This window comes from Oribacterium sp. NK2B42, from assembly GCF_000424445.1.
GTDB lineage: Bacteria > Bacillota > Clostridia > Lachnospirales > Lachnospiraceae > Oribacterium.
Map to the genome: position 1 here is coordinate 147,698 of NZ_KE384187.1, position 57,671 is coordinate 205,368.

Genomic DNA, 57,671 nt, shown 5'->3' on the forward strand with positions numbered 1-57,671 from the left:
GGCCGATGTCATGGCGAAAGAACAAGAGACAAAACGTGAGAGGTTCGTAAGATTGGCAGAAGCCAGGACGAACAAGATTATCGATATGCTTCAATTATTGGGCAATTGCTCTAATTCGAGTGCGTATGATTACACACAACAGGATGTTGATAAGATTTTTTCTGCGATTGAGGCAGAGGTCAGGGAGGCAAAAAAGAAATTCAGTAAATCGGAGACAAGAAAAAGTACTCGGTTTACTCTTGAATAAAGGAGGCAGAGCAATATGAATATGATGCCGATACCGCAGAATTATAAGAATAGTGTTGACTGGATTCTCGGGGCTTATACGGATGCTGGTGTAACCTTTACGAACGGCTTCCAAAAGGATGCTATACAGAATGCTGTTGGTGCAAGAAAGACCAACAAGTGGAAGAATTGGCGGTGTGACATTTCTTACAAGCAGAATGCTTGTGGCAATTTTGTAGTAGTCGAAGATTCTGGAACTGTTGGTCTGACAGGAAATAATATCCCAGGTACAGTGGTTAATCAGATGATGGCTGATGGCAAAGTGCTTCCGCCAGAGGAACGCCTTGCACGTTTTACATCGCTTTTCAATTCAGGTGGAAACACAACTGGTGGTGGTCTGTATGGTGCAGGAAAAAGCGTTTATTCTGTTGCATCAGAAGATTACACTTATTATTTTGATTCTTTGCGTGAAGACGGAAAATATGTCGCTAATGTGAATAATAAGGGCCAGGTCATGGAGATAGCGTTGGAGGGCGATGAAGCCCGACAGTTTATCTTCGAAAAGACTGGAATGCCTGCAAAGAATACCGTAGGTACGAGGGTGATTATAATATCACCGAAAGCAGAATTGTCAGATTCTATTCAGGATGGAAGCATCATTCCGTTCATTCAAGAGTCATGGTGGCTTATTATTCAGCGGTTAACAGATGATTCTGCAATTACTGTGAACGGTGTTTCCGTTACAATACCAACTGATATCAAAACTACGCCAAGAGCATTTGAATTACAGAATCCAGAAGTCTATTCAGCAGGGCATAAAGTGAAGCATTTTGGCCTGTATGTCTTTGAAGATGGTTCCAATAGGTGGTCAGGGATTTCGTACTATCGTAAGGGAATGAAGATTGGTGAGATTGACATCAAAGACGTTCCCAAGAAGGTTGAAGGAAAGTATTGGGGCTATATCGAAGTAGACGAACTCTGGGAAGATGAACTTTCTGATATTGAGGATAAGGTTCACTTTGGTGTAAGCAAAGGAAAGAAGAAGACTATCACTTATCAGAACATGAAGAATTACTGTAATAGTAAATTCCATGCGAATATGGTCGAATGGGACTTCATAAAAGATAAGGAAAGCGAAGACAAAAAACTGAAAGATGAACTGAAGTCTATTGCTGAGGAACTTCAGGATTTGTTTGATAAACTGCATTTTGAAGACCTTGGTAAAGGTCCCCAAAAGGCTGATTTCGATATTCGATGGCAGGATATTCGCTATCCTGAACAGGATACAGAGAGAGTAACTGCAGGTGATGAGATTTCGTTTTCTGTTCGAATTAAGAGTTCATATGCAGCAGATAAGAGATTCGATTACAAACTTTCTGTAGTAGATCCGGAGAATGGTTCAGTTCTTTCTCAGATTGATGCTGGCAAAGTGACGGTTCATTCTAATACTGTACACCGCATGGATTTTGTCCATAAGGTGACGAAGGACAATTCACGACAGTTTGCAGAGAACCGGATTGTGCTTTCTGTAAAGGTTGTCGGCAGTGGGAAAGAAAAGACAAAGATACTGCCGTATTTCTTTGATATTGATAAACCTGATAATACACGTGAAACGGTTGGACTGACGTTGCATGAGTGCCTCTTCCCTGTTCAGGGAAGTCGCCGTGTAAACTTTGGTGAAGCAGTTCGAAAGGTTTGCTGGAAGATTGAGAACAAACGGAATCACACGTTGAATTATCGGCTGAATGTGAGTGTTCATAACGCAAGTGATAAGACCTGTCCTAAGATTGTAGATGTAGTTTCGCTTACGGGAGAGATTCCTCCGTTTGAAGACGTGATAACGCCGTATGTTGAAGAGATTGTTTTTGACCAGGCAACATATGAACCATATCTTTCTGAAGGTACAGTAGAACTGAGAGCAAGACTAATTGCAAACGAAGATGATCCGATTTATGAAAAGGGTGATAAGATTACTTTTTATTACTTTAAGATTTTCCTGAATACGGATGAGAAAAACGGCAAGAGTGATTCGTTTGATATTGAACTTGCTAATGCTGCCGATAGATATGAGCGTGCATGGCGGACGCCAGGAAACGGTAGGACAATTACGCTTAACATAGGACATGCGGCGTATTTGAATCTGTCTGACTATCCAGACGTTCAGCATGATTATCTACGTGAACAGATGATGAAGCAGTATGTTCTGCTTTATCTTGACGAAGGCAAGTATGATGTGTTCGGAGACGGGTTTGCAGACCTTGAGCCACAGGAAGCAACTGATAAGGTATTGCAAAAGATCGAGAGTGTCTACTACGAGAGCCTGAAGTAAGGGAGGGCTGGATATGAATCATGTGGTATCACTGGATAAGGATGGTCATCTTATATATAAGGGTCTTCTTACTGCAAAAGAAATTGCTACGATTGATGAAATCCTAAATGCTCTGAAAGAAGAGATTCCTCAGATAGAGTCTGACCTTGAAGAAACCTATGGGAAGACTGTGTTGTATAGGTATTATCTTGGGAAGTTCCTTGGTGAACTTCTGATGAAATATAATATTTCCGTCGCAGAGCGTAGACGTTTTTGGGATGAAATCAAAACGTTTGCAACACAGGAAACACGAATTCGTGATGAAGGTGCAAATTCTGTTACACGTAGTTTTTATGAACAATGTTATGTGTTGTCACAACAGGACTTAAACGTTGTACAGAAATTGTCAGCAAGACAATGGCAGGACTTGCTCGATAGAGTTGGAAATCGAGAGGATGAGCGTATCTTCCAATGGATAAAAAACAAGAGTGAAAAAATCCGTGAGGATGACTGGCGTGAGTTTGAAAAAGGTTTACATCTTTATTTAAAGAACAAAGATACGTCTGTTTTTACAGATGAAGAGTTGTTTGAGGTGTATGATTCCATCTTTGAAATGAGCAAATATTGGAGGATTGCGTTTAAACAGTTTTCAAAGGATTTTCCAAAGAGCGATAAGATAAAAAGTAAAGCACGTCGGTCAAAGAAATACCAGGAAACATGTTTTAAGTTGAAGAAAGAAAGGCGTGTGCCGCTTGATGATGATGTTTTCTCTGAGGCATTTGAAATGGCAATGAAATAGTTTGTAGTTAGGTGTAGAGAAAAAGGCAAAAGACGTCAGTGAAGAGAGATGCGCTGCTCTTGCAGCTGCATCTCAATCGGAACGGAGACGGGTTTTGCCAAATAATAAAAAAAGATACCCCGATACAGAATTTATTTCTGTACCGAGGCATAATCATGGATGTTGAAGCCAGTAGGTTCAATCATATAGTCTTCGACAACGGAAGTGGGCTGAAATGTCATATTTTCCATGTTAATGGTTTGAATGAGCCATCTGGTCATTTGATTGGTTACGGGATTAAGGCGGTTTTCTTTAACCACATGCAAATACTTGCGTTCACCAGGGGAACACCATTCAGATGAGTATCTAACAATCATACCTTCTGTTATCATGATGGATTTCCTTTCCGTTGTGTTCGTCAAGATTTTTAATGGTGGCATAGATGTTGCCCCAGCGTTTGTTTTGAAGAATTGCTTTGCAATCGGCAGTCCATCCGATAAGGACGCCACAACTCTGTTTGTTGTGTCCTGCTCTGGGATTAGATGCCCAATAGGTTTCTCCGATTCTGTATCTGCACTGCATGATGGAATGCCTCCTTTATGATTTTGTTGTTACACCCGTACGTTTCGAAGAAACGATTATCATATGGTTGAGGAAGAGATGTAGATGAGGGAGTAGCACGTGTGTTCCTTCCCTGTATATTCCCCGCTTTGTATCATACAAACCCGAACGGAACAACAGATGAAATATACCCATAATCTTTATCCAGAAAAGGAAACGCTTATAAATATCCTGAAGAAATTTGGCCATATATCTTCTAATGGACTGATTAGCATACCGAAGTTCGGTGCTGACGCACAGGCTATAGATAATAAGAAGAAAGGACTGCTTGGAACACTTTTTTCGGCTTCTTGGTATACAAAGCATTATGAAAAATCCTTAGTGGCATCTTTGGATGATGACAAGGCACGGCTATGGCTTCATGATAGCCGCTTTGGAAACGAAAGAGCTGATCTTATTGGATTAAGGTATGATCTTCTTCTATATGATTCCGCTGTAAGAGTAAGTGAACTCACCGGATTGCGGATCAATGACGTGGATTTAAAAACGCTATCGATCCACATCCATGGGAAAGGGAACAAAGAACGTTCCGTTGCAATCAGCGAAAAAACCGCAGCGCATTTGAAACGGTATATGTCCATTTATCATGCTGACGGATGCCGCCCCGAAGATTACCTGTTCTATACTGTGATCAAAGGCAAAGTTGGTTCCGTTTCTATGAGCACAGTAGAAAGGATTCTCCAGAAATATGCCGATGAAGCCAGAAAAGAATGCCCTGACATTCCTAAACATGTATAACCGCACCTGTTTCGCGCCGAGAGAGCCACACATTTATACAGAGATGGTGTAGATTCCATCATGATTTCCAAGATACTCGGTCACTCCAGTATTGAAACCACCAAAATCTACGCACTCCCGTCTATGGATCAGATGCGCGAGGCAATGAATAAGGTTGATATGCCGACCGATGCAGCTGAAAAACCCTTATGGGAAGGCGATGAAGATGAAATGGCGCGGCTCTGTGGTCTGAAGTAGCATTAAGATTACCCCCAACTTTTGCATGGTAGTTCTTTGTATTCAACGGTTACCGTAGAGGTTGGGGATAATATTTTCTTTCGGAACTGATCGTATTCCCGACGATAATCTCATTTGTTTTGCTTTGTGCCTTAAGATACTCTTTCAATATAGGAATTCTCCTTAGTGTTATAGGAAAAAAATAAGGGTACGGCGCTAACCATACCCTACTCTGGCTAACCAGAGTGACCTCGTCGGTCAAATTATCCTTTCTTATATGGCCTCGTCGACCAAAAAACACTTTTGCAAGTGCGAAAGAACATTTCAGTTGAGAGACCTCATGTTCCTCTATCTATATTATACACAATTCTGCTGAAAAACCCAGCATTTTTTCATCCTTTTCGGCGCTTCTGTAAAGACGTATTATAGTGCCGCTATAGTTTAAAGTCAAGGGAAAAATAGAAATTAAAAAAAGAAATCCGGGGGGAAAAACAACGAGATATCCTGGGAGGATTTCTGCAAGAGGGTAAGCACCACGCAGTACACCACGGAGACCGTGGAAGAGTACAGGAAGATGACGAAGGCAAGGCGTGATGCCATTAAGGACGTGGGCGGTTATGTCGCAGGCCATCTGAAAGATGGGAGGCGGAAGGTCGGCCATGTTATTTGTCGTTCCATGCTGACGCTGGATATGGACAACGGTATGCCGATGATGCTCAGCTGATCTGTTATGTGGATGAGAAGTACGGAACATTTTCACAGAGGAATTACAGTATCGCCGTTGCGAAGGTCGTGGATGACCGTTCATACCATACGATCAGGGATTTCTTTAAGAACCTGCCGGAATGGGACGGGGCAAATACAAGGCGTGGGAGCTGGATGATGATATCGTGGCTCAGATATGGGCGGAGGCCAAGGTTATTGCCAGAGCCGGGGAAAAGCTTTATCTTCCGCCGGAGCTTGAGGAATTTGCCAAGGATGAGCAGCGGGCGGCGATGGATTGAGATTGCTACAAACGGTATTTTTGAGAATAACCGAAAGGCTATGCACGGCAGAGATGCAAAGAATGGTTGGTACCGATATGAGACTAGATTTGCTGTTCCGATATTTAATGAGGATGGGGAAGTGGTTCGATACAATATATTTAAAGGTCGTTTGCTTATAAGACATGCTTCAAGTGGGAAGAAATACCTATATGGTGTTTTAGAAATAAAAAAAGAAACGAGCAAGTCCTGTCAGGCATAAGCCCTACCCGGTGAAAACCCATTTCCTTATTAAGGATAATAAAGGGATTTTTCTGATCAGTCAAGAAAAATTGAAAGGAATATTATGAAGAAGACTAAATGCTATATTTATACTCGCGTATCTACGGCCATGCAGGTAGATGGATACAGCCTGGATGCTCAAAAGGATAAACTGAAGCGTTATGCAGCCTATGAGGAAATGCAGATTGTAGGAGAGTATTCTGATGAGGGACACTCCGGTAAGAATATTGCCGGCCGACCTGACTTCCTAAGGATGCTTGAGGATATTGAAGATGGCAAGGACGAGGTTAAGGTCGTCACCAGAACATTCGCTTCTATAGAATAAAGTATGATTCTTTTAACCATTGTTATTTTTACCGTTGTGCAAGATCCGGAAGTTTTGCCTTCCTACTCTTCTAATCAGAGGAATGAGGTGTTTTGCGATGGGAGGCCATTTTTTATTCAGTAGAATGTATGTTTGTTCTTGGGCTAATAGCAAAAAATGAGAATATTAGTTGAAAGGAAGTGTGGTAATAGTGGGTGATTTAAAATCATTCTTTAAAAATCTCAAAATATGAGATATAATACTTGCGCTATTTTTGCGGAGGAGTATAATTTTAATTGAGGACAGTACGATTCATGATTTGATACAGACCGAAAGGAGCGAGTGTCATGACTAAGTTTATCAATAATGTAAATAAATATTTGTCAGAGATGAAGATTAAGCAGACATACCTTAGCATGATTACAGGGATTGATAAGAATAAAATATCACGCATATTAACCGGTGCTCAGGAGGAAAGCGGCACAGATATGGAAAAAATTGCTCGTGGTTTAGGAAAAACCGTTGAGTTCTTTTTGGTAGACACAATCTATATCCCGCAAATAGGAACTGTATCAGCGAATAAAATTGCGTTCTATGCCGGAGAACCATCTGAAAAGCAGGAACAAATTGCTAATCAGCTAATGGAACTGATGGAGAATATTGATGAAGTGTTGAGCGCCAAAAGCCGGTTTGAGCACATAGCAAGAGGATAAGGTATGAATGTTGAACGTTTGCGAAAGATAATTTCATACAGTGAATCGGATCGTGAAGAAATTGATTCTAAGGTGAAGCGGTTCTGCTCTTTTGCCGGGATCGAATATGATAGTGACCTGCTTAATATCTTGCAGATTGTCAGATCTTCATTTCAGAAAAAAGGATACCTTGTTTTTGAAATACCTTTTGCTGATGATGAAATAGGGGCTTTGTGTTATAGAGGAGATGGGCTGGGGTATGTTGTACTTAATACATCATTGCCAAAAGTGAACGTTAACTTCGCTATAGCACATGAGATTTATCATGTCTTTTTTGGATCTGAGGAGTTTGTCTCAAAAGTCGAATTTGTTGATGACCATTACTACGAGCATGAGGGAGAATATGCTGCAAATCTCTTTGCCGGAATGCTCCTGATGCCTGAAGTTAGTTTCAGAAGAATGTATTCTAAATTCAAAGACGAATCAGGGGGAGATGAAATCGGTACAATCGTTAGATTAATGTCTTACTATCAGGTACCGTATATGGCGGTATTGATAAGATGCCTGGAATTGGGCCTGATTAAGGGAAATGCAGAACTGGATGTATTGTTTAGCATTGATAGAGCAGGGGTAAAGCAGCAATTAACAGAATTGTGGTTGGATGAAAGTATTATGGAGCCCTCTTTGCGTGATGATTATATTCATATTGAAGCTCTTGTTGGCAGGTTTGGAAGGGAATTCATTGAAGATAAATATATTAATGAGAGAACAGTCTGTAAAGCGCTTAAAAACATGCGAGAACTATATGCAAAGATTAAGGGGGAGTAGAATATGGCATCAACATATGCGGAAACCCCTGACAACTATAGTGAAATAAAAGAATCTGTTGTTGCAGATATAGATGAGATTAAAAGTGTATTCTTCAAAGCTGAAAAGGTGCTTTTTTATGATGCATGTTCGTTTCAAAGGCATTCGAACTTGAGGGAAAATGAAAAGAGTATATTGATCCGGTATTTTGAGAACCGGGGAATAGCAATCTTTTTGACAAGATGTATACTGATGGAACTATCCGGAGACAACAACGTCTTGAATCGGCAGTTTATTGAATATATAAACAAACTGAAAAACTCCGGAGTGAGTGTAGTTATCTTCGACGAGGAATATTCATACAGCATCCTTTCGGATTGTTTTTCTACGATTGAAAGAGTAAATGAGTATCTAATGTGGGCAGTACGTATGGCGAAAAGCCCTACAAGCACTATTACGGAAACTCTTAAAATGAATGATAAACTCAATTCCGAGGTAGTCGAGGGGAAAAATCTCAAAGCTTCTGATTTATATCAAAGATTCTTTTCTGCGGTGAGAAGCAATAAAGAGCATGAAGATAATCTCGGAGAGGAACTAATTTCAATATGTGCGCACATTTTATCCTATTTGCCGGGAGTACCGGACGGAAAGCTGTGTGTGCTTACTGATGATAAGGGTGCAGCCAGTAAAATAGATTCTGTAATGAGAAGAACTAATCAAGAATATCGAGGCTCAAGAATTATCCTATTCAGCACTCCAAAGCTCATACAACATATGTTCCAAGAAGGTGTAGGGTTATCAGAAGATGAAATTGTAAATCTTCTTTCCCAAGGTATATCTGAAAATATCGTGATAATGGGGATTACAGATTATGATTTTAGAGTAAATGATAAAATTCCGATTTTATGTAGAGAACTCGCTCAAAAAATCATTGAGCCGAATGGAATCAAGATTGTTTTTTAAAATATCAGATAGGTATATGAATTCTGGTATGCAAGAGAGTTGATGGAACTGCTTGAATATGCTCAATGGAGAAATTTTGAGAAGACCATAGAAAAGGCAAAGACTTCTTGTGAAAACAATGGGATAACTGTAATGGATCATTTTGCTGATGTCAGCAAAATGATAAAAATCGGTAAAGGCGGTAATCGAGAAGTTGATGATTATATGCTCACTCGGTATGCCTGCTATCTCATTGCTGAGAATGGAGATCTCCGTACAGGAACAGAATTCCAAAAGTAAGGAACGCTTAAGATTCGAAGAGCAGAGAGCCAAATATGAGCAGAAACTCCGGGAGCAGATCAAGAAAGATGAAAGGCAGCAGCGTGAAAGGGAGAAGTCATTAAAACTGCTGATAGGTGAGCTTTTTACGAAGAACCTTCCCGATTATATGCTTTATGAGGAAGCCGAGATGGAGAGAATCATTGCTGCGGCGATGGGATCCGATGCTTGCAGGGATGCTATAGAGAGCATCAAGGCAGAAGCCGGAAACGCTACAGGAACATCATCGGATGGAACACAGAAGCCGAGAAGGTCAGGTACTTCCAAATCGGATGACGAAGTAAAGAGGCGAATGATACGACGGTTTCATGAAAAATATGCAGATTTTTATCTTCCACGCATTGCCGAGAGAGGAAATGTGATATATTAGCACTATGGCAGTGCGTGGAGGTGAAATCATGGATATAGCAAAAAGAATAAGGGAATTTCGTGAGAGTGTCGGTGAGAATAGAACAGAGTTTTCAAAGCATACCGGTATCCCGGTTCGTACAATAGAGGACTGGGAATCGGGACGGCGTACTCCACCGGAATACATCCCCCGGTTGATTGCATATCAGATGGAGTATGAAAAACTGGTAAAGAAAAGTAAGAAGGGTTAAACCCCTCGAATTCGATGGGTTTAACTGAAGATCATTTGAGACGGATTAGGATGTAAAAACTTGAGGTCAAAAACTTTGACATCAAGTTTTGCGGACGAAATTTTCGACCGCAAATATAAGTTCAAAGAGCAGGTACAACCCACATGTATTCACCGAACAGGGTTTATATATGCTTATGACCGTTCTAAAAGGTGAGTTGGCTACAAAACAAAGTAAGGCGCTTATACGCACTTTTAAGAAGATGAAGGACTATATCATTGGCAACCAAGGTCTTATTGGGCAAGGCTTGTATCCGAGCTGGGATGCCCAGAATATGATCTCGGTTCATCTGGCGGAAAAGCTGAAGTTACCGGAACAGATACCGGGATAGGAGAACTGCAATGGAATACATCAGAGTAACAAAGGATAATCTGGAAAAGGAACACATTTGCTGTGCGATTTCCAACAATAAGGATGTGCAGGTATCTTCAAAGAAGGCATGGCTGGCTGACCGGTTTGATGAAGGACTTGTTTTCCTGAAGAGCGTGGAGCGCGGCAAGTGCTTTATTGAATATATCCCTGCGGAAAACGCATGGGTTCCGATTGAAGCGGATGGATATATGTACATTGACTGTCTGTGGGTGTCCGGGTCTTTCAAAGGACATGGATATTCTTCAGATTTGTTAAATGCTTGCATAGAGGATAGCAAAGAAAAGGGGAGAAATGGGCTGTGCATATTGTGTGCTGCAAAGAAAAAGCCGTTCCTGGCTGATCCGAAGTTTCTGAAATATAAGGGCTTTTCCGTTGCGGATGAAGCTGATAATGGTATCCAGCTTTGGTATTTGCCGTTTGAAGAGAAGGCAGATACACCACGGTTCAGAGATTGCGCTAAGCATCCGCATATTGAAGAGAAGGGCTATGTTTTGTATTACACGAGCCAATGTCCTTTCAATGCAAAGTATGTTCCGGTATTGGAACAGACGGCAAAAGAGAATGGTATCTCATTCCGGGCGATCCATATAGAGAGCAGGTATGAAGCTCAGAATGCCCCGACACCGATCACGAATTATGCTCTGTTCCATGATGGTGAGTATGTCACGAATGAACAGATGAACGATAAGAAGTTCTTGAAACTTGTTAACGGATAAAAGGAAATCGGAGAGTATAAGGAGGACTGACGATATAATGGAATATAATGGATACCATGCAGATATAAAATATTCTGATGAAGATAAATTGTTTATCGGTGAAGTCATCAGACTTAATGATACACTGGCATTTCACGGGTCATCCGTAGAAGAACTTACAGTTCCCGATAGTATTTCCGCGCGTGCGTTTGAAGATATGGATAAAGCGATCAGCAATTTTTCTGTAGCATGCCAGCTCGATAGTGCGAAGGAAAGGGTAAGAAAATCAGCTCTTATATACTTTGTGGGTGATGTGATTCTTCGACTCAAGCGGTGATGATTAAAGAGAAGACGCCGTTGAATCAAAACCCGCTTGCACGATGGTCTGTTAATGCTATCGTGCAAGCGGGTTGGTTCTATTACTCACATTCCTTAAGATACTTCTTATTTTCGTACATGCAATCATCTGCTTTTTTAAATACTTCCGACACTTTGCTTTCGCCATGAAACCTTGCAACTCCCATAGCGATCACAACACCTCCGTATTCCATATTCTTTTCATTCAATGCAGAAAACTTTGCACTAAGTGCATCCAGATTGCGATAATCATGATTCATGGCAATCACGACAAATTCATCGCCACCTATCCTGAACACCGGGCTGTGCTGGAAAACCTTACATATCTGACTGCACCCTTCCCGTATATATCTGTCTCCGGCCTGATGTCCGAATGTATCATTGATCTTCTTAAGTCCATTGAGGTCAAATACGGCCAAAGCAAACTCCAGATCCTTATTATTTCTTAATCGTTCATCCAGCTGCTCTTCAGCTTCGATATATGCATGCTTGTTTTTAACCCCGGTAAGAGCATCAATATTTGCAATATTCTTTGCGGCAGTCAGCTTTCGGGCATATTCCATTTCTTTTTTTACCTGCTCATGCTCGTCTATTATTCCCACAATTATATGCGGACCATCATCTTCCTCAATCTTTGCGGCTCTTATACATATGAACCTGGACTCTCCATTAAACATCATGCGGATTCTCAGAGAAAAGACACCCTTGCTTTCAATTTCATACAGTATGTTTTCTTTGGTAAAACTCGAAATGAATACGCCCTTATCTTCGACATGAACAATTTTTTTCCCTTTTTCTCTTACCTGGTTGTAGAAATCATCACCTTCTTCTGAAAGTCCCACATCATTGAATCTTTTGTCCAATACGACCTGGACAAAGTGATCGGTTTCCGGATCCGCAGAATAAATACATATATAGTTTCCTGAAAGTGCAGTTATCCTGCTGTAGGTCTTTCTCTCCTGCTCTATACGTTCAAGAGCTTCCTTGTGCTTTAGCTCTAAGTCATTATCAATATAACTGAGGATCACTATAGCCAGAGCAACCACACCGGTTTCAGGATTTATGGCTATCCTTCTTATGAAGAGGTGTGCTACGCCTTTATCACTTTCTCTTACGTCTACTATGGTCGGCTTTCCATCTCTGATGCACTGCTCCATAGCATTTAGAAAATCAGATCCGATATTATCTTTGATCTCTGCCTTCGTTATAAGCCTTTTACTTAGCATTTCCGGGTGATGGATATTTGTAAAATCCCTGAAGGATTTATTGCCTCTGGCAAGCTTAGTTCCATCATCAGAAACCTCAATTATAAACATTGGCATGGTATTAAAGTAACTGCCAAGCTTTTCATGCTCTCCGTATGAGGAAAAAGACATGTCGTAAAGATTGACCTTGCCCAGTGCGGAATAGTACTCCGACTCCTTTGGGTTTTCAAAACCAATCTGTTTTCCTTCTTTATATCTTTTAAAAATCTGCTCAATAGTCAATACATCGCAGAAATAATACCCCTGCAGTCTTGTACATCCGATTTCGTCAAGAAATTCAGCCTGTTCCGATGTCTCAACACCTTCGGCAACAGTCTCACTGCCAAGTCCGCTTGCAAGTCTTACAAGTTCGGTGATGATTATCTTACTTCGCTCATTCTCTTCAATCTTACTGATAAAGCTCTCGTCAAGCTTGATAACGTCAAAATGAATTTGCTGTAATATATTTGTTGAAGAATTCGATTTGCCGAAATCATCCAGCCATACCGAGAATCCATGCTTTCTGAATCGCTCTATCTGTGCCATCATATAATCCTTATCATCAAGGATGACACGCTCTGTTATTTCGATTATTATGTTGCCATGGTCAACTCCCGAGTTATCAACCCTTTTCCTTATTTCCTCAACGATATCGCAGGAATAAAAGTCGGTTCCCGAGAGATTTATGGAGTTCGGAACAACATATAAGCCTTCCTCAGACTGTCTCTTTAATTTCTTCAGTACCTGCTCCAGAACAAACAGGTCAAGTTTATACGCAATTTTAGCTTCATCCAATATGGAAATGATCTTCCTGGGCGCAAAATGACCTTTTTCAGGATCTATCCACCTTACCAGTGCCTCTTCGTTGCATACCCTGCCGTTGGAGGTTCTGATAATAGGCTGATAATACACCTTTATCCATCCATCCGTCATAGCTGTTTCCAGGTTCTGAAAGACATAGCTTCTATCCTCAAACTTGTTCAGCATTTTTGCGTCAAAAAAGCGCACGGTAGATTCAAATATGTTTCCGCAGCTATCACTCGCTATTTTTGATCTGTCTGTAGCTGTGGACGCTTTAACCCGCCCCAGTTTGAAATCATATACACCTATTCTGACTGGTAATGTCCTGCCACTGTTTATATTCCTGAATTCCTTAACAAGCTCCCAGAGCCTGTTCCCCAGCTCTTTTGAATAAGTATAGACAGTAAAGTGATCGGCAGTAGTACGGCAACAGCTTTCTTTACCAAAGTGTTTCACAAGAAGATTTGCAACTTCTCTGATGAGCTTGTCACCTTCTGTGTAACCATATCTCTGGTTAAATGCCTTCATTCCGCAGAGATCCATGAAGAGCATGGCAGAGCCTATATCGCAGCCTGCATTATCCTCAAAGAAATCCTCTGCAAGCTCAAAGAACCGTTTCATATCAGGAAAACCTGTGAGATGATCGTAGCCTATTTTATTGTTATATTGTTCCATGCTCATAGTATGTCTCAAACCTGAAAAACGTATTTTTGCTTCAACTGTATCTGATTATATCTCAAATTTTTATAATTTAAAAATCTGTTTGCCCCTAAAGTCGGCATAAAACCCGTTGAATATTATATAGTGCTGAAAAGATAAGGTTTTTTTTGAAAATCAGATGCGACAAGTGTATAATCATACTGCTAGTGGGGGGAAGATATGAGTTATTCAACGATAGGGATGCTTGCTATTTTTGTGCATCTCATAATAAATTTTGATTATATGAAACAGCATGCCAGAGGAACTCTTACCGAGGCAGAGTGCCGCTATCGGCAGTTTTTGTTTGCTGTAATGTACTTTTATTTTTCCGATATTTTCAGGGGAGTACTATATGAGGCAGGGCTCTCAAAGCTTGCATTTATCGACACCACCTTGTATTTTCTGACTATGGCGGCATCTGTATTCTATTGGACCCATTTTGTTGTGACTTATCTGAACAGGGAGAATCTGTTTAAACGGTTTCTGCTTTACGGTGGCTGGCTCATCATGCTTACGCAGGTGCTGACTCTCGTGATCAACTTTTTCAAACCAATCTCATTTTATTTTGACGATAACAACATTTATCATCCATTGATCTGCAGGCATCTTGCATTGGTGGCACAGATCATGCTTTTTGTGCTTTCCTCGGTGTATGCCCTGTATGTAGCCCTACATTCAGACGGATTTGAAAGAAAACGACATCGCACCGTTGCTTTTTCGGGATTCATAATGACATTTTTTGTTCTGCTGGAGATCTTTTATCCATTAACGCCCTTTTATGCTGTGGGATGCCTGCTGGCGACCTGCACTATCCATACCTTTATCTATCGGGATAAGATAGAGGAGCGTTCCAGGGAAATAGGAACTATGAGAAGGATCGCCTATAAGGATGCGCTGACAGGTGTAAAGAATAAAACGGCATACACGGAGGCGGTGGCCGAATTGGAGCACGGTGTCCGTGATGGAAAGCTGACTCAGTACGGGGTTGCGATATTTGACCTGAATTATCTTAAGTATGTAAATGATACCATGGGTCATGAAATGGGTGATAAGTATATCAGGGAGGCCTGTTCACAGATCTGCAGATGTTTTCAGCATAGTCCGGTATATCGTATCGGCGGAGATGAGTTTGTTGTTATTTTAAAGGGCGATGATTATGACAATCGTGAAATGATATTGAAGGACTTTAATGATGAGGTACACCGCAATAAGCTGGAAGGAAAAGCGGTGATAGCCGTTGGCTGTGCTTTATATCGGCCGAGGGTGGACGGGACATATGATGATGTTTTCCGCCGTGCCGACAAGCTGATGTACCAAAGAAAACAGGAACTTAAGTGGAATTAGAAAAGAATATGAAGAAGATACTATATTGCACTGCATTGCTGGTGATCGGAGCATTGCTTTCAGGAGGGTGCGGTCGTGGGGGTCTTAATAATGAAGACAGTACCGGGGCTGCATTGACAGAGTCATCGGATAAGAAATCAGAGGATGAAGCAAAACCTATGTCAGAAGAAGTCAGGAAGAATGAGAATGATCCTGAAATCAAACAGGAGGATTTTAAATGGTGGCAGAAGACAATCGCATATGAAATCTATGTAAAGAGCTTTAAGGATTCTGACGGTGACGGGATCGGTGATCTGAATGGGATCACTTCCGAGCTTGACCACCTTAAAAAGCTTGGTGTCGGGGCAATATGGCTTACGCCCTGTTATGTGTCACCTCAGGCAGACAATGGCTATGATATAGCAGACTACTATGCTATCGATCCGGCCTACGGTACCATGGAGGATATGGACAGACTGATCGAAGAAGCGGGAAAACGCGATATCCGTATCGTGATGGATCTGGTGTTTAATCATACCTCCAACGAGAATGCCTGGTTTACCGAGTCCCGTTCGGGAAAGGACAGCGATAAGAGCGACTGGTACATATGGGCGGATCCCAAAGAGGATGGAAGTGCACCTACCAACTGGCGAAGCATCTTTGGAGGATCGGCCTGGACCTATGATGAGAACAGAGGACAGTACTACCTTCACACATTCCTGCCCGAACAGCCGGATCTTAACTGGGCCAATCCGGAGGTTCGTAAGGCACTGATAGATGTCGCTGACTTTTGGGTAAAAAAGGGAGTCGGAGGCTTCAGATTGGACGCCATAACCTACATCAAGAAACCTGAAAAATTTTTGGATGGTACTCCGGATGCCAATGATGGTACAGTGGGCATTCATGCCATGACAGCAAATACAAATGGCATACTGGACTATCTCCATGAATTTAAAGACGCGGTTCAGAACGGTACTGATATTTTTACGGTTGGAGAAGCCAATGGTGTTTCTGCCCGTGATCTCCCTGACTGGGTTGGACCTGCCGGGGTCTTTGATATGGTATTTGAGTTCGGTCTTATGAATATCAGTCTGAAGGATGAAATGAACTGGTGCGTTACTCGGGAATGGACGCTTCCGGAATTCAAGGCTCTGATCACTTCCAGTCAGGAAAATACTTTGAAAACCGGGGGATGGTATCCCATGTTTCTGGAAAATCATGATCAGCCCCGTTCCATAAATCATTTCCTGCCGAAGGGTGCCGACAGGATTTCCGGAGCCAAAGCTCTCGCCACTCTTGTTCTCACCATGAGAGGTACTCCTTTTATCATGGAGGGAGAGGAGCTTGGATTTGTTAATGTAGCATGGCCTTCTATAGATGATTATAACGATATTTCGACCAGAAACCATTATAAGTTTGCAATCGATGAGGGATATTCCGAGGCTGAAGCCCTGGAAGGTGTCCACAACCTTGCAAGAGACAGTTCCCGTACTCCCATGCAGTGGGACAGCTCATCAAATGCCGGTTTCACCACGGGTACACCCTGGCTTCCTGTATATGATGATTACGAAAAATTTAATGTAGCCTCTGAGATGGAGGATAAGGATTCGGTTCTTAACTGGTACATTGCTCTTTCAGAGCTTCGAAAGGAACATCCGGAGCTGGAGACGGGAGACTACACAGAGTTATTTCGTGAGCATGAGCAGATTTTTGCCTATACCAGGGAAAGCGAAGCCGGAAAGGCAACCATTCTCATAAATCTTTCTCTCGAGGAAGCTTCCTATGATCCTTCATGTGTGGAAGGTGCAAAACAGCTTATCGGAACAAATGGTGAAAGTACTAAGGGAATCCTTGCTCCGCTGGAAGCAGTGGTTTACGAAAAGTAACTGTGAGATAAAAAAGAGCGTCAGTCTGTGATCATCAAAGGATCACAGAGCTGACGCTCTTTTTTCTTATAGCTGTATGATAACATAAGAACACAGCCATTACAAATGAGGCTATTTCGTGACCTAAGCTTGATTGAAATATCATTTTATCAAATTCAGGGAAAATCAAAGCGCCGCTTCCTTACTGCAAGACGGGGAGCGGCGCTTTAGTCTGTGTTAGGTTTTAGTTCAGTTTTTTCTGTACCTTATCCAGTTCCTTCTTCACATCGTTTCCGTTCAGGGCATTCTGTTCGGCAGCGATGATGTCCTTCTTGGCCTGTGCCCACTCAGCTTTTTCAGTGGGATAGAACTTGCAGTTATTAAGGATATCGAGCCATGCCCCGAAGTTGGTATCATACTTTGCCATATATTTCACACCGGATTTCACTACCGGAAGGAATCCCTCCATTTCAACCCAGGCTGTATAGTTCTCGGGTGCAAAGAAGAATGTCATGAATTCGCCGATAGCTTCATTTCTTGCGTCCTGATCGGAAGCATCATCATCCCTAAATGCCATAATCCTGTCCATAACACCGATGGAGGATGAGGTTTTTCCCTTTGCGGCCGGAATGGGAACAGGAACCATCTTAATGTTTCCGCCCTTTTTCTCTACGTAAGCCGGAAGCTGATTGGGTCCGATCAACATTGCAAGCTTTCCTTCTGCAAACATATCCTGAAGGTCGTAACGGGTCTCTGTGGCAGGCTTAGGATTGGTGTAACCCTTATCCACCAGTCCGATGGCGAACTCCAGGGCCTCAACATTTTCAGAAGAGTTAACCGCCCACTTTCCCTTATCATCCACAAAACCACCGCCATTTCCCCAAGTATAGTAGGAGAATGCAGCCTGACCTTCGTCGGTTGTCATATCGATGCCCCAGGGATAAACTTTTCCTTTGTAGTATTTCTTTATTTCTTCACAGGCATCTTCAAGTTCATCCCAGGTGGTCGGGTAGTCTATACCCACTTCCTTAAAGATGTCAGCATTACAGTATAGCGCACGGGAAGAAGCCAGATCCGGAAGCGCCCAAACCTTACCGTCGATTTCAGACTGATCAAGGAATGGACTGAAGAAATCACTATAGAGTTTCGTCGGGCAATAATCCTTAACCGGAAGGAGCAGTCCATCCTCAGCGTAATCACTATAGACGTCAAGGTTCAGGATATCCGGAGCATTACCGTTTTTAATGCGTTTGTCCACCTCGTCATAGACATCACTCCAGGAAACTACCTCCAGGTTCAGTTTGATATTCGGATTTTCCTCTTCGAATTTCTTCACAAAGTTTGACCCCTTCATACCGGAGCCCAGGAACCAGTTCTTCGTATCCTGCCCGTATTCGCATATGATCACATCAAGTTCCGTAACAGTATCACTATTCTTTTTTGCATCCTTTGGGAGCAGATTGTCCCATGCAGTTGAACCTTCCTTTGATTTGGAAGTCATTTTTGATGCCAGAACTGTATTCTTTGATTCTGCAGGAGTAAAAGCTGTAAGAGAGAGGCATATAGATGCCAACAGAGCTGCACTGACTATATTCTTTATCCTCTTTGAACTTGACTTATTTTGTTTCTTTTTCACGATATATCCCTCCGCACCTGATTAATCGGGAATCCTTTCCCAAGACCACTATATTTTATATATCGACAGAAAATCCGTTTATAAAACCGGCTGCTGTTGATTTAAGGAATTTTTGTCATAAAAAAACGTGTAAATCATTAATGTCTTATACAGAATTATCTCCGTGTCGAAATAAGATACAAGGTATGTTGTCGTTCAGGTCAAATGTTTTCATGTTGGATGTTATATAGGTTGAACTTAAGTCTTATAACAAAATGGTCTGGAACGAATAATTATTTAAAGAATTAATGGAGGGTTGCATTGATGCTTTTATGTATATAAGTTATCATTGAATCGAGATTACCTGTTGGAACGATTTGGGTGATAGATATGCTGAGAGAGATAAATACATTATTAAATCAATATGTTTTAAATTTGAAGGATATATATGGTGATTCTTTGCGTTCTGTTATTCTCTTTGGGTCTTATGCCAGAGGCGATTACAATGGAGATTCTGATATTGACATTATGATACTTTTGGATATTTCCGAGACGGAAGTCAAAAGATATGGCGATAGTCTATCTGATATGACATATGATTTTAATATGGAACATGATTTGGATATAGAACCCTTGGTACATACAGTTGCACTATTTCAAAAGTGGGAAAAGAATTATCCTTTCTTTTCCAACATTAAAAAAGAGGGAGTGACACTATATGCAGCATGAAGAGATTGGAACCAAAGAAGATCTTGCCAAATATAGACTGGATACCGCAAAGACAGATTTAAAGTCGGCCAAATTGCTTTTGGAAAATGAAGATTATAAAGGTGCGAATAATAGAGCGTACTATGCAATATACCATGCTGTTTCTGCGGTCCATGCTTTGGATGGAAAATCATATAAACGTCATAAGGATGCCTTGGGCAATTTTAATAAAGACTATGTTAGAACTGAGGTTTTCCCGAAGGATATGGGACGAAAAATAGCAAAAGCCGAAGAGATACGACATGCGAGTGATTATGATGATTTTTATATTGCCTCCAAAGAAGAAACAGTACGTCAGATAGAAACTGCGGAGGATGTGGTCGACCAAATTGCTAAGTATATATCATCCATTTAATAGACATAACTAATTATAGAAGAGCAGAGAAAAAAGCACGATTCCCCAATTTGGAGAATCGTGCTTTTTATTGCTTATTTATGTTTATACAATTTTCATAAAAAAATATTCGGTAAATGCTATAATTATAAAAAATATTTCCATGTATATGATCACATCAAGTTCCGTAACAGTATCACTATTCTTTTTTGCATCCTTTGGGAGCAGATTGTTCAATGCTGATTTTTTCAAAACAACCGGCTCGACAACCACGGCGCCTTTATCTGAACTATAGCCCAAGCCTGCATACATCGTGACGATCATAGATGCAGCAGCAAAGCCTGCAACAAGTTTTCTCATCATATCGTTATCCTCTTTTCTAAAACAATCGGGGAATCGTGCTTCGACTTTTTATTTCTTTATGTAGTCACATATCTTTATGAAATAGAAGTCATCAGCATTCACTTCCGTACCATAGTAAAGATCCTTATCAAAGACATCATAACCTGCTCTGTCATATATGTACTCGGCAGTACTGTCATGTTCGGCCTTGGCAAGCTCTTCGGGATTTTCCTTCATGAATACCATGGTGAGTCCGTCATAGTCCTTGGGGATTCGGAAAATGTGCTTATAATATTCGGTGCATTCCCATGTATAATGCATTCCATCAGATTTCTGACCGGCCTCTTTATATTCATCGTCATATACGGGATCTTTGGTTTCGCCTTTTATTGACTTAAAGAAAAAAATACTATACTATGTAACTGAAATTTAGTACCAAAGGAGTGGCGCGTTATGCCATCAAAAGACAAGCTTTTAAAGAAACTGTTCCAGAAGAAGTTGCCAAGAAATTTCACAAAGCAGGAATTGAATTCGCTGATGTCTCAGTGCGGCTGTTTAAAAGGACAAGGCGGGAGAGGTTCTGGAATTAGGTTCTATCATGAAGCAACGGGGCGAATTTTGGCCTTTGATGAACCGCATCCTGAAAATGAGCTTTATCCATACCAGGTAAAGATGACCCGACAGTTTTTAAAGGAAATCGGAGAGTATAAGGAGGACTGATGAAATGATGGAATATAATGGATACCATGCAGACATAAAATATTCTGATGAAGATAAACTATTTATCGGTGAAGTCATCGGACTTAATGATACACTGGCATTTCACGGATCATCCGTAGAAGAACTTGAGAAAATGTTTCATCAGTCTGTAGACAATTATCTGGAGATGTGCAGGGAGTTTGGAAAAGAGCCTGAAAAAGAATATAAAGGGCAGTTTAATGTGAGAATACCCTCAAAGCTCCATAAAATGGCAGTAATATATGCAAGAAAGAGGAATATATCACTGAACGATTTTGTAAGAACCGCAATTGAGGATGAATGTTCGAAATCTGTATTGGAAGCATAAGTAGTGGTATCTAAGAAGAATAGCCTCATAAAAATAACGGAGACAAAGGGTAGAATTTATTACTCCTCTTTTGTTTCCGTTTCTTTTTTTCCCAATTTCGACTTTAATTTAAAACTGTTATATCATTTAGATTCCGGTTATTGGTACAACGATACGGAGAATCGTGCTTTTTATCGCTTATTTATGTTTATACAATTTTCATAAAAAAATTATTCGGCAAATGCTATAATAATAAAAATTATTTCTATATTTTTGACAACATAAAGATAAATTTTCATTATTTGTGCAATGGATATAGTGGCAGGAGTCATAAAAACAAATAGTTACGGAGGTAACATTACTCGGACTCTCTAGACGAGATTATTGACAAGCTGTTTTCAAATCCAAAAATAGTTGCCCCGACCCCATAGGTGCCTGTCACTGTGAACAAAAGTTCACAGTGACAGGCACCTATTTGCGATAGTCTATCTGAAGTTCACAGTGACAGGCACCTATTTGCGGCGCTCATTGAGAGAAATCATCTTCCACTCAGGTGTCGCAGCTTGTCCAATGCCTCCAATGTCGAGTGTCTGTCAGCGGCATAGTTCCCGATCAACTCGGAAAGGTAATCGGAAACCAATTTAGTCAGCGTTGAATTTAAGAACACAAATGCGGTATATGGTTCTTTACAGCGAAGCACGGATACCGCGTCCCCAGGCATGGCAATCTGGATTTCCTGGAACGGCGATTCGGGCAGCAGCGTCAGATGAAAGTTCTTTTCGCTCTTTACAAGATCCATGACAGCAGAAATATGCTGAGCGTATTCGTCATTCGTATAGTCAATCGAAAGATTCACCAAGTCCAACGCGAAATTGAGTCGCCTGCTCTTCTCGATACCAGCTCCTGCAGGACAGAGTATCAGGTTGACTGCACCCTGCCGCAGCAAGTCCCGGAACCGGCTGTGCATCCCCTTATACAGGTCAAGCACAGTGCCTCTGAGGGGTTCTGCCATTTGAACACGGTCGAGAATCCGCGTGAGCAGTTCCTCCGGCATGGTGAACACGGGAAACTCGGAAAGCAGGAATGTCCTCGTCCCCTGTTGTTCTATGCAGTAAGAACGATACCCCTCACCGTCCGCGCCGCTAAACACCTTTAAAAACGGCGAGGCGTCGGAGAGCATGGAGTTATACTCCCGCTCCAACAAGTCCAAGCGTTTTTTATCCGTAATATACTCATACCAGCGGCTGTCACCCCCTTGCGCAGGGAAAAAGCCGTGAATGCACGCGCCGCCGGAGCGCAGAAAAACTGTATGGTAAAACCGATTGTTTCTGACGCTTCGAAACACGAAAGGCTCGATCCTGCCGGAAATATAGAGCGGTAGCCATCCTCGAATGGCATTGATCATCTCTATGCCCACACGCTCTACGTTGTGAATAATCTTGATCCGCACGCCGCTGCTGACGCACTTTGCCATCAGAGATGCCCACAGCGCAAAATAAGCTCGATCACCGGTCATCCAATCCATGGGCTCGTCGGAGTATAATAGCAGTTCCTCGTTCTCTTGGGCGGCATCGGTCAGAAAGCGTATCACGGCGCTGCGAAGCCCCTCCATCCCGTAATAGAGGGTCACGTCCGTCGTCTCGGGCACCTTCGGGACAGTTCCTGGCAGACTCTTGTGAGGGGTAAACTCGTCAAGCGAACGCAGGAGCACCTGCGCGATCGCTGCGTTGTCCTCCTCTGGAGTGAAATCATAGAGCCATGAAGATACCGTATCTGCACTAAGTTGTTCTGCTTCCGACCCGCAAAGGGCGGCAAGATCCGTCGTTTTGCCGATCCTTTCCGCACGGGATACCAGAGCGTCGGACAGCTTTTCAGCAAGTCTGTTGTTTCCGTGGGGGGAATATATGCCGCTGCGGTACCGACTGATCAGGGAGACGTCGATATTCAGAATCCCGGAGAGCTGTCTGTTGGAAAGGCCAAGCAGGATTACGGCGCGGTCCAGACGCTCTCCGAAGGTCTGCCGCCGCAGGGTCAGCAGCCTCTTGCTCTTTGGCGTGGATGCATGCGCAGGCAACACGATTTCATCTATTTCGTAGAGCCATGAAATCAGCGCGGGAAGCAGCGCATCCCGGGTGGTATCCGGACTTCGGCAAAGCTCCTGCAGCGTAGGCAGCATGTTTTCGTAGTCCGCGTATTCGTAAACGCCGTTCACAAAAGACGCAATCGAGCGGCTTGTGGGTTTCGGCTCCCGATCTCCGGTCTTTAGCTTGGAGATGTTGCCGGATGAGCAGCCGGCGTAACGGGCAATGTCGGTATTATTACATCCAAGCAGTGTGAATAATGCGTTAATTCTTTCTGAAAGCATGATGTGGTAATCTTCCCCTGTATCATGAGATGAGTACAGCATAGCATATGGACAACAAAAATTCAATGAAAGAAAGTTGTCCACTATTGTTCCTTGATTGGTCCTGGCATATTATATTTATACAGCTTTTTAAAACTGAAAGTTGCTGTTGATGAAACTTGCCAGGAGATCCGTTTTGAAAAAACATCGACTGTATCAGGGGGAAAAGCTATGAAAAAGAAACAATCGAAAGCTATATTGCTTCTGTTGGTGCTCTCTATGCTGCTTTCAGCTTGCAGCGGTGCAGTAGGAGGCAGTGACACAGGAAATAGTTCAATTCCGTCACAGGAAAGCGGCGGTGGTGACAATAACGTTTGTTTTGCGAGAAGTGCGGTGCTGCTATGACTAATCACCCAAATCAACCAAATCAGACAATGAACAACGGCGGAAGCACGAGACCTGATGCACCGAATAAGGTTTCACCAATTGCAGAGACTTTACCTCTCATTGCAACAATAATATTTGTTTCAGTTTTCATCATAGGCTTTTTATCCTTTTTGGGACTCATACGTTTCAGTGTTTTAGGCATTATTCTTGTAATAGTCGCCATAAGCATCGTAGTTGTCATTCTAAAAAAGATCACTGAGTTTCATAGGGCATGATATATAGGTTGAACTTAAGTCTTACAGCATCTTAGGATGAATGTTTCAAAAGCAAGGAGAGAACTGATGGCAGGATTTTGCAGAAAATGTGGTAGTCCTTTGGGAAAAGATGCAATGTTTTGTAAGAAGTGCGGAACCAAGGTTGTGTCTATCCAAAGCAGTCAACCTGTTCAGAAGCAGGTGCAGCCGCCAAAAATACAATGCAGAAATTGTGGGTATTCTTTAAAAGTGGGCGCAGTGTTCTGTAAGAAGTGCGGTACAAAGGTGACGGAACAGAACTATGGGCAAACTGCTGCAGTTAACTATTCCCAGCCTCAACAGAGCAACATTCAGAATGAAGCGGCTCACTATGCCCAGCCTAAACAAAATACAATTCAAAATGAAGCGGCCCGGTATGTACAGCAGGCACAGCAGCAGTTCACCCAGAACGTCCAGGGAATGATTCAGCCTATGTTCGCGGATGCTGCAGACAGAGCAGGAGAGACAGCTATGCAGCTGCCTCAGCTTCAGAGTGCCCTCGGCTTTGCGGATGAAGCAAAAGCTGTGCTTGATCCCTTCACTCAGTTTTTCACAGGTGTTTCCGGCTTTTTCAAGGGAATCATCAACGTATTCAAAGATCCAAAAGCTCTCACTTTTTCGGCAGTCCTTTCATTTGTCTGGATGATCCTTATAGTTATGAAGCAGCTGGGTATAGGCGGAGTTTTTACTAATGCACTGTCCTGGATCATTTTTGCGCAGGGAGGCTTGGGAGATGGTGCCCTTGGCATCCTGGGCGGTTTCTTTGGAAAAGTGGTCGTAGCTTCAGGTCTCTTTGCTCTTATAGACGGAGGTAAAGATATAGGCGAAGGCATGAAGAAGTGGTTTAACTGCTTCAATGAAACCCCGAACATCGGCGCAATCCTTACCGGAGCAGGCCTGAGTCTCATTCTCTACAATTTCTTTGTTGCCAATGCCGGCTTCGGAGACACTATGGTCGCAATAACCGGGGCAATCCTGGCACTTCAGGCTCTCGGATCACAAAACGGCTTTATCTTTGGAATGGCACGGTCAATTATGTCAAGAAAGCTCGGTAATAATCGAATCACCAACGTATCAAAGGCTAATGCCTTTATTTCAGGTATAGGCCTGGGATCAGCGCTTGCCATACCGCTTTCTTTACTGCCTTTCGGATTCATTTCATGCATGATCGGAATTCCCATTTTCATAGTTGGTATCGTCCTTAATTTTACAATTCGCGGGAAGGAGGCTCGGACTATATGAGATCGAAATCATTCTCTATCGTGCTCCTCATCCTTTGCTGCCTGTTTGTTATCTTTCCTTCAGGACAGGCTCATGCAGAAGAGAAGACCGGCTACTGGCTTTTCACGGGAGCAGAAAAGGAAGATACTTCGGGAAACATCGATGTTTACGAAGAAGTAAATGTAGACAGCGAAGTGGAATATGGCGGTGTTAAAGTCACCATGGTCTACGACGAAGAAATATATGGAATCAAAAAAGGTACAAAGCGCACGATTGTTTCCTCCTGGACAACTCCTGAATCCAAATACGGAGGCGAGGATACAGTTAGTTTGGATGTTACCCTTTCATGTAAAGACAACACTGAAGGAGCTACGTACTTTTCACCGGGCAACTTTAATGCCAAGATTATTTTCGATAACCGATCCAGTGATTATTTTCGCGATTCGGAGGGATCTTCCTATTACAATGTTGGTGAAGAAGGTTCCGAAACTTATTCAGAAAAGTTTTCCTGTAATTTAAGAGCCGGCAAAGAAGAAGGGGATAAGATGGAGATTGAAATCTCCTGCACCGGCGGAAAGGTGACCTATACCTATAAATGGATTGACACCACTCCGCAGGTAAAGTGTCGCTGGAATCTGAAGGATACACAAACAGAAGGCGCAAGGATTGTCCTGTCCACCTGGAATAACTACGGCAGTAAGGACTGGGAAGTTAAGGATCCCAATGATGTAGGAAGTGCCATGACCAGATATATCCATAAGGTATCTCCCGGAAGCTTCTCAACGAATTATACAGCCATTCAGTCGCTTTACTCTGCGACATTTGGACAGCTTATGGTTCCCGCAGGATTTTCCGCTACTTCGACCTGCACCTATACAGAACCCAGGGATACTTACTACGCCGGAGATCTGATGGAGCTGACTCTGACAGCAAACGGTGTATATACTACGGTAGAATGTGATTTTGATGATAAATCCTGGACCATGGACACATCTATAGGTGCGTACGTATCCTATACGTCCGCCAAGTCTTTGGATGAAGCCAAGAGCCATTCTTCAAGTAATCATACATGGCTTGAATATGAGAAAGGGGAAGATACAGTTCGCTCCAGCAAAGAAGCTCATTCCAACACCAAAAAGGTTTCCGTTGAAGTTGAGGACGCTTCCTATTACGGTCCGGATTCTGAAAATCAGAGTTATATGGTTCTCAAAGTAAATAGTAACTCCGGATCCATGACGATAAGCTATATCTACCAGTGGGAAGCTTATGAAAACGTGAATCCTGACAGCGGTGCGGGACAGGAAATCCCTGTTCCCGGCGGCTCCGATCTTACGGTAGGAGATGATGACAGTTTAATTGACAAAATTCATGATGAAGTATTTAAAGATGCCAAGAATACTCCCGGAGAAGATGAGGGAACCAATATCCCTGCAGCCATATTTGTGACTGCAGCCGGAGGTGTCGCCGCAGCCGGGGCTGCTGGTGCTGCATCAGGCAAAAAGAAAAAGAAGGATAAGAAGAAGTCTACATTTAAACTGGCTGTAAATAAGAACTTTGGCAACACCATACGAAAGCAGGGAGCGCCGGTTTATGTTTATGCCCGCATCATTGAAGTAACACCTGAGGGACATGAGAAAACCAGAGAAGACCTTTCTGCAAACATTCAGATATATGCAGGAAGTGCAGGTATAGAGATTGAGGACGCCGGTATGACCGAGGGTTATCGTGCGGCAAGAGCATTTGCACCTAAATCTCAGGAGACAGAATGCATAATCGCTTTCAGGTTCAACTATGAAGGAAACAGCTTTACCGAAAATGTTCGTTTCTTCTTGGAAGAGCCTGCCATACATTTCTATCAGGAAAATCTGGCATGGCCGGCTAAGTGTAAAGATCCTGCAGAACTTCCGTTTACCCTGGTGGGATTCAATCCGGAAAACTGTAATATAGAAATCCGTATGTCGGAAGGCTCGCCCTACGATGCACAGCTGGTTCCCAGTGAAAATGATCCGGAAACCTTCTGGGCAGTCCTTTCAGATATCTGTACCAAGGACCAGGAAGCAGGTACTGTTGCCGAATCCTTCCTGATAGTCACTGTTTCTGACAATGAACTTTCCGTGGAAGAGAGATTCCCGGTAAGCCGTGTTGGTCTGGGACTTACATTTGCCATGCCCGCACTTAACTGCTATCGTGTGCCGAAGAAGTCGGCAGAAGGAAAGAAGATAGCAGATCTCAGTATGAATGACTTTGAGGCAGCTACCACTGTGGCAAGGACCATGCTTATACTCTTCGATGATAAGCAGAAACGTATAGTGCAGCTTCCGGCAAATCCGAAATTCGAACTTACACCTATACTGAATGATGATATTTCCAAGGAACGTATAGATGCACTGGGAATGAAAACAAGACTTATGAAAGTCGAAGAGGGTTATTCCGAAGTTATATTCTATTGCGAAAAGGGCTGGCTTGAACCGCCTGTCCGTCTCAGGATGAATATTAAAGCTACCTGGGATTACGGTGAAGGGGAAGAAAAGAAGACCTACATCTGCGAGAAACCTGTTCTCATGCGTTCCCAGCCTCTTCGTAAGTACCAGAATGAGGATATGCGCACCAAGGAGTATCAGAACGATCGCGAAATCTCAGAAAAGCTGGACAGAATGACGGATATGATAATCCATAATAACTGGTTCGAGGAACTGGCTGAACTATATGCCGAAGCCTATCTCATGAGGAAATACTACAGTGATTTATATGGATATGATGCCATAAAGGTGGCACAGGTACTTGGTGCCTTCAATGAGGCCCTTGGTTTTCGTCAGCAGAGGCTTGAAGCAATTGCCGAAAGGGATAATTACAGGGCGGATAAGAAGAGAGATGGTCTTATCCATGAAATTGCGTTCCGGGCAAAGGCACTGGACAGTTTCCCTATAATATGTGCGCGCATTGCACTGGCTGTAGGAACAGCAGGTGCTTCTGAAATAATACTGACTCCTCTTGATATAATAAAGTCCGGTGTTGAATATACGGATGAGAACCTGCCAAGAGAACAGACTACCTGGGGAAAGCTCTGGGCAGGGGTTAAACCACTGGTGTTAAATGCAGTAATAGGAGCCGGATTAAAATATGGCACAGCAGGTGCTGTATGGTTAGGTAATAAAACCGGAGTCACCCAGGCAGCTAAAAAAGTTGTACCTGTAATAGCAAGATATACGTTAAAACCACTTTCAAAGATTTCTATACTTCCGAAATCCTTGAAGAACGAAATAAAAGAGGTCGGTAAATATTTTGATGAAATGGCCGAAAGAGTTGATGACTGCGATCCAAGAAGTCTGAAGGGTAATGCTGCCGCAGCTGAAGAAGCAATGGAGAAGGCTATATTACAGGGTAAGAACGCTGCAGACGATATCCTGAAGAATATTTCCGGTGACCTTACACAGCTTGAAAAACTTGAAGAGCTTGCACTAAAGGCCGGCAACAAAGAAGGCTCGGATCTTCTTAAGGGTCTCAAGGCTGCCATTGATAACTACAGGCTTTCAGGAAATTCATCACTTGCCGAGGGAGCTCTGCGTGAAAACATCGTAAAGATGTGCAGAAATAAGTACGCAATCGAGCAGTTTATACGTGAGAACCCGGGCCAGGCGGATATTTATAGGAAGCTGTTCACAAAATACAGGGATAAGTTCTTCTATGAGCCACTTAAGAAGGAATCAAGACAGTACATTGCGGATATGCTGGGCTGCAGCCTGGATGATATCCAGATAAAGAGTGTTTCTGGAAATACCAGCAAGGCACTTGAGGAAGGATTCACCATCGGTCATGACCTGGATGTGACATTTATATACAGGAGTAAGGATGGAAAGAAACTTATAGAGCTTCCACAGTCTATCGCTGAGGATGCACTGTATAAAACCGGCTGTAAAAAAGCAGGGTTTAACTTTAAGAGCCTTGGCGAAGCAAAGGAATACGCAGAATCCCTGCAGCTTCACGCCTGTCAGCCATCGGATGCCGAAAGACTGCCTGAAGTTGAAAAGATACTGGATAGATATTACAGAAATGCACAGCTTAAACCGGAATCTATTCAGAAATTCAAAAATGCAGAGATGTATAAGACCTATTCCATGTATGAAAAGAGTGCAGAAACAATCAAACAACTCGTTCCAACAAAAGAGGAAGCAGCAAAGCTTGCTACAAAACTTGATGATATCTTAAAAGGTAAGGCGGCCGCAGGAGATGCAGAACGAGTTCTCATCGATAGTGTCGCCAATATGAATGATGCCTACCGCGCAGCATCCAAGGCCGGTGGACTTGTGACCAACAAGGGTATCGGAGCTATAACGGTAAGCGGTAGTTCCGGGCTTAATTCAGAATTCCACACTATAATGGGAGTCTGCAATAGAGTAAAGACAGGAGATGCCAGCTTCGTCAGGGCAAACAGGGCATTTGCCCAAATGGGACATAACACTGAATCTGCTTTTCATAATGCTTTTTCACAGATGGAAGGTGTTAATAAACACCTTGGTGTATCAAATTTAATGGAAAATGTAAGTATCGGAGCCTCAGCTGCAGGTTCAGCCATGGCTGGAAGAAGTGATTCGAAGTGATGATCAATTAGCTTAATAGAAACAGAGAGGTTGTTGAATGATACCTGATCCACGAGTTATTACGAGAGCTATTAATAAAAGAAAAGCTACAACGGTAATGTTAATTACTGCATTATCCATAGCGCCGGTATTTTCTTCATATGCAGATACGCAGGGGATTTTTGAATTGAACCTGGAAACATATCCTACAGTTCCGGCTGCTAACGATATTTTGCAAAAAGCATTTTCCGATAACTCCGATTCGGAATCGGAAACAATCGGAATCCTTGCGGAAGCCAATGTCTCTGATTTGGGTACAACTGGAATCCTTACTGATACTAATTCTTCTGTTGCAGAAACAACGGGAGTACTTGCTGAAACCACTGTCTCCTTCGCAGAAACAACGGAGACATCTAAGGAAACAGCAGATACAGTTGTGGAAACGACGGAGGTAGCTAAGGGAATAACCGAGACCGTAGAGGAGACGGAAACCTCCGCTATAGATTCGGCTGATATGTCGCAAACCAATATTGGTTCGACAGTACCGGCAGACTATTTTAAAACAGAAGAGGAACTTCTTTGGGAACTTGAGAACAAAGCGTGGATTGAAGAACAGTTAAGGCTTCAGAATGAAGCTCTTCACGCCCTTCAGATAGGAGAATTTTTTAAGGATTCTGTTCTTGTGGGAGATTCGGTGGCAGAGGGCTTTAACTTATATGCCATGAGAAATCCTGCATTTCCGATATTCCAAAATCTTAAGTTCCTTACGAAGGTAAGTTATTCGGTTCACAATGCCTTTATGTCGAGTTCCTATAATCCCAGATTCCAGGGAGCGCAGATGTATGCCTGGGATTCCATGAGGCTTATGGGGATAAAACATGCTTATACCTTTTTTGGCCTTAATGATCTGGGTTCAGGCGTCGACAACACAGTGGCACAGTATCTTAAGTATATCGCAAGGGTACAGCAGGAGATTCCCGATATAAAGATCACTATAGTGAGTACAACACCTATGTATAAGGGATCCGAAAAAAAGGTCCTCAACAATGCCAACATCCGGGCGCTGAACGCAGAGATGGCAGAACTGGCAGCCCAAAACGGTTGGGGATATATAGATGTAGCCTCAAGGCTCTGCGACAGTGACGGATGTCTGGCAAAGCAGTATTGCAGCGACAAGTATGTTCATCAGAATAATTCCGCATACCAAATTTGGCAGGCGGCCTTTGAGGAGTATGCGGAGGCGCATCTTGAGGATTCTTATAACAACGCTTAAAAATGTTGATGAAAATGTTAGATAAGTGTTTTTGTGATTATCTTTCAATGAGTATCTTTGGTATCCATGGATGCCGGTTTTAGCAGGAAAGGGGTAACGATGAAAATATTTAATTTATACGGAAAGAGCATGGATTCTACCACCAATAAAACCCGTTGTGCTGTGGCAGGAAAGACTAAAATACCTGCTCTGTTAAGCTTATCGTTAATGTTTATGGTTTTCACGGCATTCTCTGCATTTGCCTTCAAAGACGGCGATTCAAGGGAATATATTGAAAACTATATGAAGGAACAGTGCTACCATGCCGGCAAAGACGGTACCTGGGAAGAGTATACTGACGGCTCCTGGGTATTCCATAAAAATAGTGGCTATGATGCCGTACTTGAATGGGTGGAAGACGGCGGAAAATATTATTTCTGTGGAGCACAGCATCGCCTGGAAAGCAATATGTACACAAGCTGGGGACTGTATGTGGGAGAAGATGGTGCATATGATCCGGAAAAAGAGGTTTGGCTGAAGGAGGCAAGACCCGGACAGGGTGTAACTTATTCCAACGGCGATGTAAGCTATACCTTCGACTACCACGATGATCAGGATAAGTACTCTTTCTGTACGGTAAAGGTAAAGACCAAAACCTCCGAGGGAACAGAAACAGAATCCTACAAAATGGATTTAAGTGGTAATAATACCTTTATGATCTATGAAAACAGATACTGGCTGCCTGAATCAACATTGTCTGTTATGCCATCCGGCGATGAAATAAATGTATGTGTAAATGGTGTGACAACAACCTATAAGGCTGACAGTAAAGATGCCATTGATCTTTCATTTGTATACAAGGAAACAGCCTATGCCAAAAACTGGGAGGAGCGTATGTTGCTGGGCGCCGGTGCTCAGGGTGGCAAGGCTGAAGGAACAGGAACAGGCAATACAGCCGGACCAAACAAAACCGGCGTAGCAAATACAAAGGCTCAAAAGAAAAGTGACTCAGAGAATAAGACTGTATCCGAAAAAAAGAGTGACTCCAAAAAAAAGAGTGTTTCCGAAAAAATGAGTGGTTTTGATGACGATGAAGACGCGATAAGCAAGTGACGAAATATATATGCTGATTAGATACACACCTGTGTTGGATATTCAGAATCAATAATAGCGTTAATAGAAGATGAGGTAACGATATGTTCTGTACAAATTGCGGTAACAATATACCTGATGATTCAAGCTTCTGTCCTAACTGCGGTACTCCTGTAAAGATGAGACCGGACACATCCGGAGTCCAGCCAAATCCAAACCTTCAAAACACCGGCACAACCTTTGGGGCAGCTCAGGGGCAGTACAATGCAAATCAGCAGCCAATGGGAAATACCGGCACAAATGGTGTGTCATTTGGAGGCTCCCAGGGGCAGTATACCGGAATGCCTTCCGGAAATCCTTCCATGGAGAACCAGTACATGGGAGGTTCCCAGGGACAGTATACAAATATGCCTTCCGGCAATTCCTCGATGGGAAACCAATACACAGAAAATTCCACCGCATCAAACGGTGAGCCTGTGCTGATTCAGGATCCTTCACTTCCTGAAGGTATCTTCCGCGACAGTAACGGTGCCTTCCACTGGCAGTACGAGCTTAACATGATCACCAATCCCGTAATTCTTTTTTTGATCATCAAACTCTTCTTCGGAATTTGTTTCGGAGTAGGACTAATGATGGCACTTATGATGATCATAGTGGATGGTGATTTTGAAGAAGCAATTAAGACCCTTCTGATAGTAACCTTCGGAATAGGCGGATTGATGGTGGTACTTGGCATCATCGCCTACTTCATAATCGTTGCCATAAAGGGCGGAAAATATACTGTTGTACATACAATGGATGAAACCTCCGTACAGCACCTTCAGACTCCTGCCGAAAAGGATCAGAGTAAGAAAATGAGAACCCTCCTTTTCGTTATGGGAATGCTGAGTGATAGTCCCTCAGCCGTAGGTCTTTCCATGGGTGCGAGAGATGAGATGGAATCCGAGTACAAAGATGTGAAAAAGGTCATTGCCTCAAGAAGGCAGGATCTCATAAAGGTAAACAATGTGCTTCAGCATAACCACATTTATGCTTACCCTCATCAGTACGAATTTGTTTTTAACTTTATAGCCTCCCATTGTCCCAATGCAAAAATAAAAAGGTAACTTTTCCCGTCCCGTATTGATATGATCCCCTTCGAGAGGTAATACTATGGACCGATTTTGCCGATTTTGTGGAAACAAACTTAAAGAAACCTCTGTATTCTGCAGAAAATGTGGAAAACAAGTTACTGAAGGTGCAGATACCGTCAAGAGCCCTGATACTGCGAAAGCGGAGACCGGCGAAAACATTAGCACTGCGAATGCAACGGCCGATGGAAACATTAACTCTGTAAATCCGGTGAAGATCCAGCCTTCTTCGCAGGAAGACACAAAATTCTGCAAAAGCTGCGGCAAAAAGATCCGTGCCGGTGCAGAATTCTGTAATTACTGTGGCTTCAAAACAAAAAAGAAAAAGGTTCAGACTCCCGACCCGGCTAATGTCAACAGTCCCGTCAATAGCCGGGGAAACTATGCCCCTGGAGGAAATTCCGGCGTCAGTCATTCCGGTGATAATAATGTCTACAGGCATATGCCGCAAAGGAAGTCCATTAAACCTGTAATAGCCTTTGTTCTTGTTGCGGCCATACTTTGTGTGACTCTTGTAAAACCCGGGTTCGTAAGGACGTATCTTCAATACAGACTTTTTTCCGGCAATCCTGAGGGAAACTCCACAACTTCCAACGATACAGGCAAAACCGGAACAGTTAAAAAATCCTCAGGAAAAGGATCAAAAACCGGAACCGAAAATAATAACAACAACGGAACCCCCCAAAGCGTCCTGTTAACTGCATCAGAAGATGACTGGATAGAGGATAGGGGTGATATCCTGCTTACCCAGGAAAACTCTCCAGGAGCTGTAGCCCTTATTCCTATACGTTACAGCGAATCTGAAATAGAAGCAGTGACTCCTCTTACAGCAACCGTTAATCAGGATTCAACCCATGCTGAAGTATCAACCTCCAGAGGTCAGGTAACTGTGGATTTCTGGGACTGGAATCTGACAGAAACAGATGACACTCTGATGGTCAGAGAACTACCGGTTCGTACGGACAGTGAAACAGGCACAGAAATAGTTGCCTATGATTTCTCCATGTCTTCCGGAATCCATGAGTTCATGACATCAAATCATATACGCATTCCAAGAACCGCATCTGAAAACCAGGAATGCGATGTAGTGTGGTTCGATCCGGAATTAGGTCGTTGGGAGTCGGCTCCCTTTGAGTATAGTGAAGACGGGACCTGCTATGATGTTTATCTTGATCATTTTACTAATGTAGCCGAAAGAAAGGAAAACGAGGACAATTATTACACAAAAGGCAAAAACGGTAATACGCCTTTTATTGAGATAAGAGCAACGCAAATAGGTAATCAGTATTCCGATAAATCTGATAACGCAATTAATCCTGTAAAAGTTACGGCGTCCAGTGTCAAGGGATATTTCAGTGCCAATCAGGATTTAAGTCACTTTTTATATGATCCGCCAGGGGAATCCGGAAATGTAGGATATGTTTCGGATCTTTACGGAGTTGATTCTGCAATCAGTGGCATGTCTAAAGTGCTAAATGTTGATACTTGGACACCTGCATCGGCCCTCCAGAAAAAGTTAGACTGGAAAGATCCAACTATGAACAAAATCGGTTTGGGTCTCGTATTATGCAAGGTTTTTTACCAGTATTTCAATGGGCGTTCTTTTTATAACGCATTAAAGGATAATAGCGTAGACCTTGCAGTAGGAGCAACAAGTGTATCTTTAAATTATTCTCCTGCTATAACCAAGTGGATGGGAAGAAAACTGATAGCCAGATGGATGTACAGTAGTCTCGGAACCTCCTTTTTTAGTCGAGCTATGAATTACGCTACTGTTCTTGGAATGAAATCTGTAATTGCCTTACCGGTTCTTGCAAAAGCAATCACCATCATGTGCGTTCTTGCAAGTGCTTACAGCGCTATCAACTTTATTGTCGGCCAATCTCTTCCTAATACAGAAGTTGATCCCTATATGCATATGTACCAGCTGTATCTCGAGAAAGTTCCCGTAACTGTCAATGGTTATAGTGGTCTCACCATAAGAAACACCCAAAAATTTAACGAAGCACTTCTTGATATCATTCGCAGTTCTAAAACCTCTGATCCGGAAAAAATGATGGAGGATATAGCCTCCCTGTTTGAAGGGTATTTTAATCATTTTTTTAATCTGAGTTTTGAAGAACAGAAAAAATGGTATGACAGCTGTAAAAACCGGATATATGGTGGTGCGGCTCAGGCAAGCGCAACCGCCTATAATCCGAAAGCTCTTGATTATAAAGGAATATCAGAAAAAGATAAGGAGCATTATATAAAGGTCCACTCGGATTGGCTTCATGAGCGAGCAGACAAATTTCTCCAAACGGTACTATGGGATGATTATGAGAAAATGCAGGTTGAGTTTCTTAATCACCTTCAGAAAGAAGTTGTTCCTGATATGAACCGGTACATGTTATTCCACGTTGAAGACGAGGCCTTGAATGCCGGCAGGGAAGGAAAAAAGAAGCTTACCTTTGATAAATCAAGCTATTCCAGATTCAGCGACGAGAAATCCAAAATGGACTATTTTAATGAGCATTATATCTGGTTTTACATGAAGAATCCGAAGACTGCAGAACGTGAATATATAACAGGCCCTCAGTTTAAACCTGCCAACAGGAGTATTAACGATTACACATTAACGGACTTTCAGCCATATCCAATAAAAGATTCAGATATCGTGTTTGCCTGTACGAAATATCATTATCTCCAGATGGGGGCTCCTGATGGCATAATGTTTATTGGAGACGATTCGGCAATGATGCCTGATATACCGGTAGATTTTACTATACCGAAGTCGGATGATCTGCTCATTAATGTCATGATAACCATAAAGCCCGAAGAAATTTACGGAACCTGGGAAGTCACGACCGACATGAGTGACATGAATTACGGAAATCTGGATGCTATGGTGGGTGTCATGAATCAGGCCGTGGGATACATGAGCGGTCAGGCTTCTGAAGAAGCCCTCAATTCAATGAGAGAATATATAAATGAATATCAGAACACCGAAGATCAGTATAAAAACCTTCAGTCAAAATCAACCTGGATCATACGTCCTACCTACAACAATTATAAAGTCGAAATAGAATGTGACTCCGGTGGGCAGATAACACACTTTGATGGTGTATTAAATGATAAGCGGAATAAACTTGAGCTGAAGACAAGTAAATCCTACATGAAATTTGAAGACTCGGAGGGAAAGACCTATAACTTGGAAGAATATGGTCTTTATACCACAGGCACAATCGAAATAAGTAACGAAAAAAATAAAAAAACAGGAAAATACTCGTTGAAATTTGAGGGTGAAGAACAAATGAAATCTTCATATGCAAATTTCAAAGCAAAGATTTCAGGAGTCAAGATATCGGATGACTATTAATGGAGGTAAGCGATATGTTTTGCGAAAAATGTGGTGCAAAACTGGATGATACCGAGAAGTTCTGCCATGTATGCGGAACACCGACGGATGTGGATGAAGATGATTCCGTGCCTTCGGAGGAGGTTTCTCAGCCTCAGAGTACTGACGGGACATTTTCCGGACCGGCACCCGGTGCCTCTTCCGGCGGTACAGGAAGTTTCCCGAGTTCAGGACAGCATAACCCAAACCCTGCACCGGGAAATCCTGCACAGACAGGATCTTGGCAAAGCTTTAACTCACAGCAGAGCAAGAACCCCCAACAAGGCTACAATCCCCAGCAGGGTGTTAATCCTCAACAAGGTTTTAATCCTCAGCAGAATTTCAACCCAAAGGGTTCTCCGCAGATGTCTCCTCCTTCCGGGATGAGACCGACTATCAGTGCAAAGCCTGTTGTAAGCATTAAGCTGCTGCCTCTAATCGGTTTAGGTGTTGTGGTGGTGATCGCTGCAATAGTCATGCTTTTTGCCGGCGGCAAAAAGGAGCCTGTGGAAAGTGTACCTTCATCCGGTATTGATTCTGTCAGCGTGCAGAAGGGCAATGGAAACTCCGGAACTTCCGGTTCAACCTCCCAGGATTTAACATCTGCCGGCAATACTTCTTCCGGAGGCAGTGCCTATACGGGAAACCTGCTTTCCGGCGGCGAAAGCATTGATCTGGGTGACGGCCTTATCCTGACCGTAAAAGAAGCTGTCTGGTGGGATCAGGACGATCATTTCCAGCAGGACTACGAAGGCGGAAGCTGGAGGTATGTAAAGGTTAATGTTTCCTTCGAGAATACATCCTCACAGAAACTAGAGCTTCCGTCAGCCCGCAATTTTTACATTGTATATGAAAACGAAAAGCCGGGCTTCCTTGGTGAGTGGAAAGGAGAAGCCAACATAAGAAAAGAATTCGGCGATGTGAACAGGGTAAACATACCAAATACTATTTATCCAAACACATCGGATACAGATTATTATGATAAATTAAGATACAGATCTTTAGGTGCAGGCGAAGTAGAAAAACTATATGTTCTCTACCAGATACCTGCCTCGACCGAGTCAATTCCTGTTCTGTATTTTGACAGCACGGAATCGGCCGCGGCTGATAAAGCGCCTCTAGGAGCCTGGAGGCTTTCTGTGAGTTCCGTAAGTTCGGAGACTGTCATGGAATACCCTGATCCTGCTGCCATAGCTGCAGAATACAGTACCTACAAGAGACCTAAAGACAACGATTGTAACGAGCCTTTTGATATATTGAAAGCCACCTCAGATAATAAGCAGATCTTCCAGTTGGATGCCCTTGCCGGAGGCTGGGTATTCTTTGGCCGCGAACAAGATAATGAGATATATCACAGAATGAATATGCGTATCGATCCTTTGGGAGGAAATAAGGTAAGAGTAACTCTTGACTGGTATGAGACCTATGATTACTTCGGAAGCGAAACCGGAGAATACGAGGATGAGAGCAGCATTCCTGATTCTGTTCTTGAAGGAACCTTTGAAAACGGAAAACTTGTTGCAGAAGGCGATGGCATTCTTAACATGGAAATATTCCGTGATTCCCATGACGGACAGGATGGGTATGGTTACTATACCACCAAGGACGGACGTAAAATGATGGTAGGACTGACCCGCCCTGACAATTATCGCAGAAGAGTCATTGACAGTGAGGCAGAAATAGATCCGGATCCTGTATATTCTCACCTTGCTGACGGTGACACTACAAAGGGAGGACCGGGTTCAGGAAGCGGAAAGAGTTCAAAGGGAAACGGAGCTTCATCAGAAACTTCAAAGAGTAGCTCTGATACAACTCTTTCTTCTGAAAACAGCAGTTCTTCAGGTAAGAGTTCTTCAGACAGCAGCAGTTCCGGTTCTTCCGGAAGCTCCAACAGTAACAGTTCTGTCGGAAACAGCATCACTTCCGATGGGTCCGATAAGAGCAAATCCGATACAGGCCGCTACAGCAATCTGAGCTCCACTGACCGTCCGAAGATGTCCGAGTTCAAGTGGTGGTACGATGACGGTGTACTTCAGAACGGAATACCTGATGGCGTAAGATGGCTTAATGCCTCTGAGTATCAGGGCAGCTGGAAGGGCTTCATAGTGTACGATGTGGAGAAGAAATATAACTCCTACATGGAAGAACTGGTGAATTTCGATGTGGAGGTAACTACAAAAGGAGTAACTCTCACCGTGGACTGGTATATGAGCCGTATAGATGGTGAGACAGTGGACGAAGAAAATATGGCAGACAGTACCTTCACCGGCTATGAATACGGAGAGGGTATATATGTTACCGATGCCGGAAACATTACCATCGATAACTTTTATGAACTTGACGGAAAACAGTACGCCATTGGTCATCTGACAGCGCAGGACGGAACCGAAGCTGAGATAGCTATGATGAGACCATAAATACGAAATAATGAAAGGAGCAGAATATGAGCAAATTTTGTCCAAAGTGCGGTGCAGAGCTTCCTGATGATTCCATGTTTTGTGACACCTGCGGGGCAAATCTCGGTGATATCGCAAACGGCTCTGCTGATTCGACACCTCCTGCGCAAAACTTGGCAAACACACAAGCCACAGATGCTTCCGGTCCTTCAGGACAGCCCCAGGGGTCATTCCCTTCATACGGAAAGACAGGCAGTTACAATGCTTCCGTTAACGGATCTCCACAATCCGGAAATACATTTGGAAACAGTGCACCTCAACAGAATGTAAACTTTAACAACCCAAACAAGGGCAGTTACGGTGGTCCCCAGCCGAATGGCTTCAACGGTCCTGCACCCGGAGGCCCCTACAATCCAAACAACGGATCTTTCAATGGACCCCAAAACCCCGGCGGCGGAAAGAATTCCAGAGGCATTCCCAAAGTTGCATTTATCGGTGCGGGAGTCCTGGGGCTTGTAGTGATAGGAGTGGTGGCAGCTCTGTTACTGAAAAATAAGGGCACAGACGTCGTACCTGAAAGCAACGGAAGTATCCAGTCCGTAAGTCTTTCCGGGTCTGATACTGAACCCACAAATGATGCTTCTCCGGTTATAAACGGCTACGAGGAGACAACTGCAGCTGCAGCCGGGTCTTCCTCTGGACTCTCGGATTCTGATCAGGAAGCCCTGGACACTGCCATGAAAGTTCTTTCGGGCAATGTCTCGGGAGATGATAAAGACATCGTAAAGATACCGTCGGGAGCAAAGGTAAAGGATGATGCCAAAGTCTATGATCTCATTGGTGAATATGAAGGTGAAATCCAACTAACAGCCCTTGACGGATTCGAGGATATCGATGGAGTTCCTTCTGATTTCGGAGAGAATCGTAAAGAAGCCCTCAGTAATCCTCTGTCCTGTACTCTTACCATAGATGATGATGGCGACTGGGAACTTGAGTATGATTTCATGGGCGGAATGGGAATGGATAGCAGCGATTTCCACAACTCTGAAGATTTCACTGCTCAACAGAGAGAAGACATTCTTGTAAACAAGATCAATGGCGGTTACTACCATGCAAGTTTAGATGCAGAAGGAGACATCGAAGGCGATAAGGATGCGAAAATCAAGCTGGATCACATCGGTGCTTACTGCACAAAGGGATCCGACAGGCTCATCGCCGGCTACTACTATATGCATGGCACTATGTATGGTGCCGAAATTACCGTCTGTGGTGATTTCAATGTAAAGAAGATGACTGAAGATGTGGAGCCGGAACTTGAAAATACCGGCAAAGGAAAATCAAGCCGCGATGACGTTCCGGTATTCGACGAAAACGATTCGGAATCCATGAAGTACTACGACTTCGATGATGACAATGACAGCGATAAATCCAAAACCGACTCTGATGATGATTTTGAAGAAGAGGTTGTGGTTTCCACCAAGAAAAAATCAAGTGCTGCTTCAGAAACAGAAGAGGAAACAACCAAAACCATACCTACAATAAGCGGCGGACAGTGGTCCAAACTGAAGAGCGGACTCTGGATCTATGAGAAGAACGGTCGACTTGTTAAGGATGTCTGGGTAGAAGATAAGGGTAAGTATTACTATATTGACGAGGAAGGTTACATGATGACCGACGGCTATACCCCGGATGGTTACTATGTAAAGAGCGACGGAAGCTGGGATTCCTCCATTAGCCAGAAAAAATCCGGAAGCAGCGAAAATCTTCCTGATGGTGTGGACGACTATGACCCTACAACCTATGCCGTGACCGGCGGAGAATTTGAAGACCTTGGAGATGATATTTTCATGTACAAGGATTCCAAGGGAAAGTATGTAAGAAATACCTGGGTAATGTCCAAAGGCAAATGCTATTTCATAGGTCCTGACGGTGCGCGTATTAACAACAACTACGCATCCGACGGTTTCTGGGCCGGTGATAATGGAAAATGGGATGAGGATGTTGCTCAGAGAAACTCTGATCCCGAACCTCTGAATAAATCTTATGTAGGTTCTTTTTCCACGTGGAAGATAAAGCTCTTGAAAAACGGAACCTATGGCACGGCAACCCAAATCTATGATGATGGCGGCGACAATGAGGTATATACATTGACTCCTCTTGGACACGGGGTTTATCTCGCCGAACTTGAAGATGATTCTTTGATATGTGCTCTTATGTCGGTTTCCGATGACCAGAAAAAGCTAATCGTTTCCCAGGTCGGAACGACAGAAGAGTGTAAAGTAAAGTGATTCTGAGCAATGATAATACCTTGGAAACTAGGGACGCACTTCCATACCGGCATATCAGGCGGAGCTGAATATGCACCAGTCTCAGCCTGGCAGTCTTTCTGTACAGTTATGGTTGTTATGACATCATTCTCCGGTTTTTTTACGGGAATAAGGCATTTCTCCCGAAAAAGTGTATAATTATAAAAACAGAAAATATGGGAGGAAACAGTACATGAGTTACGATGATAAAATTCCTTATAAGATTTATCTTAGCGAGGATGAGATTCCAAAGCAGTGGTACAACGTAAGAGCTGACATGAAGAACAAGCCGGCTCCGCTTCTTAATCCGGCAACACTTAAGCCTATGGGTTACGAGGATCTGCGTTCGGTATTCTGCGATGAACTCATAAAACAGGAGCTTGATGATACAACAGCTTACATTGACATTCCGGGTGAAATACTTGATTTCTACAAGATGTACAGACCGTCTCCTCTTGTAAGAGCTTATTGTCTGGAGAAGGCTCTCGACACCCCTGCAAAGATCTACTATAAATTCGAGGGTAATAATACAAGCGGAAGCCACAAGCTGAATTCTGCCATCGTCCAGGCTTATTATGCAAAGAAACAGGGTCTTAAGGGCGTGACCACAGAGACCGGTGCAGGACAGTGGGGAACGGCATTATCCATGGCTTCAGCATATTTCGGCATTGACTGTAAGGTTTACATGGTAAAGGTATCCTATGAGCAGAAGCCCTTCAGACGTGAGGTGATGCGTACCTACGGTGCAAGTGTTACCCCGTCACCGTCCATGGAGACAGAGATCGGAAGAAAGATCAATGCTGAGCATCCGGGAACAACCGGAAGTCTGGGCTGTGCTATCTCGGAAGCTGTTGAGGTTGCAACAAAGACAGAGGGCTACAGATATGTTCTGGGAAGTGTTTTGAATCAGGTTCTTCTTCACCAGACTGTTATAGGTCTCGAGGCAAAGGCTGCCCTTGAAAAATACGGAGTAAAGCCTGACGTGATCATTGGCTGCGCAGGCGGCGGATCCAACCTTGGAGGTCTTATTTCCCCGTTCATGGGTGAGAAGATAAGAGGCGAGCAGGATTACAGAATAGTTGCGGTGGAGCCCGCGAGCTGCCCAAGTTTCACCAGAGGAAAGTTCGCATATGACTTCTGCGATACCGGAATGGTATGCCCGCTTGCTAAGATGTATACATTGGGCAGTAACTTCATTCCTTCCGCAAGCCATGCCGGAGGACTCCGTTATCATGGAATGAGTCCGATCCTGTCACAGCTCTATCATGATGGTCTCATGGAAGCCGTTTCCGTTGAGCAGACCTCTGTATTTGCGGCCGCACAGCAGTTTGCAAGAGTTGAGGGAATTCTCCCTGCTCCAGAGAGCAGTCATGCAATCAGAGTTGCTATTGATGAAGCTCTTAAGTGCAAGGAGACTGGTGAGGAGAAGACAATTCTCTTTGGTCTCACCGGTACAGGATACTTCGATATGGTAGCTTACCAGAAGTTTAATGACGGTGAAATGAGCGATTATATCCCTACTGATGATGAGCTTCAGAAGAGTTTTGAGAGATTACGTAAGGTTGATCTTTGATGAAATGATTTGAGTCCCGGCGATATGCCCGGGGCTTTTTTCATCGCTTATAAGACCACCGGGGACGGTTCTCGCCGGCGAGAACCGTCCCCAGTGGTCTTATAAGCAATACTTATCACCGTCCCAGATGGTTTAAAATGACTTATCCTTAACTTCATATATGACGAAATAATATTTAGATAGTTTTTTCCTGTCGATAAAATCAGGCAGGAACGATAATATTTTCACCTTGCGATGTTGGCAAAGACATGTTTGTTTACAATAGGGGAGAGGAGCAGAAGGATGAAAAATAAAGGATGGTTTTACTTATGTGTGGCGGCGTTGACATTGGCACTTTCGGGATGCGGTGGTAATAACAAAGAAAATGTTGACTACTATGATCCGGAGACGCTGGGATTCACTGTGACCGGGGAAGCATCTCTTGATGATTTTACGTGGCTTTTTACTCCGAAAAATTATGACAAGAGCAATGATGTGCGCTTTTCCGATCCTTATGCCATAAACGGAGTCTGGGAATTCGCAAACTGGCATAAACCGAATAAAAAGTCAGGCTATGTTAAGGATGTTTACTGGATGAATATAGAGGTTGAAGGAAAGGGCAAATCCGGAATTCAGTCAAATGAGAATACAGATCCAAGTGTAGCTGCAGATGTGTATGGATATCAGGCTTTTAAGAACAGTGATGAGGCGAAGGCAGCCGGTCTTTCCGGCAGTGATACGGCTTCAAAGCTGTTGGATGCCATGAGCAATCTTTATGGGGATGTACCATGTAAAGTGACTATCATACTTGCCGGAAGAGAGGATGAAAACGGCAGTTGGAGTGAGATCAAAACCGAGAAGCCAATAGAGTTTGAAGGTAAGTATTATCCTGACCATCAGCTTTTGAAGGTTGAGGATTCCAAGGGCAGTCAGATAATGATAAATGATTTCTTTGATAACGGGACTGAACAGCATGCTACAGCCACCTATGAAGTTTCTAAAAAAGACTTTTCTCTGAATGGTGTAGGCGGATTGTATAGAGCGGATAAGTAAATTTATCCACCGGGGACGGTTCTCGCCGGCGAGAACCGTCCCCGGTGGATTACTTTTTGATTTTCAAACTCTTCAGATACTCCTTCTGTTCAGGAGTGATACGATAGCTTTCAATTGATTTCTGTATGGCTTTGTTGTGTGTCCAGGTATCAAGTCGGTGGCTCTCGATAAAGGGCAGAACTGTTTCATACTGCTTTGCAAGAGCTGTGGCAAAATACCAGGCTATCATCATGTTGACGTAATACTCTTCGGATCGCACAACTGCCACCAGTTCAGGATAAGACTGGTCGAAGTCTTCATCAAGAAAATGCTGCATCAGCATGCCTATACCGAATCGGATGGTATAGGTTGAGTCTGCACCTATCCACTGCTTTATCTTTTTGAGCAGCTCCGGACGATGTTTTTTAAACACCTTGGGCGACATCTGGTCGCAGGTAGCCCAGTTATCCACAAATGGAAGAAAACGCTCCACCTCCGAAATGCAACGGTCATAATCCTTTATCTCGGAAATGATAAAAGCATGAAGCTGATTCTCATCAAAATATTTATGTGGCAGCACATCAAGAAACTCCTGAAGTTCCTCTCGCTTTAAAAGCTCCTTTGCAAGCTTTCTGAGCTCCGGTGTTCTCACGCCTATAATTGAATCCGCCTCTATGTTAGGTATGATCTTTACCTGCAGCTCCCGATAGGACAGGTCCTGTCTTGAAAACAGTTCTGACTGTATATCTTTAATTATTTGATCATGTTTCATCTTCACACCTCTCAAAACCGGGTTATCCACCGGGGACGGTTCTCGCCGGCGAGAACCGTCCCCGGTGGTATTATTTTCATTTTTCGCTATACAACTTACATTAATGATGTTATAGTAGCACACATGATTCAAAAATCTACCCGCTCTGGGAAATCAAATATTATCATATTTGGTTGATTTTCATATTCTATAATTCAAAATGGAGGTATTTAATTTTGCCACGTCAAAGCCGACGCAAGAGTGAATTTGGCTATATGCATGTTATTGTGCGTGGAGTTGCCAGACAAACTATTTTTGAAGACGTAAGCGATTATAAGTATTATCTTATCAAACTAAAAAAATACTGTATGGAAACAGATGTAAAGGTTTGCGCTTATTGTCTGATGAACAACCATGTACATTTATTACTACATGGCGATTCAACATCTATCAGCCAGTTAATGAAAAAACTAGGTATCAGTTATTCTTATTATTTCAACAAAAAGTACAACAGAGTAGGACATCTCTTTCAGGACAGATTTAAGAGTGAGCCGGTGGAGGATAATGTCTACCTGCTTACCGTCTTTCGATACATTCTTCAAAATCCACAAAAGGCCGGAATATGTGATACAACAAAATATCGATGGAGCAGTTTTATGTTTTATGATTCGAAATCGGATTATATGGATTTAACTCTGATAAAAGCACTTTTGGGAAGCAGATCAGTTTATGAAAACTTCGTAAAAGCCGGTAATGATGATCAGTGCCTGGATTTTGATACATCTAAGCATGATGATAAATGGGCGATTGAAGAAATAGGCCGTCGTTTAGGTATATCATCAGGTTTTGTATTGCTAAGTTATGACAAAGAAAAAAGAAATATGGCTATAAGAGAGCTTATGAAATGCGGTCTTTCGAAGCGACAGATTGAACGATTATGTGGAATCAGCCGAGGAGTTATAAATAAAGTTGAGCTTTCTGCCTAAGCAAAAAGTTATCCACCGGGGACGGTTCTCGCCGGCGAGAACCGTCCCCGGTGGATGCAAAACCTATTGACTAAGTAGGAATTTGTAACTATAATACCTACCATACAACTAGGTGAAAGGAATCGAGATCACCTATCTTCCCGTTGATGATAAGGGTCTCGTTAATGTCGAAGACCTCAAGAAGGCCATCAGACCCACAACCATCCTCATTTCTGTGATGTTCGCAAACAATGAGATCGGTACAGTTGAGCCCATAAAGGAAATCGGAAGGATAGCCCATGAGCACGGCATCTATTTCCACACAGATGCGGTTCAGGCCTTCGGACATCTTCCCATAGATGTTAATGAGATGAACATTGACCTTCTGTCCGCAAGCGGCCATAAAATAAACGGACCTAAGGGCATCGGTCTTCTTTATATAAGAAAAGGCATAAAGATCACAAACCTTATCCATGGCGGCGCACAGGAGTCAGGTAAGCGTGCGGGTACCACCAATGCTGCCGGCATTATCGGATTTGCAAAAGCAACAGAGCTTGCCGTAAGAGATATGGAAGAGACCCGCGCTTATGAGAGCAGATTAAGGGATAAGCTGATCGCAGGAGTGACAGCAGAGATCCCATTCACCCGCGTAAACGGAGATCTCACCAACAGACTGTCCAACAACGTAAATTTCTGCTTCAGATTCATCGAGGGCGAATCTCTCCTCATCATGCTTGACCAGAAGGGCATCTGTGCATCCTCCGGATCTGCATGTACCTCCGGAAGCCTGGATCCGTCCCACGTGCTTCTGGCCATCGGACTTCCGCATGAGATAGCACACGGTTCCCTGAGACTGACTTTATCAAAGGATACCACCGAGGAAGATATCGACTATGTTGTGGAAAGCTTAAAGGAGATAGTGGGAAGACTCAGAATGATGTCACCACTGTACGAGGATTTTGTAAAGAAGAATAAGGAGGCCAGCGCATGAGCCAGGTAACAGAATACAGCAAAAAGGTAATGGATCATTTCTCAAATCCGAGAAATGTGGGAGAGATAGAGGATGCAGCAGGTGTGGGCACAGTGGGTAATGCCAAGTGCGGAGACATCATGAGAATGTACCTCGATATCGACGAGAATCAAGTTGTAAGAGAGGCCAAGTTCAAGACCTTCGGCTGCGGTGCTGCCATCGCCACCAGCTCCATGGCAACAGAGCTTGTTAAGGGAAAGACTGTTCAGGAAGCTCTGGAGGTCACCAACAAGGCAGTTATGGAGGCCCTGGACGGACTTCCACCTGTAAAAGTTCACTGTTCTCTCCTTGCCGAGCAGGCAATTCACGCTGCATTATGGGATTATGCCGAAAAAAATGGTATAAAGATAGAGGGACTTAAACCGCCTGTCAATGACATCGACGAGACGGAAGAGTTCTATGAGATGCAGGGAGAATAAAGTGCCGGTACGGACTGACGCTTTATTGACCCTGTGCAGGGTAATGCTTACGTCGGCGGCGGAGGCATTGGCAGGAAATAAAGTGTGAGTATTTGTGACATCAGTTCATAGTGGAGTATACCTTCAAAGGGCTGATGATCGCATGAAGGACGGAGGACTTTTATGATCTCAACAAGAGGACGTTATGCGTTAAGGGTTATGGTGGACATCGCATTGACCCAGGGGGAGGGCTATGTGCCCATGAAGGATGTGGCTGAGAGGCAGGGGCTGTCTCTTAAATATCTGGAGCAGATTTTACCGCCCTTGACGAAAAACGGACTCATTACGGGACTGCAGGGAAAAGGCGGCGGCTACCGGCTGACCAGAAAGCCTGAGGAATACAGGATTATCGAGATACTTGAGCTTACCGAAAAAGAGCTTGAGCCTGTGAGCTGTCTTGCAAAGGGTGCAGCTGAATGCGACAGAAGATCAACCTGCAAGACCATCGGATTCTGGGAAGGTCTGAATCAGGTCATAAGGGATTATCTCGGATCAAAAACGTTAAAGGACTTAATGTGATAATATTTTCATTTCTATTTGTGCTGCATCTTAGCGGATGAATGGAGATTAATGTGAAATAATGTAACATCGGGGACGGTTCTCAACCGCGAGAGCTGTCCCCGATGGTTTGTATATGGAACCGTTTAGATTGACATCTGTATATCAGATATGGAAGACAAATGGTTTTTAGGGAGGATATACAATTGAACATTACCCAGATCAGATATGTGCTTGAAACTGCGGCATCTTCATCTATGAGAGAGGCTGCCACAAAACTTTTTGTATCACAGCCGGCGCTTTCCACAAGTATCAGTGATCTTGAGACAGAGCTTGGGATACTGATATTTGAGAGGACCAACAAGGGTATATTCCTTACGGATGAGGGCCGGGAGTTTGTTGCCTATGCGAAGAAGGCATTGGCACAGTACGAAATACTGGAGGACAGATTTTTGTCCAGGGACAGCGACAAGGAGCGGTTTTCCGTATCAAGCCAGCACTACAATTTCGCCATAAAAGCATTTACGGATGTGATAAAGGCCTTTGACCCGGACAAATATGTTTTTGCCATTCATGAGACGAAAACCAGGGATGTACTTGAAGATGTAAGGACAATGAAAAGCGAAGTGGGAATCATTTCCTTTTCCGGCTCTAATGAGAGTATCATCAGGAAGCTGTTTAAGGAGTACAATCTTGAGTTTACTCCGCTCATGCAGAGGGAAACCTATGCTTACGTCTGGGAAAACCACAAGTTTGCAGGAAGAAAGGAAATCTCTCTGGAGGAGCTTTCCGACTACCCCTGCGTTTCCTTTGACCAGAGTGATGACAGTAACTTCTATCTGACGGAAGAAGCCATGGCGGATTATGACTTTAAGAAGATGATAAAATCCGACGACAGAGCCACCACCATGGAGATCATCGAGAGACTTCAGGGCTACTCTGTGGGATGCGGAATGCTCTCAAGCGATGATGCGGTTCTTCGCGGTATGGTTTCCATTAAGCTTAAGGAAGAGGACCCGCTGGTCATCGGCTACATCGTGAGGAAAGGGAGCGTTATGTCGGTGTATGGTAATGCTTATATCGAGGAGCTGATGAAGTATAAGGAGCTTTGAGAAATCCCACCAGGAAAACCACCGGGGACGGTTCTCGCCGGCGAGAACCGTCCCCGGTGGTTTTTAGTTATAGACCGAAGCTATTACCAACGATAGAATCTTGGTATTTTTCAAAAACCAAGCGCCGTAGTAGGATTATGACATCAGGAAAATCCAAGGCGAAAGCGAGGTATCGGTAATGAAGGGGAGAAGAAATTCAGTTCAAAACCAAAAGCTGTATATGCGAATGTGTTTACTTTGATAATGTATGACCGAAGACAAAGAATAAACATTAGAAAAAGGAGATCTACCATGAGCGAATACAGATTTGAAACATTACAGTTACACGTTGGACAGGAGCAGCCGGATCCGGCAACAGATGCAAGGGCGGTTCCTATTTACCAGACCACTTCTTATGTGTTCCGGAACAGCAAGCACGCAGCCGACAGATTCGGACTTGCGGATGCCGGCAATATCTACGGAAGACTCACAAACTCCACCCAGGATGTTCTTGAGAAGAGACTTGCAGCACTTGAGGGAGGCAGTGCTGCGCTGGTAGTAGCATCGGGAGCAGCAGCCATAACCTACACTATCGAAGCATTGGCAGCGAACGGAGGACACATAGTAGCACAGAAGACCATCTACGGCGGAAGCTACAACCTTCTGGCTCACACACTTCCACAGTACGGTGTTGAGGCAACCTTCGTGGACGCCCACAATCTTTCAGAGGTGGAGGGTGCCATAAAGGACAACACAAGAGCCATCTACCTTGAGACTCTCGGTAATCCAAACAGCGACATTCCGGATATCGATGCCATCGCGGAGATCGCACATAAGCACGGGATTCCGGTTGTTGTGGATAATACTTTCGGCACACCATATCTCATCCGTCCTTTCGAGCATGGCGCCGATATCGTGGTGCACTCCGCAACAAAGTTTATCGGAGGCCACGGAACAACTCTTGGCGGTGTTATCATTGAGTCAGGAAAGTTCGACTACAAGGTAAGCGGAAAGTTCCCGAACATCACGGCTCACAACCCGAGCTATCATGGAGTATCCTTCTATGATGCGGTAGGACCTGCAGCCTTCGTAACTTACATTCGTGCCATCCTTCTGAGAGATACCGGAGCAACCATTTCGCCTTTCAATGCTTTCCTCCTGCTTCAGGGAGTGGAGACATTATCCCTCCGTCTCGACAGACATGCGGAGAATACAAAGAAGGTGGTGGAGTTCCTGTCCAAGCATCCGAAGGTTGAAAAGGTGAATCATCCGTCTCTTCCGGATCATCCGGATCATGAGCTCTACAAGAGATATTTCCCGAACGGCGGCGGATCAATCTTCACTTTCAATATCAACGGCGGTCAGAAAGAAGCCTGGAAGTTCATCGATAACCTTCAGATTTTCTCACTTCTTGCCAATGTTGCCGACGTGAAGAGTCTGGTTATCCATCCGGCTTCCACAACCCATTCACAGCTTTCAGAGGAAGAGCTGCTGGATCAGGGCATCAAACCAAACACCATCAGACTTTCCATCGGAACAGAGCATATTGATGACATCATCGCAGATCTGGAAAAGGGATTTGCAGCGATCTAAAAAAATCCACCGGGTTATCCACCGGGGACGGTTCTCGCCGGCGAGAACCGTCCCCGGTGGTTCTTTTATATAATTTATCTATTTTGCACATTTAAAATCCATATATGTTTTTTTACTTGGTAAAGTTTACAAAAAGGCTTTTATTTGCTTTAATTATATCTAGAATACTAAAAATAACAGTAAGTTATGACTAACTGTAATGAGTCGGGGAGGTGTGTGCCGGGTCGGACTTTTGTGAGTAGTCCCGCATGCAGTACCAGCCTTTTGTAAAGTGGATCATTTACAGGCTGACATTCCCAAGTAAGGAGGTAAACACCATGAGTAGATTGAGCATTGTAACTCAAAACAATGCGCAGAAGACGGTGGAGGATCTGTACAAGGATCTGGAAAGAAGAATCACGGCAAGCCAGCCCGGACTTTGTCCGGTTGATCTTGCCGCTTCATTTTTGCACCTTTGTCACGCTCAGTCCTGCGGAAAATGCGTACCCTGCAGAGTAGGACTGGGACAGCTGGAGGTGCTGATCGATTCTGTGCTTGACGGAACTGCCACCATGGAGACATTGAAAGTTATCGAGGAAACCGCCCAGAGCATTTACTATTCTGCGGACTGTGCCATAGGTTCAGAGGCTGCACGAATGGTACTGAAGGGCATCAGAGGTTTCCGCGGTGATTATGAAGAGCATGTACTGCACGGAAGATGTTCGGGACATCAGGATCAGCCTGTACCCTGCGTTGCCCAGTGCCCTGCACATGTGGATATTCCGGGATACATTTCCCTTATACACGAAGGCCGTTATAATGACGCGGTTGCCCTAATCAGAAAGGACAATCCGCTTCCCGCAGTCTGCGGCATGATCTGCGAGCATCCTTGTGAGGTTCGCTGCAGAAGAACCATGGTTGACGATCCTATCAACATCCGCGGACTCAAGAAATATGCGGTTGAGCATGAGGACGAGTTCAGGATCGGTGAGAAGCAGCCGGCAACAGGCAAGAAGGTTGCAGTTATCGGCGGAGGCCCGGCAGGACTCAGTGCGGCTTACTACCTTTCACTTATGGGACATGAGGTAGAGGTTTATGAGCAGAGAAAGAAGGCAGGAGGAATGCTTAGATACGGCATCCCTGCATACCGTCTTCCGAGAGAAGCCCTGGATGCCGAAATCGAGTGCATCATGAAGAGCGGCTTCAAGCTGAAGACTGATGTAAGCATTGGCAAGGACATCTCCATCGCAGATCTCCGTGAGAAGTACGATGCAATGTTTGTTGCCATCGGTGCTCACACAGACAAGAAGATCGGAATCGAAGGCGAGGATGCAAAGGGCGTTATCTCTGCGGTTGAGATGCTGAGAGCCATCGGTGATGATGATTATCCTGATTTCACAGGAATGGATATAGTTGTTGTAGGCGGCGGTAATGTTGCCATGGACGTTGCCCGTTCAGCTATAAGATGCAATGCAAAATCTGTAAAGATCCTTTACAGAAGAAGAAAGATTGATATGACTGCCCTTCCCGAAGAGGTGGAGGGTGCCATTGCAGACGGCTGCGACATCGTAGAGCTTCATGCTCCTTTACGTATCGAGAAGAAAGAGGACGGAAGTGTTGCAGCTATCTGGGTACAGCCTCAGATCGTAGGTCCTATCAGCGGCGGAAGACCGAAGCCGGTGGCAGCTGATACAGAAGAGCTCAGAATCCCGTGTGACAGAGTCCTTGTGGCTATCGGTCAGGGTATCGATTCACGTAAGTTCGGTGAGTACGGAATCCCTGTAGAGCGTGGACAGATTCAGGCATTTGACACCAGCGATATCCGTGACAAGGACGGAATCTTTGCGGGTGGTGACTGCGTTACAGGTCCTGCAACCGTAATCCGTGCCATCGCAGCAGGAAAGGTTGCGGCCGCAAACATTGACGAATATCTCGGATATTTCCATGAGATAAAGTCAGATATAGAGCTTCCTCCTGTCCGCTTTGATGATCATAAGCCATGCGGAAGAGTAAATATGAAGGAGCGTTCTCCGGAAGAAAGAAAGCACGATTTCAAGATCATGGAGTGCGGTATGTCCGACGAAGAGGCATGCCAGGAGTCCGGAAGATGTCTGCATTGCGATCACTTTGGTTATGGAATCTTTAAAGGAGGCAGAGAAGCAAAATGGTAAACGTTACGATAGACGGAATCTCCCTGCAGGTTCCCGAGAAAACAACTATATTGGATGCTGCTTCCAAGGCGGGAGTACACATCCCAACCCTTTGCTATATGAAGGAACTCAACGAGATCGGTGCCTGCCGTGTCTGTGTGGTTGAGGTTGAGGGATATGAAAGGCTCTTTACAGCCTGCAACAATACTGTGGCCGAGGGAATGGTTATCTATACCAACTCAAAGAAGGCCAGAGCTGCAAGAAAGACCAATGTTAAGCTGATCCTTTCCCAGCACAACACCAACTGTGCGGTCTGCGTACGAAGCGGCAACTGTACTCTTCAGAAGGTGGCTAATGATCTCAATATCCACAGCCTTCCTTATAAGAAACAGATTCCTGAAAACAAGGGTAATGTCAGATTCCCTCTTATCAGAGATTACGATAAGTGTATCCAGTGCATGCGCTGTATCCAGGTGTGTGACAAGATTCAGAACAGCAATATCTGGGATGTGGTTAATACCGGCTCCCGAGTAACGGTGGATGTTACCGGAGTTTACGCTCTTGAAGATTCCCAGTGTGCACTTTGCGGACAATGTATAACTCACTGTCCGGTTGGCGCTCTCCGTGAGCGTGATGATGTGGATCGTGTTCTGGATGCTCTTGAGGATCCTTCCAAGATCACTGTATTCCAGATCGCACCTTCAATAAGAACTGCCTGGGGCGAGCCTTTTGGACTTGATCCTGAGTTTGCAACTGTAAAGCGTCTTGCGGCGGCTTTAAGAAGAGCAGGTGCGGATTATGTATTTGATACAAACTTTTCAGCAGACCTTACCATCATGGAGGAGGGCTCAGAGTTCCTTGAGAAGCTGAAGAATCCCGAGAACCACAAGTTCCCGATGTTCACCTCCTGCTGTCCGGGCTGGGTAAGATATGTCAAGGCTCATTATCCTGAGTTTGTTGACAATCTTTCAACCGCAAAGTCACCTCAGCAGATGTTTGGTGCTGTTACAAAGAGCTACTATGCAGAGCTTCTCAAGGTGGATCCCAAGGATATCTTCTGCGTTTCCATCATGCCTTGTGTTGCAAAGAAGGCAGAGTGCGCTTATCCAAATATGGTGGATGATCAAGGAAATCCTGAGGTTGACTGTTCACTTACAACCCGTGAGGTTAACCGTCTCATAAGATCCGATCAGATCATCGTTAAGGAGCTTCCCGAGGAAGAGCTTGATATGCCGCTTGGCATCGGCTCCGGTGCCGGCAATATCTTCGGCGCAACCGGCGGTGTTATGGAGGCAGCATTAAGAAGTGCCTACTTCCTTGTAACAGGAAAGAATCCTGATCCGGATGCCTTTAAGGCAGTACGTGGTATGGACGGCTGGAAGGAAGCTGAGTTCGATCTTGCAGGAAAGACTCTTCGTGTTGCGGTTACCAATGGTCTCGGCAATGCAAACAAGCTTCTTACCTACCTTAAGCAGGGTCGTGTACACTATGACTTCGTTGAGGTTATGGCATGTCCCGGAGGCTGCGTAGGCGGCGGTGGACAGCCTATCCATGACGGAGTAGAGATGGCTCCCGAAAGAGCTCCGGTTCTTTATTCACAGGATGCCAACATGGAGCTCAGATTCTCCCATGAGAATCCTTCCATTACAAAGATTTATGAGGACTACCTCGGTAAGCCGCTTTCCGAAAAGTCTCATCATCTCCTTCATACCAACCATCACGCATGGAAGATGCCGAATGAGAAATAAAATCAGATTTTAACAGATTCAGCCGGGGCATATGCCCCGGCTGAATCTGTTTTAATAGAATCTCCGGTTTATCTTCATTGGACAGTTCTCTCGGTTGAGAAATCCACCGGGGACGGTTCTCGTCGGCGAGAACCGTCCCCGGTGGATTTCTGTTTTAATTTTATTGAACTCCGTTATATTTCATGGCGAGCATGGTGAGATCATCGAACTGATCTGCCTCACCGACAAATGCATCAACATCAGCCTTTAAGTTCTTCAGGATATTTTCCAGAGGAAGATCCTTGTCTCTGTTCAGAGCCTCCAGCATTCTGTCAGTACCGTAAAGTTCATTGTCTATGTTGGTGGCTTCGGGAACACCGTCGGTATATACGAAAAGTGTATCTCCCGGATGCATCTCGAATTCGTGCTCACGGAACTTGACGCCCGGAATGGTTGCAAGAGCGAGGGTATGCTTGTATACAACAAGTTCGAACTCACCGCCGGCTCTCCGTAAAACAGGATGTTCGTGGCCGGCATTGGAAGCAACACCCTTTCCTGTGGTGATGTCAATGATTCCGATCCAGCAGGTTGCAAACATCTCTTCTTCATTGTTTTCGCAGAGCTGGTTATTTACTTCGGTAAGTACTTCGCTTAAGGTTTTGCCCTTCATCTGCTGAACATGATCCTTGATGAGAGTCTTTGTGATGACCATGAAAAGTGCGGCGGGAACTCCCTTTCCGGATACGTCTGCGATGACCATGGCAAAGTGGGTTTCATCGGCAAAGAAGAAATCATAGAAATCACCGCCGACTTCCTTTGCAGGGTTCATGGATGCATAAATGTCTATTTCCGGTCTGTCGGGATAAGGCGGGAAGACTGTGGGGAGCATATGAGCCTGGATATTGGTAGCAACCGAAAGCTCTGTTCCGATTCTCTCCTTTTCTGCAGTGACCTTCTTTATATTCTGCATGTAGTTTTTGAGGTCATCCTGCATGGTGTTGAATCTGTCAGCCAGCTGACCGACCTCATCACCGGATTCCACAGGGATCTTCTCATTAAATTCACCTTTACCGATTTTCAGAACGCTGCTGGCGAGCCTCTGGATAGGTCTCGTAATGGTTCCGGTTACCGCAAAGGAGGTCATAACAACTGTGATTCCCATGATGGAGAAGAAAATCATAAACAGGCGGAGGATATTGAATATCTGATCCTGCATGTTCCTCTGAGAAGTTTCGGTGAGGATATCATTCTGAGCCTTGGCTTCCAGGGCAGGGGCTGTTACTTCGCCGGTTTCGATGGTCGCACAGAATATCCAACCGGTTTCAGCCATCTTTGAAAAGGCGACATAGCTGTCTTTTCCTTCGTAGACGGTCTGCATGATAGAACTATCTGAGGAATGAATACTCTTTATGAAGTCAGTACCGGAAAAATGACCTCTGAGGTCAGAATTGAAAAACGGATTGTTCATACTCGGGTGAGCTATGAAATTCAAATCGGAATCAAGTATCAGAGTTGAACCTGTCTCGCCGATCTTCATATTCATAACTTCATTTATGATGCTTGTTAAAAGTACGTCCGATGCAACTACGCCTGCAACATGTCCGTCTGCATTTCTGTAGGTCATGGCCGCAGTGATGCATACGTTTCCGTAAGAATCAGTATATGTAGGAAGCCATACAAGCTGATCGGGATGAGAGATAGCAGCCTTATACCAGTCTCTCTGCCTTGGATCATAATCGGGATTGAAAGCATTGGACCTTGAATATCTGTAGGAAATACCGCTTACGGTACCGATGTAGATATTATCCAGAATAGGATTCTGTTCCAAAGTCGGGGCAAACATGTACTCACAATAGGATAAGGTGTAAACCTCCTGCATTACTTCAGGAGTAGCTTCTACGCCCTTCGCCAGGAAGTACTTTGATGATGCCACGCCCATTTCGGTTTCGTCAGGCTTCGGCATATCATGACCGATTAAATTTCCCCGGGTTTCAAAGAGATGCTGAGTATATTTGGAGGCCTCCGTAACAGCCCTGTTTACTTCGTGAAGCTCATTGTTTGCATTATTGGCCTGCTTTTGAATGAGCTGCAGGAGGTAGTATTCCGTCTGGGACATAAGTGAAGCCTTGGTGACTTCCGAAGAATTGATTCCCAGGGTAATGTTGGTCTGCTGGAATTCATCGACCATGGAATTCATAAAATAGTAGGAAGCACTAAAGACCACTATAAGTGAACCTAAAGACATTATCAGTATGACCAGAAGGATCTTTAAGCTGATTTTCATATTTCTGAACATAGATTTACTCCTTATTCTGCGTTGTTGTCTAATGCTGCGTAAAGTATGTCTTCAATCATATCTTCATAAACTATACCTGCAAGCTCCGCGGCCTTCGGCATAAGACTGTATCTTTTGAGCCCCGGAACGGCATTTATTTCAAGTACATAGGGCTTACTGTCTTCTTCGGAAACCATAAAATCAATACGACAGAGATCCTTTGCGCCGGTGGCATGATAAACCTCCATAGCAAGGTGTTTAATTTCCTCAGTGACATTCTGGCTAAGTGTGCTTTCGCGTATTCCGTAGTTGCCTGTAAAGGTAATGAGCCCGTCGTCAGCATTAGCTTTCTTATCCAGATCAAGGCCCTCTACCACGGGAAGAGAAACCAGACTCTTTTTGCTTTTGTAAATGCCTACGGTATAGAATCCTCCCGGAATGAATTTCTCAAGCAGGATGGGGTCGTCATATTTAAATACGCTTCCGATGCGAGGAATATTCTCCCGGTATCTGATAAGCTCGATGCCGAAGCTGCCTCCCTGTGTAGGAGCTTTGGCGACGAAGGGGTATCCAAAATCTTCATAGGGATAGTCGCCTTTTTCAAATTGCTTCTTAGTCAGGATATCCCATTTCGGGGTACGTATTCCGTAACGGTCAAAAACCAATTTACTGAGGATCTTATCATTAATGAGACACGCAGCCCGCATATGACTTCCTGTGAAAGGAATTCCCTGCATTTCGAGCATGGCCTGGAAGGTTCCGTCTCCGTAACCCTTTCCCTGAACACATAAGTAAACCACCTCTGTTTTGACGGAAAGGATGGCATTTATTATATCTTTCCCAATTTGAAGGAGATGAACTTC

The 57,671-nt window shown here is 43.9% G+C and carries 47 protein-coding genes and 4 pseudogenes (1 of these 51 cut by a window edge); 41 read left to right on the plus strand and 10 right to left on the minus strand.

Annotated elements, in window-relative coordinates; genetic code table 11:
• Positions 1-10 precede the first annotated feature (10 nt).
• The 3 genes from G625_RS0115360 to G625_RS0115370 are packed head-to-tail and all read left to right on the plus strand — an operon-like array spanning position 11 to position 3,332.
• A complete protein-coding gene (locus G625_RS0115360; RefSeq protein ID WP_029201801.1) occupies positions 11-247 on the plus strand; it encodes a hypothetical protein in 237 nt (78 codons plus the stop codon).
• A 15-nt stretch (positions 248-262) separates the two neighbouring features.
• Entirely contained in the window at positions 263-2,554 is a 2,292-nt protein-coding gene (locus tag G625_RS0115365) for a hypothetical protein (RefSeq protein ID WP_029201802.1), read from the plus strand.
• Positions 2,555-2,576: 22 nt separating this feature from the next.
• Positions 2,577-3,332, plus strand: coding sequence for a hypothetical protein (locus G625_RS0115370; RefSeq protein ID WP_198014920.1), 756 nt, complete (start codon positions 2,577-2,579; stop codon positions 3,330-3,332).
• A gap of 131 nt (positions 3,333-3,463) precedes the next feature.
• On the opposite strand, the gene G625_RS22805 is transcribed toward G625_RS0115370, so the two are convergent.
• Together G625_RS22805 and G625_RS0115380 are read right to left on the minus strand one after the other, a co-directional pair.
• The gene (locus G625_RS22805; protein WP_029201804.1) at positions 3,464-3,703 is read right to left on the minus strand and encodes a hypothetical protein; all 240 of its coding nucleotides are present in this window, start codon (positions 3,701-3,703) and stop codon (positions 3,464-3,466) included.
• Positions 3,678-3,893, minus strand: coding sequence for a hypothetical protein (locus G625_RS0115380; RefSeq protein ID WP_029201805.1), 216 nt, complete (start codon positions 3,891-3,893; stop codon positions 3,678-3,680). The genes G625_RS22805 and G625_RS0115380 overlap by 26 nt, the downstream gene beginning before the upstream one ends.
• Before the next feature lie 159 nt (positions 3,894-4,052).
• Between G625_RS0115380 and G625_RS21600 the strand changes: the two are divergent.
• From G625_RS21600 to G625_RS21605, 13 genes and pseudogenes are all read left to right on the plus strand, one after another.
• A pseudogene (locus G625_RS21600) lies at positions 4,053-4,907 on the plus strand (tyrosine-type recombinase/integrase).
• An 824-nt stretch (positions 4,908-5,731) separates the two neighbouring features.
• Entirely contained in the window at positions 5,732-5,890 is a 159-nt protein-coding gene (locus G625_RS22810) for a hypothetical protein (RefSeq protein ID WP_198014921.1), read from the plus strand.
• A gap of 325 nt (positions 5,891-6,215) precedes the next feature.
• A pseudogene (locus G625_RS0115405) lies at positions 6,216-6,449 on the plus strand (recombinase family protein); the annotation flags it as partial.
• A gap of 353 nt (positions 6,450-6,802) precedes the next feature.
• Positions 6,803-7,168, plus strand: a complete 366-nt coding sequence (locus G625_RS0115410) for a helix-turn-helix domain-containing protein (protein WP_029201807.1) — start codon at positions 6,803-6,805, stop codon at positions 7,166-7,168.
• 3 nt (positions 7,169-7,171) lie between these two features.
• Positions 7,172-7,975, plus strand: coding sequence for an ImmA/IrrE family metallo-endopeptidase (locus G625_RS0115415; RefSeq protein WP_029201808.1), 804 nt, complete (start codon positions 7,172-7,174; stop codon positions 7,973-7,975).
• 3 nt (positions 7,976-7,978) lie between these two features.
• Positions 7,979-8,917: a hypothetical protein gene (locus G625_RS0115420; RefSeq protein ID WP_029201809.1), complete on the plus strand. Its 939-nt coding sequence runs from the start codon at positions 7,979-7,981 to the stop codon at positions 8,915-8,917.
• Between the two features lie 42 nt (positions 8,918-8,959).
• Complete coding sequence (locus G625_RS0115425; protein ID WP_029201810.1) at positions 8,960-9,196, plus strand: BRO family protein; 237 nt, start codon at positions 8,960-8,962, stop codon at positions 9,194-9,196.
• The gene (locus G625_RS0115430) at positions 9,159-9,605 is read left to right on the plus strand and encodes a hypothetical protein (protein WP_029201811.1); all 447 of its coding nucleotides are present in this window, start codon (positions 9,159-9,161) and stop codon (positions 9,603-9,605) included. Before G625_RS0115425 ends, G625_RS0115430 begins: the two co-directional genes overlap by 38 nt.
• A 28-nt stretch (positions 9,606-9,633) precedes the next feature.
• Positions 9,634-9,834, plus strand: coding sequence for a helix-turn-helix domain-containing protein (locus G625_RS0115435; protein ID WP_029201812.1), 201 nt, complete (start codon positions 9,634-9,636; stop codon positions 9,832-9,834).
• A gap of 88 nt (positions 9,835-9,922) precedes the next feature.
• Positions 9,923-10,117, plus strand: a pseudogene (locus tag G625_RS23100) (ORF6N domain-containing protein); the annotation flags it as partial.
• On the plus strand, positions 10,109-10,204 hold the full coding sequence (locus G625_RS23665) for a GNAT family N-acetyltransferase (RefSeq protein WP_442852572.1): 96 nt from the start codon (positions 10,109-10,111) through the stop codon (positions 10,202-10,204). The pseudogene G625_RS23100 and the gene G625_RS23665, both read left to right, overlap by 9 nt.
• A 10-nt stretch (positions 10,205-10,214) precedes the next feature.
• A complete protein-coding gene (locus tag G625_RS0115445; RefSeq protein WP_029201814.1) occupies positions 10,215-10,961 on the plus strand; it encodes an N-acetyltransferase in 747 nt (248 codons plus the stop codon).
• Between the two features lie 37 nt (positions 10,962-10,998).
• Positions 10,999-11,277 (plus strand): hypothetical protein, encoded by a 279-nt coding sequence (locus G625_RS21605; RefSeq protein ID WP_049895946.1) that lies wholly within the window; start codon positions 10,999-11,001, stop codon positions 11,275-11,277.
• A gap of 82 nt (positions 11,278-11,359) precedes the next feature.
• Here G625_RS21605 and G625_RS0115455 read toward each other — a convergent pair whose 3' ends face one another.
• Complete coding sequence (locus G625_RS0115455) at positions 11,360-14,023, minus strand: sensor domain-containing diguanylate cyclase (protein ID WP_029201815.1); 2,664 nt, start codon at positions 14,021-14,023, stop codon at positions 11,360-11,362.
• 198 nt (positions 14,024-14,221) lie between these two features.
• Here G625_RS0115455 and G625_RS0115460 point away from each other — a divergent pair, with 198 nt between their 5' ends.
• Positions 14,222-15,385 (plus strand): GGDEF domain-containing protein, encoded by a 1,164-nt coding sequence (locus tag G625_RS0115460; RefSeq protein WP_029201816.1) that lies wholly within the window; start codon positions 14,222-14,224, stop codon positions 15,383-15,385.
• Positions 15,376-17,250 carry a glycoside hydrolase family 13 protein gene (locus G625_RS0115465; protein ID WP_198014922.1) on the plus strand — a complete coding sequence of 625 codons (1,875 nt, stop codon included), beginning with the start codon at positions 15,376-15,378 and terminating at the stop codon, positions 17,248-17,250. The genes G625_RS0115460 and G625_RS0115465 overlap by 10 nt, the downstream gene beginning before the upstream one ends.
• Positions 17,251-17,473: 223 nt before the next feature.
• On the opposite strand, the gene G625_RS20375 is transcribed toward G625_RS0115465, so the two are convergent.
• Positions 17,474-18,865: an ABC transporter substrate-binding protein gene (locus G625_RS20375; protein ID WP_049895947.1), complete on the minus strand. Its 1,392-nt coding sequence runs from the start codon at positions 18,863-18,865 to the stop codon at positions 17,474-17,476.
• A gap of 369 nt (positions 18,866-19,234) precedes the next feature.
• On the opposite strand from G625_RS20375, the gene G625_RS0115475 reads away from it, so the two are divergent.
• Both G625_RS0115475 and G625_RS0115480 read left to right on the plus strand, forming a co-directional pair.
• Complete coding sequence (locus G625_RS0115475; protein WP_029201818.1) at positions 19,235-19,573, plus strand: nucleotidyltransferase domain-containing protein; 339 nt, start codon at positions 19,235-19,237, stop codon at positions 19,571-19,573.
• Complete coding sequence (locus tag G625_RS0115480; RefSeq protein ID WP_029201819.1) at positions 19,563-19,967, plus strand: HEPN domain-containing protein; 405 nt, start codon at positions 19,563-19,565, stop codon at positions 19,965-19,967. The genes G625_RS0115475 and G625_RS0115480 overlap by 11 nt, the downstream gene beginning before the upstream one ends.
• Positions 19,968-20,051: 84 nt before the next feature.
• Here the strand turns inward: G625_RS0115480 and G625_RS0115485 are convergent, their stop codons facing one another.
• Positions 20,052-20,309, minus strand: coding sequence for a hypothetical protein (locus G625_RS0115485; RefSeq protein ID WP_029201820.1), 258 nt, complete (start codon positions 20,307-20,309; stop codon positions 20,052-20,054).
• 48 nt (positions 20,310-20,357) lie between these two features.
• Complete coding sequence (locus G625_RS0115490; protein WP_029201821.1) at positions 20,358-20,609, minus strand: hypothetical protein; 252 nt, start codon at positions 20,607-20,609, stop codon at positions 20,358-20,360.
• A 132-nt stretch (positions 20,610-20,741) separates the two neighbouring features.
• Here G625_RS0115490 and G625_RS0115495 point away from each other — a divergent pair, with 132 nt between their 5' ends.
• Together G625_RS0115495 and G625_RS20380 are read left to right on the plus strand one after the other, a co-directional pair.
• Positions 20,742-21,008 carry a type II toxin-antitoxin system HicA family toxin gene (locus tag G625_RS0115495; RefSeq protein WP_029201822.1) on the plus strand — a complete coding sequence of 89 codons (267 nt, stop codon included), beginning with the start codon at positions 20,742-20,744 and terminating at the stop codon, positions 21,006-21,008.
• A 4-nt stretch (positions 21,009-21,012) separates the two neighbouring features.
• On the plus strand, positions 21,013-21,354 hold the full coding sequence (locus G625_RS20380) for a type II toxin-antitoxin system HicB family antitoxin (protein WP_044933091.1): 342 nt from the start codon (positions 21,013-21,015) through the stop codon (positions 21,352-21,354).
• Between the two features lie 517 nt (positions 21,355-21,871).
• Here G625_RS20380 and G625_RS0115505 read toward each other — a convergent pair.
• Complete coding sequence (locus tag G625_RS0115505; protein WP_029201823.1) at positions 21,872-23,698, minus strand: helix-turn-helix domain-containing protein; 1,827 nt, start codon at positions 23,696-23,698, stop codon at positions 21,872-21,874.
• 210 nt (positions 23,699-23,908) lie between these two features.
• Between G625_RS0115505 and G625_RS22595 the strand changes: the two genes are divergently transcribed.
• The 11 genes from G625_RS22595 to G625_RS0115565 all read left to right on the plus strand — a co-directional run bounded on the left by G625_RS22595 (position 23,909) and on the right by G625_RS0115565 (position 44,312).
• Positions 23,909-24,082 carry a hypothetical protein gene (locus G625_RS22595; RefSeq protein ID WP_156885159.1) on the plus strand — a complete coding sequence of 58 codons (174 nt, stop codon included), beginning with the start codon at positions 23,909-23,911 and terminating at the stop codon, positions 24,080-24,082.
• A 323-nt stretch (positions 24,083-24,405) separates the two neighbouring features.
• Positions 24,406-25,599, plus strand: a complete 1,194-nt coding sequence (locus G625_RS21610) for a zinc-ribbon domain-containing protein (RefSeq protein ID WP_029201825.1) — start codon at positions 24,406-24,408, stop codon at positions 25,597-25,599.
• A complete protein-coding gene (locus G625_RS0115525) occupies positions 25,596-30,176 on the plus strand; it encodes a hypothetical protein (protein ID WP_029201826.1) in 4,581 nt (1,526 codons plus the stop codon). The genes G625_RS21610 and G625_RS0115525 overlap by 4 nt, the downstream gene beginning before the upstream one ends.
• A 166-nt stretch (positions 30,177-30,342) precedes the next feature.
• Complete coding sequence (locus tag G625_RS0115530; RefSeq protein ID WP_044933094.1) at positions 30,343-31,428, plus strand: GDSL-type esterase/lipase family protein; 1,086 nt, start codon at positions 30,343-30,345, stop codon at positions 31,426-31,428.
• A gap of 99 nt (positions 31,429-31,527) precedes the next feature.
• Positions 31,528-32,520 (plus strand): hypothetical protein, encoded by a 993-nt coding sequence (locus tag G625_RS0115535; protein ID WP_029201828.1) that lies wholly within the window; start codon positions 31,528-31,530, stop codon positions 32,518-32,520.
• 83 nt (positions 32,521-32,603) lie between these two features.
• A complete protein-coding gene (locus tag G625_RS0115540; RefSeq protein WP_029201829.1) occupies positions 32,604-33,605 on the plus strand; it encodes a zinc ribbon domain-containing protein in 1,002 nt (333 codons plus the stop codon).
• 46 nt (positions 33,606-33,651) lie between these two features.
• Positions 33,652-36,987 carry a zinc ribbon domain-containing protein gene (locus tag G625_RS0115545; protein ID WP_029201830.1) on the plus strand — a complete coding sequence of 1,112 codons (3,336 nt, stop codon included), beginning with the start codon at positions 33,652-33,654 and terminating at the stop codon, positions 36,985-36,987.
• 14 nt (positions 36,988-37,001) lie between these two features.
• Positions 37,002-39,422, plus strand: a complete 2,421-nt coding sequence (locus G625_RS20390) for a zinc-ribbon domain-containing protein (RefSeq protein WP_198014923.1) — start codon at positions 37,002-37,004, stop codon at positions 39,420-39,422.
• Positions 39,423-39,448: 26 nt separating this feature from the next.
• Complete coding sequence (locus G625_RS0115555; RefSeq protein ID WP_029201831.1) at positions 39,449-41,689, plus strand: zinc-ribbon domain-containing protein; 2,241 nt, start codon at positions 39,449-39,451, stop codon at positions 41,687-41,689.
• Positions 41,690-41,900: 211 nt separating this feature from the next.
• Complete coding sequence (locus G625_RS0115560) at positions 41,901-43,280, plus strand: TrpB-like pyridoxal phosphate-dependent enzyme (protein WP_029201832.1); 1,380 nt, start codon at positions 41,901-41,903, stop codon at positions 43,278-43,280.
• Positions 43,281-43,562: 282 nt separating this feature from the next.
• On the plus strand, positions 43,563-44,312 hold the full coding sequence (locus G625_RS0115565) for a hypothetical protein (protein WP_029201833.1): 750 nt from the start codon (positions 43,563-43,565) through the stop codon (positions 44,310-44,312).
• Positions 44,313-44,361: 49 nt separating this feature from the next.
• On the opposite strand, the gene G625_RS0115570 is transcribed toward G625_RS0115565, so the two are convergent.
• Entirely contained in the window at positions 44,362-45,063 is a 702-nt protein-coding gene (locus G625_RS0115570; protein ID WP_044933098.1) for a DNA alkylation repair protein, read from the minus strand.
• A 215-nt stretch (positions 45,064-45,278) separates the two neighbouring features.
• On the opposite strand from G625_RS0115570, the gene G625_RS0115575 reads away from it, so the two are divergent.
• The 8 genes and pseudogenes from G625_RS0115575 to G625_RS0115610 all read left to right on the plus strand — a co-directional run bounded on the left by G625_RS0115575 (position 45,279) and on the right by G625_RS0115610 (position 54,554).
• A complete protein-coding gene (locus tag G625_RS0115575) occupies positions 45,279-46,028 on the plus strand; it encodes a transposase (protein WP_029201835.1) in 750 nt (249 codons plus the stop codon).
• A gap of 115 nt (positions 46,029-46,143) precedes the next feature.
• Positions 46,144-46,998, plus strand: a pseudogene (locus G625_RS20395) (aminotransferase class V-fold PLP-dependent enzyme); the annotation flags it as partial.
• Positions 46,995-47,456 (plus strand): Fe-S cluster assembly scaffold protein NifU, encoded by a 462-nt coding sequence (gene nifU, locus G625_RS0115585; RefSeq protein ID WP_029201836.1) that lies wholly within the window; start codon positions 46,995-46,997, stop codon positions 47,454-47,456. The pseudogene G625_RS20395 and the gene nifU, both read left to right, overlap by 4 nt.
• A gap of 162 nt (positions 47,457-47,618) precedes the next feature.
• Positions 47,619-48,014: an RrF2 family transcriptional regulator gene (locus G625_RS0115590; protein WP_029201837.1), complete on the plus strand. Its 396-nt coding sequence runs from the start codon at positions 47,619-47,621 to the stop codon at positions 48,012-48,014.
• 185 nt (positions 48,015-48,199) lie between these two features.
• Positions 48,200-49,105 (plus strand): LysR family transcriptional regulator, encoded by a 906-nt coding sequence (locus G625_RS0115595; protein ID WP_029201838.1) that lies wholly within the window; start codon positions 48,200-48,202, stop codon positions 49,103-49,105.
• Between the two features lie 291 nt (positions 49,106-49,396).
• Positions 49,397-50,677 (plus strand): O-acetylhomoserine aminocarboxypropyltransferase/cysteine synthase family protein, encoded by a 1,281-nt coding sequence (locus G625_RS0115600; protein WP_029201839.1) that lies wholly within the window; start codon positions 49,397-49,399, stop codon positions 50,675-50,677.
• A gap of 317 nt (positions 50,678-50,994) precedes the next feature.
• Entirely contained in the window at positions 50,995-52,827 is a 1,833-nt protein-coding gene (locus G625_RS0115605) for an NAD(P)-binding protein (RefSeq protein ID WP_029201840.1), read from the plus strand.
• Positions 52,821-54,554: an NADH-dependent [FeFe] hydrogenase, group A6 gene (locus tag G625_RS0115610; protein WP_029201841.1), complete on the plus strand. Its 1,734-nt coding sequence runs from the start codon at positions 52,821-52,823 to the stop codon at positions 54,552-54,554. The genes G625_RS0115605 and G625_RS0115610 overlap by 7 nt, the downstream gene beginning before the upstream one ends.
• Before the next feature lie 160 nt (positions 54,555-54,714).
• Here the strand turns inward: G625_RS0115610 and G625_RS21615 are convergent, their stop codons facing one another.
• Positions 54,715-56,829, minus strand: a complete 2,115-nt coding sequence (locus tag G625_RS21615; RefSeq protein WP_049895949.1) for a SpoIIE family protein phosphatase — start codon at positions 56,827-56,829, stop codon at positions 54,715-54,717.
• A gap of 11 nt (positions 56,830-56,840) precedes the next feature.
• On the minus strand, positions 56,841-57,671 hold the 3' portion of the coding sequence (locus tag G625_RS0115620; RefSeq protein ID WP_198014924.1) for a D-alanine--D-alanine ligase family protein. Its footprint extends 99 nt past the window's final position; the window shows 831 of its 930 coding nt (coding positions 100-930); its start codon lies beyond the right edge, outside the window — the gene reads right to left on this strand; its stop codon occupies positions 56,841-56,843.

What these genes read in the sequence shown, in the direction of transcription:
- G625_RS20380 (WP_044933091.1), top strand. Translation starts at nt 21,013, where the DNA reads ATGATGGAATATAATGGATACCATGCAGACATAAAATATTCTGATGAA.
- G625_RS0115365 (WP_029201802.1), top strand. Translation starts at nt 263, where the DNA reads ATGAATATGATGCCGATACCGCAGAATTATAAGAATAGTGTTGACTGG.
- G625_RS22810 (WP_198014921.1), top strand. Translation starts at nt 5,732, where the DNA reads ATGGGACGGGGCAAATACAAGGCGTGGGAGCTGGATGATGATATCGTG.
- G625_RS0115560 (WP_029201832.1), top strand. Translation starts at nt 41,901, where the DNA reads ATGAGTTACGATGATAAAATTCCTTATAAGATTTATCTTAGCGAGGAT.
- G625_RS0115600 (WP_029201839.1), top strand. Translation starts at nt 49,397, where the DNA reads ATGAGCGAATACAGATTTGAAACATTACAGTTACACGTTGGACAGGAG.
- G625_RS0115490 (WP_029201821.1), bottom strand. Translation starts at nt 20,609, where the DNA reads ATGCATTATACATGGGAATGCACCGAATATTATAAGCACATTTTCCGA.
- G625_RS21615 (WP_049895949.1), bottom strand. Translation starts at nt 56,829, where the DNA reads ATGTTCAGAAATATGAAAATCAGCTTAAAGATCCTTCTGGTCATACTG.
- G625_RS0115495 (WP_029201822.1), top strand. Translation starts at nt 20,742, where the DNA reads ATGCCATCAAAAGACAAGCTTTTAAAGAAACTGTTCCAGAAGAAGTTG.
- G625_RS0115605 (WP_029201840.1), top strand. Translation starts at nt 50,995, where the DNA reads ATGAGTAGATTGAGCATTGTAACTCAAAACAATGCGCAGAAGACGGTG.
- G625_RS0115570 (WP_044933098.1), bottom strand. Translation starts at nt 45,063, where the DNA reads ATGAAACATGATCAAATAATTAAAGATATACAGTCAGAACTGTTTTCA.
- G625_RS0115435 (WP_029201812.1), top strand. Translation starts at nt 9,634, where the DNA reads ATGGATATAGCAAAAAGAATAAGGGAATTTCGTGAGAGTGTCGGTGAG.
- G625_RS0115485 (WP_029201820.1), bottom strand. Translation starts at nt 20,309, where the DNA reads ATGATGAGAAAACTTGTTGCAGGCTTTGCTGCTGCATCTATGATCGTC.
- G625_RS0115420 (WP_029201809.1), top strand. Translation starts at nt 7,979, where the DNA reads ATGGCATCAACATATGCGGAAACCCCTGACAACTATAGTGAAATAAAA.
- G625_RS0115445 (WP_029201814.1), top strand. Translation starts at nt 10,215, where the DNA reads ATGGAATACATCAGAGTAACAAAGGATAATCTGGAAAAGGAACACATT.
- nifU (WP_029201836.1), top strand. Translation starts at nt 46,995, where the DNA reads ATGAGCCAGGTAACAGAATACAGCAAAAAGGTAATGGATCATTTCTCA.
- G625_RS0115555 (WP_029201831.1), top strand. Translation starts at nt 39,449, where the DNA reads ATGAGCAAATTTTGTCCAAAGTGCGGTGCAGAGCTTCCTGATGATTCC.
- G625_RS0115610 (WP_029201841.1), top strand. Translation starts at nt 52,821, where the DNA reads ATGGTAAACGTTACGATAGACGGAATCTCCCTGCAGGTTCCCGAGAAA.
- G625_RS22595 (WP_156885159.1), top strand. Translation starts at nt 23,909, where the DNA reads ATGAAAAAGAAACAATCGAAAGCTATATTGCTTCTGTTGGTGCTCTCT.
- G625_RS0115455 (WP_029201815.1), bottom strand. Translation starts at nt 14,023, where the DNA reads ATGAGCATGGAACAATATAACAATAAAATAGGCTACGATCATCTCACA.
- G625_RS0115430 (WP_029201811.1), top strand. Translation starts at nt 9,159, where the DNA reads ATGGAGATCTCCGTACAGGAACAGAATTCCAAAAGTAAGGAACGCTTA.
- G625_RS20390 (WP_198014923.1), top strand. Translation starts at nt 37,002, where the DNA reads ATGTTTTGCGAAAAATGTGGTGCAAAACTGGATGATACCGAGAAGTTC.
- G625_RS0115380 (WP_029201805.1), bottom strand. Translation starts at nt 3,893, where the DNA reads ATGCAGTGCAGATACAGAATCGGAGAAACCTATTGGGCATCTAATCCC.
- G625_RS0115480 (WP_029201819.1), top strand. Translation starts at nt 19,563, where the DNA reads ATGCAGCATGAAGAGATTGGAACCAAAGAAGATCTTGCCAAATATAGA.
- G625_RS21605 (WP_049895946.1), top strand. Translation starts at nt 10,999, where the DNA reads ATGGAATATAATGGATACCATGCAGATATAAAATATTCTGATGAAGAT.
- G625_RS0115535 (WP_029201828.1), top strand. Translation starts at nt 31,528, where the DNA reads ATGAAAATATTTAATTTATACGGAAAGAGCATGGATTCTACCACCAAT.
- G625_RS0115425 (WP_029201810.1), top strand. Translation starts at nt 8,960, where the DNA reads ATGGAACTGCTTGAATATGCTCAATGGAGAAATTTTGAGAAGACCATA.
- G625_RS0115460 (WP_029201816.1), top strand. Translation starts at nt 14,222, where the DNA reads ATGAGTTATTCAACGATAGGGATGCTTGCTATTTTTGTGCATCTCATA.
- G625_RS0115475 (WP_029201818.1), top strand. Translation starts at nt 19,235, where the DNA reads ATGCTGAGAGAGATAAATACATTATTAAATCAATATGTTTTAAATTTG.
- G625_RS0115410 (WP_029201807.1), top strand. Translation starts at nt 6,803, where the DNA reads ATGACTAAGTTTATCAATAATGTAAATAAATATTTGTCAGAGATGAAG.
- G625_RS22805 (WP_029201804.1), bottom strand. Translation starts at nt 3,703, where the DNA reads ATGATAACAGAAGGTATGATTGTTAGATACTCATCTGAATGGTGTTCC.
- G625_RS0115415 (WP_029201808.1), top strand. Translation starts at nt 7,172, where the DNA reads ATGAATGTTGAACGTTTGCGAAAGATAATTTCATACAGTGAATCGGAT.
- G625_RS0115540 (WP_029201829.1), top strand. Translation starts at nt 32,604, where the DNA reads ATGTTCTGTACAAATTGCGGTAACAATATACCTGATGATTCAAGCTTC.
- G625_RS21610 (WP_029201825.1), top strand. Translation starts at nt 24,406, where the DNA reads ATGGCAGGATTTTGCAGAAAATGTGGTAGTCCTTTGGGAAAAGATGCA.
- G625_RS0115360 (WP_029201801.1), top strand. Translation starts at nt 11, where the DNA reads ATGGCGAAAGAACAAGAGACAAAACGTGAGAGGTTCGTAAGATTGGCA.
- G625_RS0115525 (WP_029201826.1), top strand. Translation starts at nt 25,596, where the DNA reads ATGAGATCGAAATCATTCTCTATCGTGCTCCTCATCCTTTGCTGCCTG.
- G625_RS0115545 (WP_029201830.1), top strand. Translation starts at nt 33,652, where the DNA reads ATGGACCGATTTTGCCGATTTTGTGGAAACAAACTTAAAGAAACCTCT.
- G625_RS0115590 (WP_029201837.1), top strand. Translation starts at nt 47,619, where the DNA reads ATGATCTCAACAAGAGGACGTTATGCGTTAAGGGTTATGGTGGACATC.
- G625_RS0115565 (WP_029201833.1), top strand. Translation starts at nt 43,563, where the DNA reads ATGAAAAATAAAGGATGGTTTTACTTATGTGTGGCGGCGTTGACATTG.
- G625_RS0115505 (WP_029201823.1), bottom strand. Translation starts at nt 23,698, where the DNA reads ATGCTTTCAGAAAGAATTAACGCATTATTCACACTGCTTGGATGTAAT.